The organism is Isoptericola luteus, from assembly GCF_020297055.1.
GTDB lineage: Bacteria > Actinomycetota > Actinomycetes > Actinomycetales > Cellulomonadaceae > Isoptericola > Isoptericola luteus.
The window spans coordinates 1-56,798 of record NZ_JAIXCQ010000015.1; the positions used below are offsets into that span (position 1 = coordinate 1).

At 71.9% G+C, this 56,798-nt stretch carries 51 protein-coding genes, 1 tRNA gene and 1 other RNA gene (1 of these 53 running past the window's edge); 26 read left to right on the forward strand and 27 right to left on the reverse strand.

From position 1 onward, the window contains the following. Positions 1–81: 81 nt before the first annotated feature. Complete coding sequence (gene aceE / locus LEP48_RS16575) at positions 82–2,829, reverse strand: pyruvate dehydrogenase (acetyl-transferring), homodimeric type (protein ID WP_225566685.1); 2,748 nt, start codon at positions 2,827–2,829, stop codon at positions 82–84. A 464-nt stretch (positions 2,830–3,293) separates the two neighbouring features. Between aceE and LEP48_RS16580 the strand changes: the two genes are divergently transcribed. The 3 genes from LEP48_RS16580 to LEP48_RS16590 all read left to right on the forward strand — a co-directional run bounded on the left by LEP48_RS16580 (position 3,294) and on the right by LEP48_RS16590 (position 4,355). Continuing rightward, the gene (locus LEP48_RS16580) at positions 3,294–3,704 is read left to right on the forward strand and encodes a DUF3052 domain-containing protein (RefSeq protein ID WP_225566686.1); all 411 of its coding nucleotides are present in this window, start codon (positions 3,294–3,296) and stop codon (positions 3,702–3,704) included. 4 nt (positions 3,705–3,708) lie between these two features. Continuing rightward, positions 3,709–4,188, forward strand: a complete 480-nt coding sequence (locus LEP48_RS16585; protein ID WP_225566687.1) for a peroxiredoxin — start codon at positions 3,709–3,711, stop codon at positions 4,186–4,188. 90 nt (positions 4,189–4,278) lie between these two features. Further along, positions 4,279–4,355: transfer RNA gene (locus LEP48_RS16590), tRNA-Val, on the forward strand. Positions 4,356–4,432: 77 nt separating this feature from the next. Here LEP48_RS16590 and LEP48_RS16595 read toward each other — a convergent pair. Together LEP48_RS16595 and LEP48_RS16600 are read right to left on the reverse strand one after the other, a co-directional pair. Beyond that, positions 4,433–4,720 (reverse strand): SHOCT domain-containing protein, encoded by a 288-nt coding sequence (locus LEP48_RS16595; RefSeq protein ID WP_225566688.1) that lies wholly within the window; start codon positions 4,718–4,720, stop codon positions 4,433–4,435. Between the two features lie 35 nt (positions 4,721–4,755). Continuing rightward, the gene (locus LEP48_RS16600; RefSeq protein ID WP_422723851.1) at positions 4,756–5,199 is read right to left on the reverse strand and encodes a DUF6325 family protein; all 444 of its coding nucleotides are present in this window, start codon (positions 5,197–5,199) and stop codon (positions 4,756–4,758) included. A 162-nt stretch (positions 5,200–5,361) separates the two neighbouring features. Between LEP48_RS16600 and LEP48_RS16605 the strand changes: the two genes are divergently transcribed. Together LEP48_RS16605 and LEP48_RS16610 are read left to right on the forward strand one after the other, a co-directional pair. Continuing rightward, a complete protein-coding gene (locus LEP48_RS16605) occupies positions 5,362–8,073 on the forward strand; it encodes a cation-translocating P-type ATPase (RefSeq protein WP_225566690.1) in 2,712 nt (903 codons plus the stop codon). Then, on the forward strand, positions 8,070–8,852 hold the full coding sequence (locus tag LEP48_RS16610; RefSeq protein ID WP_225566691.1) for a hypothetical protein: 783 nt from the start codon (positions 8,070–8,072) through the stop codon (positions 8,850–8,852). The genes LEP48_RS16605 and LEP48_RS16610 overlap by 4 nt, the downstream gene beginning before the upstream one ends. Before the next feature lie 22 nt (positions 8,853–8,874). Here LEP48_RS16610 and LEP48_RS16615 read toward each other — a convergent pair whose 3' ends face one another. Then, complete coding sequence (locus tag LEP48_RS16615; RefSeq protein ID WP_225566692.1) at positions 8,875–9,249, reverse strand: hypothetical protein; 375 nt, start codon at positions 9,247–9,249, stop codon at positions 8,875–8,877. A 110-nt stretch (positions 9,250–9,359) separates the two neighbouring features. Here LEP48_RS16615 and LEP48_RS16620 point away from each other — a divergent pair, with 110 nt between their 5' ends. Beyond that, positions 9,360–9,986, forward strand: a complete 627-nt coding sequence (locus LEP48_RS16620; protein WP_225566693.1) for an SHOCT domain-containing protein — start codon at positions 9,360–9,362, stop codon at positions 9,984–9,986. Here LEP48_RS16620 and LEP48_RS16625 read toward each other — a convergent pair. Both LEP48_RS16625 and LEP48_RS16630 read right to left on the reverse strand, forming a co-directional pair. Beyond that, positions 9,959–12,673 carry a winged helix-turn-helix domain-containing protein gene (locus LEP48_RS16625; RefSeq protein WP_225566694.1) on the reverse strand — a complete coding sequence of 905 codons (2,715 nt, stop codon included), beginning with the start codon at positions 12,671–12,673 and terminating at the stop codon, positions 9,959–9,961. The two genes, LEP48_RS16620 and LEP48_RS16625, sit on opposite strands and share 28 nt — an antisense overlap. 68 nt (positions 12,674–12,741) lie before the next feature. Continuing rightward, positions 12,742–13,122: an SHOCT domain-containing protein gene (locus LEP48_RS16630; protein ID WP_225566695.1), complete on the reverse strand. Its 381-nt coding sequence runs from the start codon at positions 13,120–13,122 to the stop codon at positions 12,742–12,744. A 213-nt stretch (positions 13,123–13,335) separates the two neighbouring features. On the opposite strand from LEP48_RS16630, the gene LEP48_RS16635 reads away from it, so the two are divergent. Further along, positions 13,336–13,674 carry a carboxymuconolactone decarboxylase family protein gene (locus LEP48_RS16635; protein WP_225566696.1) on the forward strand — a complete coding sequence of 113 codons (339 nt, stop codon included), beginning with the start codon at positions 13,336–13,338 and terminating at the stop codon, positions 13,672–13,674. Between the two features lie 3 nt (positions 13,675–13,677). Here LEP48_RS16635 and LEP48_RS16640 read toward each other — a convergent pair whose 3' ends face one another. Continuing rightward, positions 13,678–15,927 carry a winged helix-turn-helix domain-containing protein gene (locus tag LEP48_RS16640; RefSeq protein WP_225566697.1) on the reverse strand — a complete coding sequence of 750 codons (2,250 nt, stop codon included), beginning with the start codon at positions 15,925–15,927 and terminating at the stop codon, positions 13,678–13,680. A 473-nt stretch (positions 15,928–16,400) separates the two neighbouring features. Between LEP48_RS16640 and LEP48_RS16645 the strand changes: the two genes are divergently transcribed. Both LEP48_RS16645 and LEP48_RS16650 read left to right on the forward strand, forming a co-directional pair. Beyond that, entirely contained in the window at positions 16,401–17,063 is a 663-nt protein-coding gene (locus LEP48_RS16645; RefSeq protein ID WP_225566698.1) for a DUF4956 domain-containing protein, read from the forward strand. Then, entirely contained in the window at positions 17,060–17,890 is an 831-nt protein-coding gene (locus LEP48_RS16650; protein WP_225566699.1) for a polyphosphate polymerase domain-containing protein, read from the forward strand. The genes LEP48_RS16645 and LEP48_RS16650 overlap by 4 nt, the downstream gene beginning before the upstream one ends. Here the strand turns inward: LEP48_RS16650 and LEP48_RS16655 are convergent. Both LEP48_RS16655 and LEP48_RS16660 read right to left on the reverse strand, forming a co-directional pair. After that, complete coding sequence (locus LEP48_RS16655) at positions 17,848–18,414, reverse strand: GNAT family N-acetyltransferase (RefSeq protein WP_225566700.1); 567 nt, start codon at positions 18,412–18,414, stop codon at positions 17,848–17,850. The two genes, LEP48_RS16650 and LEP48_RS16655, sit on opposite strands and share 43 nt — an antisense overlap. 31 nt (positions 18,415–18,445) lie before the next feature. Further along, positions 18,446–19,855, reverse strand: a complete 1,410-nt coding sequence (locus LEP48_RS16660; protein ID WP_225566701.1) for a dihydrolipoyl dehydrogenase family protein — start codon at positions 19,853–19,855, stop codon at positions 18,446–18,448. A 56-nt stretch (positions 19,856–19,911) separates the two neighbouring features. On the opposite strand from LEP48_RS16660, the gene LEP48_RS16665 reads away from it, so the two are divergent. Together LEP48_RS16665 and LEP48_RS16670 are read left to right on the forward strand one after the other, a co-directional pair. Further along, a complete protein-coding gene (locus LEP48_RS16665) occupies positions 19,912–20,088 on the forward strand; it encodes a hypothetical protein (RefSeq protein ID WP_225566702.1) in 177 nt (58 codons plus the stop codon). A gap of 146 nt (positions 20,089–20,234) precedes the next feature. Continuing rightward, positions 20,235–21,908: a bifunctional 3'-5' exonuclease/DNA polymerase gene (locus tag LEP48_RS16670; RefSeq protein WP_225566754.1), complete on the forward strand. Its 1,674-nt coding sequence runs from the start codon at positions 20,235–20,237 to the stop codon at positions 21,906–21,908. Positions 21,909–21,913: 5 nt separating this feature from the next. Here the strand turns inward: LEP48_RS16670 and LEP48_RS16675 are convergent, their stop codons facing one another. After that, complete coding sequence (locus LEP48_RS16675) at positions 21,914–23,617, reverse strand: SulP family inorganic anion transporter (RefSeq protein ID WP_225566703.1); 1,704 nt, start codon at positions 23,615–23,617, stop codon at positions 21,914–21,916. Beyond that, on the reverse strand, positions 23,614–24,030 hold the full coding sequence (locus LEP48_RS16680; RefSeq protein ID WP_225566704.1) for an ArsR/SmtB family transcription factor: 417 nt from the start codon (positions 24,028–24,030) through the stop codon (positions 23,614–23,616). The genes LEP48_RS16675 and LEP48_RS16680 overlap by 4 nt, the downstream gene beginning before the upstream one ends. Before the next feature lie 56 nt (positions 24,031–24,086). Here LEP48_RS16680 and LEP48_RS16685 point away from each other — a divergent pair, with 56 nt between their 5' ends. Genes LEP48_RS16685 through LEP48_RS16695 form a run of 3 tightly spaced genes read left to right on the forward strand, consistent with a single transcriptional unit; the run spans position 24,087 to position 26,454 of the window. Beyond that, positions 24,087–24,983, forward strand: coding sequence for a Nif3-like dinuclear metal center hexameric protein (locus LEP48_RS16685; protein ID WP_225566705.1), 897 nt, complete (start codon positions 24,087–24,089; stop codon positions 24,981–24,983). Positions 24,984–25,018: 35 nt separating this feature from the next. After that, positions 25,019–25,768, forward strand: coding sequence for a zinc ribbon domain-containing protein (locus LEP48_RS16690; RefSeq protein WP_225566706.1), 750 nt, complete (start codon positions 25,019–25,021; stop codon positions 25,766–25,768). Continuing rightward, on the forward strand, positions 25,768–26,454 hold the full coding sequence (locus tag LEP48_RS16695; RefSeq protein ID WP_225566707.1) for a histidine phosphatase family protein: 687 nt from the start codon (positions 25,768–25,770) through the stop codon (positions 26,452–26,454). Before LEP48_RS16690 ends, LEP48_RS16695 begins: the two co-directional genes overlap by 1 nt. A 6-nt stretch (positions 26,455–26,460) precedes the next feature. On the opposite strand, the gene LEP48_RS16700 is transcribed toward LEP48_RS16695, so the two are convergent. The 3 genes from LEP48_RS16700 to LEP48_RS16710 are packed head-to-tail and all read right to left on the reverse strand — an operon-like array spanning position 26,461 to position 28,862. Further along, positions 26,461–26,799 (reverse strand): TfoX/Sxy family protein, encoded by a 339-nt coding sequence (locus LEP48_RS16700; RefSeq protein WP_225566708.1) that lies wholly within the window; start codon positions 26,797–26,799, stop codon positions 26,461–26,463. A gap of 29 nt (positions 26,800–26,828) precedes the next feature. Further along, the gene (locus LEP48_RS16705) at positions 26,829–27,656 is read right to left on the reverse strand and encodes a YaaA family protein (protein WP_225566709.1); all 828 of its coding nucleotides are present in this window, start codon (positions 27,654–27,656) and stop codon (positions 26,829–26,831) included. Between the two features lie 9 nt (positions 27,657–27,665). After that, positions 27,666–28,862: an FAD-dependent oxidoreductase gene (locus LEP48_RS16710; protein WP_225566710.1), complete on the reverse strand. Its 1,197-nt coding sequence runs from the start codon at positions 28,860–28,862 to the stop codon at positions 27,666–27,668. Positions 28,863–28,943: 81 nt separating this feature from the next. On the opposite strand from LEP48_RS16710, the gene LEP48_RS16715 reads away from it, so the two are divergent. The 3 genes from LEP48_RS16715 (at position 28,944) to rnpB (ending at position 30,463) form a co-directional block, all read left to right on the forward strand. Continuing rightward, entirely contained in the window at positions 28,944–29,552 is a 609-nt protein-coding gene (locus LEP48_RS16715) for a PadR family transcriptional regulator (protein ID WP_225566711.1), read from the forward strand. 64 nt (positions 29,553–29,616) lie between these two features. Then, a complete protein-coding gene (locus LEP48_RS16720) occupies positions 29,617–30,000 on the forward strand; it encodes a tautomerase family protein (RefSeq protein WP_225566712.1) in 384 nt (127 codons plus the stop codon). A gap of 59 nt (positions 30,001–30,059) precedes the next feature. Continuing rightward, positions 30,060–30,463, forward strand: an RNA gene (gene rnpB, locus LEP48_RS16725) — RNase P RNA component class A. Between the two features lie 171 nt (positions 30,464–30,634). On the opposite strand, the gene LEP48_RS18960 is transcribed toward rnpB, so the two are convergent. The 4 genes from LEP48_RS18960 to LEP48_RS16745 form a co-directional block, all read right to left on the reverse strand. Then, complete coding sequence (locus tag LEP48_RS18960) at positions 30,635–30,880, reverse strand: helix-turn-helix domain-containing protein (RefSeq protein WP_422723852.1); 246 nt, start codon at positions 30,878–30,880, stop codon at positions 30,635–30,637. Positions 30,881–30,908: 28 nt separating this feature from the next. Continuing rightward, on the reverse strand, positions 30,909–31,160 hold the full coding sequence (locus LEP48_RS16735; RefSeq protein ID WP_225566713.1) for a toxin: 252 nt from the start codon (positions 31,158–31,160) through the stop codon (positions 30,909–30,911). Continuing rightward, the gene (locus tag LEP48_RS16740) at positions 31,157–31,432 is read right to left on the reverse strand and encodes a ribbon-helix-helix domain-containing protein (protein WP_225566714.1); all 276 of its coding nucleotides are present in this window, start codon (positions 31,430–31,432) and stop codon (positions 31,157–31,159) included. Before LEP48_RS16740 ends, LEP48_RS16735 begins: the two co-directional genes overlap by 4 nt. Positions 31,433–31,517: 85 nt before the next feature. Then, the gene (locus LEP48_RS16745; protein WP_225566715.1) at positions 31,518–32,429 is read right to left on the reverse strand and encodes a LysR family transcriptional regulator; all 912 of its coding nucleotides are present in this window, start codon (positions 32,427–32,429) and stop codon (positions 31,518–31,520) included. Positions 32,430–32,598: 169 nt separating this feature from the next. On the opposite strand from LEP48_RS16745, the gene LEP48_RS16750 reads away from it, so the two are divergent. From LEP48_RS16750 to LEP48_RS16765, 4 genes are all read left to right on the forward strand, one after another. Continuing rightward, the gene (locus tag LEP48_RS16750; protein ID WP_225566716.1) at positions 32,599–33,333 is read left to right on the forward strand and encodes an SDR family NAD(P)-dependent oxidoreductase; all 735 of its coding nucleotides are present in this window, start codon (positions 32,599–32,601) and stop codon (positions 33,331–33,333) included. A 65-nt stretch (positions 33,334–33,398) separates the two neighbouring features. Continuing rightward, positions 33,399–34,022 (forward strand): NADPH-dependent F420 reductase, encoded by a 624-nt coding sequence (locus LEP48_RS16755; protein ID WP_225566717.1) that lies wholly within the window; start codon positions 33,399–33,401, stop codon positions 34,020–34,022. Positions 34,023–34,185: 163 nt separating this feature from the next. Continuing rightward, a complete protein-coding gene (locus tag LEP48_RS16760) occupies positions 34,186–35,019 on the forward strand; it encodes a CPBP family intramembrane glutamic endopeptidase (RefSeq protein WP_225566718.1) in 834 nt (277 codons plus the stop codon). Between the two features lie 326 nt (positions 35,020–35,345). Then, positions 35,346–36,290 (forward strand): SDR family oxidoreductase, encoded by a 945-nt coding sequence (locus LEP48_RS16765; RefSeq protein ID WP_225566719.1) that lies wholly within the window; start codon positions 35,346–35,348, stop codon positions 36,288–36,290. 55 nt (positions 36,291–36,345) lie between these two features. Here LEP48_RS16765 and LEP48_RS16770 read toward each other — a convergent pair whose 3' ends face one another. The 3 genes from LEP48_RS16770 to LEP48_RS16780 all read right to left on the reverse strand — a co-directional run bounded on the left by LEP48_RS16770 (position 36,346) and on the right by LEP48_RS16780 (position 42,061). Beyond that, positions 36,346–38,874, reverse strand: a complete 2,529-nt coding sequence (locus tag LEP48_RS16770) for a polynucleotide kinase-phosphatase (protein WP_255641696.1) — start codon at positions 38,872–38,874, stop codon at positions 36,346–36,348. A 25-nt stretch (positions 38,875–38,899) separates the two neighbouring features. Beyond that, positions 38,900–40,297: a 3' terminal RNA ribose 2'-O-methyltransferase Hen1 gene (locus LEP48_RS16775; RefSeq protein WP_225566720.1), complete on the reverse strand. Its 1,398-nt coding sequence runs from the start codon at positions 40,295–40,297 to the stop codon at positions 38,900–38,902. A 102-nt stretch (positions 40,298–40,399) separates the two neighbouring features. Then, positions 40,400–42,061 carry a serine/threonine-protein kinase gene (locus tag LEP48_RS16780; protein ID WP_225566721.1) on the reverse strand — a complete coding sequence of 554 codons (1,662 nt, stop codon included), beginning with the start codon at positions 42,059–42,061 and terminating at the stop codon, positions 40,400–40,402. Positions 42,062–42,412: 351 nt separating this feature from the next. Between LEP48_RS16780 and LEP48_RS16785 the strand changes: the two genes are divergently transcribed. Beyond that, a complete protein-coding gene (locus tag LEP48_RS16785) occupies positions 42,413–42,775 on the forward strand; it encodes an STAS domain-containing protein (RefSeq protein WP_225566722.1) in 363 nt (120 codons plus the stop codon). Between the two features lie 84 nt (positions 42,776–42,859). On the opposite strand, the gene ppgK is transcribed toward LEP48_RS16785, so the two are convergent. Continuing rightward, positions 42,860–43,633, reverse strand: coding sequence for a polyphosphate--glucose phosphotransferase (gene ppgK, locus LEP48_RS16790; RefSeq protein WP_225566723.1), 774 nt, complete (start codon positions 43,631–43,633; stop codon positions 42,860–42,862). A 28-nt stretch (positions 43,634–43,661) separates the two neighbouring features. On the opposite strand from ppgK, the gene LEP48_RS16795 reads away from it, so the two are divergent. Next, on the forward strand, positions 43,662–43,859 hold the full coding sequence (locus tag LEP48_RS16795) for an SPOR domain-containing protein (RefSeq protein WP_225566724.1): 198 nt from the start codon (positions 43,662–43,664) through the stop codon (positions 43,857–43,859). 24 nt (positions 43,860–43,883) lie between these two features. On the opposite strand, the gene panB is transcribed toward LEP48_RS16795, so the two are convergent. Then, positions 43,884–44,732, reverse strand: coding sequence for a 3-methyl-2-oxobutanoate hydroxymethyltransferase (gene panB / locus LEP48_RS16800; protein ID WP_225566725.1), 849 nt, complete (start codon positions 44,730–44,732; stop codon positions 43,884–43,886). A gap of 117 nt (positions 44,733–44,849) precedes the next feature. On the opposite strand from panB, the gene LEP48_RS16805 reads away from it, so the two are divergent. The 3 genes from LEP48_RS16805 to LEP48_RS16815 all read left to right on the forward strand — a co-directional run bounded on the left by LEP48_RS16805 (position 44,850) and on the right by LEP48_RS16815 (position 50,721). Further along, positions 44,850–46,187: a glutamine synthetase family protein gene (locus LEP48_RS16805; protein ID WP_225566726.1), complete on the forward strand. Its 1,338-nt coding sequence runs from the start codon at positions 44,850–44,852 to the stop codon at positions 46,185–46,187. A gap of 10 nt (positions 46,188–46,197) precedes the next feature. After that, the gene (locus LEP48_RS16810) at positions 46,198–49,515 is read left to right on the forward strand and encodes a bifunctional [glutamine synthetase] adenylyltransferase/[glutamine synthetase]-adenylyl-L-tyrosine phosphorylase (RefSeq protein WP_225566727.1); all 3,318 of its coding nucleotides are present in this window, start codon (positions 46,198–46,200) and stop codon (positions 49,513–49,515) included. 132 nt (positions 49,516–49,647) lie between these two features. Next, the gene (locus tag LEP48_RS16815; protein WP_225566728.1) at positions 49,648–50,721 is read left to right on the forward strand and encodes a DUF808 domain-containing protein; all 1,074 of its coding nucleotides are present in this window, start codon (positions 49,648–49,650) and stop codon (positions 50,719–50,721) included. A gap of 493 nt (positions 50,722–51,214) precedes the next feature. On the opposite strand, the gene LEP48_RS16820 is transcribed toward LEP48_RS16815, so the two are convergent. From LEP48_RS16820 to LEP48_RS16835, 4 genes are all read right to left on the reverse strand, one after another. Further along, positions 51,215–51,979, reverse strand: a complete 765-nt coding sequence (locus LEP48_RS16820; RefSeq protein ID WP_225566729.1) for a helix-turn-helix domain-containing protein — start codon at positions 51,977–51,979, stop codon at positions 51,215–51,217. 231 nt (positions 51,980–52,210) lie between these two features. After that, positions 52,211–53,384 (reverse strand): IS3 family transposase gene (locus LEP48_RS16825; protein ID WP_225566730.1). Its coding sequence is split into 2 segments (ribosomal slippage): positions 52,211–53,104 and positions 53,106–53,384, totalling 1,173 coding nucleotides; the frame shifts between segments, so codons are not numbered across the junction. A 403-nt stretch (positions 53,385–53,787) separates the two neighbouring features. Continuing rightward, positions 53,788–56,670 carry a hypothetical protein gene (locus LEP48_RS16830; RefSeq protein WP_225566731.1) on the reverse strand — a complete coding sequence of 961 codons (2,883 nt, stop codon included), beginning with the start codon at positions 56,668–56,670 and terminating at the stop codon, positions 53,788–53,790. After that, positions 56,645–56,798 carry the end of a hypothetical protein gene (locus LEP48_RS16835; RefSeq protein ID WP_225566732.1) on the reverse strand. 521 nt of this gene lie beyond the right edge of the window, so 154 of the gene's 675 nt are visible here — the last part of the coding sequence; its start codon lies beyond the right edge, outside the window; its stop codon occupies positions 56,645–56,647. Before LEP48_RS16835 ends, LEP48_RS16830 begins: the two co-directional genes overlap by 26 nt.

Sequence of the window (56,798 nt, forward strand, 5' to 3'; positions counted from 1 at the left end):
AGGGGGCGGGTCGCGCTTCTTCGCGGCCCCCCCCCTCTCTATCTCGGCGAGGTGCCTCTCTATCTCGGCGCTATCCCGACGTCAGCTGTCGCCGCCGACGGCGCCGGAGGTGCCGGCGTTGACGTCCAGCAGGCGGTACTTCTCGACCGCCTGGGCCACGACGTCGGCCGGGACCTCGCCACGCCGGGCGAGGAGCTGCAGCGTCTTGACCACCATCGACGGGCCGTCGATGAGGAAGTAGCGCCGCGCGGCCGCACGGGTGTCGGAGAAGCCGAACCCGTCGGCGCCGAGCACCGCGTAGTCGCCGGGGATCCACGCACGGACCTGGTCGGGCACGAGGTGGTCGTAGTCGCTCGTGGCGACGAACGGCCCCTGCGCGTCCGACAGCTTCTGCGTGAGGTACGGCGTGCGGGGCGTCGCCGTGGGGTCGACCATCGCGTCGTGGTCGGCCGCCAGGGCGTCGCGACGCAGCTCGTTCCAGCTCGTCACGCTCCACACGTCGGCGGACACACCCCAGTCGTCGGCCAGCAGCTGCTGCGCCTCGAGCGCCCACGGCACGCCCACGCCGGAGGCGAGGAGCTGGGCCTTGGGACCCTCGACGTCGGACGCCGAGATCCGGTGGATGCCGTGCAGGATGCCGTCGACGTCCACGTCCTCCGGCTCGGCCGGCTGGGTCATGGGCTCGTTGTAGACCGTCAGGTAGTACATGACGTTCTGGTCGCGGCCGTCCGAGCCGTCGCCGAACATCCGCTGGATGCCGTCGCGCACGATGTGGCGGATCTCGTAGCCGTACGCCGGGTCGTACTGCACCATCGCCGTGTTGGTGCCGGCGAGGAGGGGCGAGTGGCCGTCGGCGTGCTGCAGGCCCTCACCGGTCAGGGTGGTGCGGCCGGCGGTGGCGCCGATGATGAAGCCACGGGCGAGCTGGTCGCCCGCCGCCCAGAACTGGTCGCCGGTGCGCTGGAAGCCGAACATCGAGTAGAAGATGTAGACCGGCACCATGGTCTCGCCGTGCGTCGCGTACGACGTGCCGACGGACTGGAACGCGGCCGCGGAACCGGCCTCGTTGATGCCCGTGTGCATGATCTGCCCGGCCTCGGACTCCTTGTAGCTCAGCATGAGCTCACGGTCCACGGCGAGGTAGTTCTGCCCCTGGGTGTTGAAGATCTTCGCGCTCGGGAAGATCGCGTCCAGGCCGAAGGTGCGTGCCTCGTCGGGGATGATCGGCACGATCCGCTTGCCGAGGTCCTTGTCCTTGATGAGGTCCTTGAGCAGCCGCACGAAGGCCATCGTGGTCGCGACCTGCTGCTGCCCCGAGCCCTTCTTGAGGATCTCGTACGTCTTGTCGCCGGGCAGCGTCACCGGCTTGGGCGAGGACCGGCGCTCAGGCACGAAACCGCCGAGCTGGCGGCGGCGCTCCAGCATGTACTGGATGCCCTCGTCGTCCATGCCCGGGTGGTAGTACGGGGGCAGGTACGGGTCGGCGTCGATCTGCTCGTCGGTCAGCGGGATGCGCAGGTTGTCGCGCAGCGCCTTGAGGTCGGAGTTCTTGACCTTCTTCATCTGGTGCGTGGCGTTGCGGGCCGCGAAGCTCGAGCCGAGCGCGTATCCCTTGACGGTCTGCGCGAGGATGACCGTCGGCTGGCCGGTGTGGGCGCGCGCCGCCGTGTACGCGGCGAAGATCTTGCGGTAGTCGTGCCCGCCGCGCTTGAGGTTCCAGATGTCGTCGTCCGTCATGTTCTGCACGAGCGCCTTGGTACGCGGGTCGCGACCGAAGAAGTGCTCGCGGATGAACGCGCCGGACTCCGCGCGGTACGTCTGGTAGTCGCCGTCGGGCGTGACGTTCATGAGGTTGACCAGGGCGCGGTCCTTGTCCGCGTTGAGCAGCGCGTCCCACTCGCGGCCCCAGACGACCTTGATGACGTTCCAGCCGGCGCCGCGGAACTGGGCCTCCAGCTCCTGCATGATCTTGCCGTTGCCGCGCACCGGGCCGTCGAGACGCTGCAGGTTGCAGTTCACCACGAAGGTCAGGTTGTCGAGCTGCTGGTGCGCCGCCTGCTGCAGCATGCCGCGCGACTCGGGCTCGTCCATCTCGCCGTCGCCGAGGAACGCCCAGACGTCCTGCTGGCTCGTGTCCTTGATGCCGCGGTTGTGCAGGTACCGGTTCGTCCACGCCTGGTAGATCGCCGACGCCGGGCCGAGGCCCATGGAGACGGTCGGGTACTCCCAGAAGTCCGGCAGCATGCGCGGGTGCGGGTACGAGGGCAGGCCGCCGCCGGCGTGCGACTTCTCCTGGCGGAAGCCGTCGAGCTGGTCCGCGGTGAGGCGGCCCTCGAGGAACCCGCGGGCGTACTGGCCGGGGGAGGAGTGACCCTGGAAGTAGATCTGGTCGCCGCCGCCGGGGTGGTCCTTGCCGCGGAAGAAGTGGTTCAGGCCCACCTCGTACAGCGTCGCCACGGAGGCGTACGAGGAGATGTGCCCGCCGACCGAGACCTCGGGGCGCTGTGCGCGCGTGACCATGACGGCCGCGTTCCAGCGGATCCAGGAGCGGTACTTGCGCTCCATGGCCTCGTCGCCCGGGAAGTACGGCTCGTCGTGCACGGAGATCGTGTTCACGTACGGCGTCGCCGTGGTCGCCGGGATGTGCACGTTGCGCTCGCGCGCGCGACGCAGCAGGTTGAGCATCACGTAGCGGGCACGCGGCCCACCCTTGTCGTCGATCAGCCCGTCGAACGACTCGACCCACTCGCCGGTCTCGGCGGGGTCGATGTCCGGGACAGCGCTGAGCAGGCCGTTGATCAACGGTCCGGTCTCGTCGTACGAAGCCACCAGCAACCTCTCTCGTCTGCGGGCGGTGGCGGACTGTGTGGCCGCCGCCGGCCGTGTCAGGTGTTCCCCGCCGTGGAGGCTCCGCCCCGTCAGGTCGCGACGGCGCGGGTCCCACGATCAGGTGGTCATCACACATTGTGTCCCCAGGACAGCCCGCGAGCCCACCATCGGGCGGTCAAGGATCCGTGATCTACGTCATGCCTACCCTCGGACCTGCGCCGTCACAAGGATCGGTCGGGGTCGGGTCGGACGTCGCGTAGGGTCGTGCCGTCCCGACAGGTGGGACGAACCGGACGTGGCCACGGGTTGCCGGGCGTGCTCGGGTGCGGTGGACTACGTTGTCGCACACGGGTCGCAGGCGCGACCCGTCGTTGGGTGTGGGTGTCGCGGTGCTCCACGGCACGGTGCGGTACAGATGTCGTCGGGTGTCGTCGACTGTCGGACAGAGAGGAACGAAGGACCACGTGGGTAAGCAGGCGGATTCCCTGGCGGCGCGCCTCGGGTTCGAGCAGGGCCAGGTGGTGCAGGAGTTCGGGTGGCGTGACGACGTCGACGACGCGCTGCGGTCCGAGCTCGAGGAACTGGTCGGCGGTGAGCTCGTCGACGAGGACTACGACGACGTCACCGACGGTGTCATCGTCTGGTGGCGCGACGACGACGGCGACCTGACCGACATGCTGGTCGACGCCCAGACAGTGCTCGACGACGGTGCGCTCATCTGGCTGCTCACCCCCAAGCCGGGGCGCGACGGCCACGTGGGCCACAACGAGATCCAGGAGGCCGCGACCACGGCCGGGCTGCACGCGACGAGCACGTTCGCCGTCGCCCCCGACTGGTCCGCGACGAAGCTGGCGAACCGCGGCCGCGGCCGGTGACGCGGTGACGGCCGCGCCGACCGCCGGTGGCGCCCTGCGCGCCGGCGACCCCGCTCCCGATTTCACGCTCCCGGACACGCACGGGACGCCCGTGCACCTCGCGGACCTGCGCGGCGAGCCGGTGCTGGTGGTCTTCTACCCGTTCGCGTTCTCCGGCATCTGCACCAGCGAGCTGTGCGAGCTGCGCGACAACATCGAGGACTTCGAGACCGCCGGTGTGCGGCTCCTCGCGGTGTCGACGGACGCCGTCTTCTCGCTCAAGGCGTGGCAGGAGCAGGAGGGGTTCGGCTTCGACCTCCTCAGCGACTTCTGGCCGCACGGTGAGGTGGCCCGGGCGTTCGGCGCCTTCGACGAGAGCAGCGGGCACGCGTTGCGCGGGTCCTTCCTGCTCGACGGCGACGGGATCGTGCGCTGGGCCGTCGTCAACCCGCGCGGTCAGCGGCGGGACCTGGACGGATACCGCGAGGCGCTCGCCGAGATCTGACGCCGCGACGGGTGCCTCGACCGGTCCTGACCTGCGTGGGCGCACGTGCGCGGCGCCGCTCGTCGGACGGTATCCTTGCCAGCGCTGCCAGGGCCTGTAGCTCAGCTGGTCAGAGCGCCACGCTTACACCGTGGATGTCGGGGGTTCGAGTCCCTCCGGGCCCACCACCCTCAGGATTCTGCCGTCAGGCCTCTCGCGCCCCGACGGTCCTCCTCGGGCTCCGCTGCATGAGGGCGACATCTCCTCAGACGCCGAGCAACCGGGCTTTCTGCGCGGCGAACTCGGCGTCGGTGAGCACGCCGTTGTCGCGCAGCTGCCCGAGCCGCTCCAGCTGCGCGATCACGTCGGACCCGCCGGCCGCCGCCGCCGGAGCAGGTGGCGGTGGCGCGGGCTGCGCGTACTGCTGTGGTGGGGCCGCGTACTCCTCCTGCGAGGCCCACCGGCCGGCCTGGCGCCGGGAGACGCGGTTCGACACGGCGGTCGCCGTGCCGGCGACCACCGCGGTGCGGGCCATGCCACGGATCAGTCCCATCGTGCGCTCCTTCGGGTGGTGGAGGGTCGTGAACCTCAGCCTGCGCTGGGGCTCTCGAGGGCGTCCAGCGCTGCGACGACGTCGTCGGCGGGGATCCGGCCGCTCGCGACGACCTCGGCTCCTGCCTCACGCATCGCCGTGACGAAGGGGCCCGCCCACGTGTTCTCGTACACGATCAGACCGACGGCGTCGCCGGGCGCGACCAGGCGGGCGCTCTGAGCGAGGTCGTCGTCGTCCAGCAACCCCGACCGGGCGCCCTCGAACACGGCGAGGTCGAGCTCTCCGTCGTCGTCGAGGTCGGTGAGCGCGACCGCCACGACGTCGCCGGTGTCAGACACCTTGACGACCCGGAGGTCGAGGATCCGGATGATCCCCCGCTCCACGAGGTCCAGCAACGCCGCCAGGCCCTTGCCTTCCAGCCTCGCGCCGGGGAACTCCACGGCCAGATAGTCGATCGGTCCTACGGGCTGGGCGGTCACGGTCATCCTCCATCGTGAGGCTCGCGGGCGGCTGCGCCCGTGACCACGAGGCTGCCACCGCCCGGGGTGGTCGCGCCCCACCCCACCGGGGGTGGAGCCTCACCACCCGGTTCGCCGCCAGGATCGGTCGTGACGGAACCCCCCGACGCCTGGAGCCGACCGATGACGAGCACCGAACCGCGTCCGGCACCCTTGTGCGACCCGGTGGCCGCCGACGCGCAGGAGGTGGCGAGGAACCTCGGGGTCGACCCGGCGCGCGGTCTGTCGGCCGAGCAGGTCCGGTCCCGGCTCGGCGAGCACGGTCCCAACGAGCTGACGGCTTCCCAGGGGGAGCCTGGGTGGCGCGCGTTCCTGCGACAGTACGAGGACTTCATGCAGGTGGTGCTGCTGGTCGCCGCGGCAGTGAACCAGCTCGTCACGGGGGACGTGGGGACGACGGCGGTGCTCGCCGGGCTCACGGTGTTCAACGCGGTGATCGGTCTCCGTCAGGAGGCCAAGGCAGAGGAGAGCGTCAAGGCCTTGGCGCAGATGATGCGGACGGTGTGCCGGGTCCGTCGCGACGGGCTGGCGGTGGAGATCGACGCCGCCGGGCTGGTGCCGGGGGACGTGGTCCTGGTCGAGGCGGGCGACCGTGTGCCCGCCGACGGGCGGGTGTGGCTGGCCGCCGCTCTCGAGGTCGAGGAGGCCGCGCTCACCGGCGAGAGCCTGCCCGTCGCCAAGACGGCGGCCCCGGTGCCGGGCGACGACGTCCCCCTCGGCGACCGGCTCTGCATGGTGTACATGAACACGTCCGTCACGCGGGGCCGAGGCGAGGTGCTCGTGACCGCGACCGGGATGTCGACCGAGATCGGGCACATCGCCGACATGTTGTCCGCGACGGAGACCGGCAAGACGCCGCTGCAGCGCCAGCTCGACTCGCTGTCCAGGATCATCGCCTCGATCGCGGCCGTCGCCCTGGTGCTCGTGGTGATGCTCGGCCTTGCGCAGGGCCATTCCTTCGACACGCTCTTCATCACGGGCGTCGCGCTCGCCGTGGCGGCGATCCCGACCGGGCTCCCTGCGGTCGTGACTGCCCTGCTGTCGATGGGCACCCGCGAGATCGCTCGACGGAACGCGATCGTCAAGCGGCTCCCGGCCGTCGAGACCCTCGGCTCGACGTCGGCGATCTGCTCGGACAAGACGGGCACGTTGACGCTCAACAAGATGACCGCCCGGCAGCTCGTCATCCCCGGGGTGGGGCGCTTCGCCGTGTCCGGCGAGGGGTACGGCACCGACGGTGAGATCAGGCACGTCGGGGGGCAGCGCTTCGACCTCGACCCCTACCTGCTCCCGATGGTCCTGTGCGCTGACGCGGTGCTGGACGGCGAGACACTCGTGGGCGACCCGACGGAGGGCGCTCTGATCGTCCTCGGCGTCAAGGGCGGCCTCGACATCGAGGGCACCCGGGCAGCGCTCCCGCGTGTCGCCGAGGTGCCGTTCGACTCCGCGCACAAGTTCATGGCGACCTTCCACGAGGTCACGGCCGAGGACGGGCGCCGCCTGGTCCGCTGCTACGTGAAGGGGGCGCCGGACGTCCTGATCGCCCGGTCGACCACGGCGCGCCGCCCGGACGGCACCGTCGCACCGGTCACCGACGACGAGCGGGTCCGCGCGCTCGCGGCCAACGACGCCATCGCGAGCGCCGGCGAACGGGTGATGGTGGTCGCCCAGCGTGACCTGGACCCCGCGGCCGTCCGTGACACCGACGACCTGATCGGGCTCGTCGACGAGCTCACGTTGCTGGCCATGGTCGGCATCGTCGACCCGCCTCGACCGGAGGCGAGGGCCGCGATCGCCGAGTGTCGCGAGGCCGGTATCCGGGTCCGGATGATCACCGGCGACCACGCGACGACGGCCGCGGCGATCGCCTCCGAGCTCGGGATCGAGGGGCGGGCCGTCACGGGGCGCCAGTTCGCGGCGGCGAGCGACGACGGGCTGCTCGCCGAGATCGACGACATCGGTGTCGTCGCGCGGGTCGCGCCGGAGGACAAGGTTCGGCTGGTCCGCTTGCTCCAGCAGCGCGGAGACGTCGTGGCCATGACCGGCGACGGGGTCAACGACGCCCCCGCGCTGAAGAAGGCTGACATCGGCGTCGCCATGGGGATCACCGGCACCGAGGTCTCGAAGGAGGCCGCCGTCATGATCCTCACGGACGACAACTTCGCGACGATCGTCGGCGCCGTGTCGTACGGCCGCGCGCTCTACGACAACCTGGTCAAGTACCTGCGCTTCCAGATGTCGACCCTCGTCGCCTACATCGCGATCTTCATCGGCGCCGGAACCTTGGGCATCGCCGGCGGGGTGCCGTTGAACCCCTTGCAGATCCTGTGGCTCAACATGGTGATCGACATCCCGCTCGCCATCGCGCTGGGGTTCGACCGACCCGGACGCGGCCTGATGTCGCGGCCGCCACGACTTGTCTCCGCCCCCGTGCTCTCGCGGGCGAACTGGGTCCGACTGTGCGTGCAGGGCGCGGTCATGACGGTCGGCGCGCTGTTCGCCTACCAGATCGGTGCGGGCGACGCCGGTGCGCTCGTGCCGACGACGATGCTGCTCACGACACTGTCTCTGTTCCACCTCGTCGGTGCCTTGCTCTCGCGTGACCCGCACGGGACGATCTTCGACCGCGATGCCCTGCCGGGCGCGGTTCAGCTCCGCCGGTATGGCTTCGCCCTGATCGCCATCGTCGCCGTGACCGGGATCGACCTGCTCGCGCAGATCTTCGGCACCACCAGCCTGTCGCTCCGCCAGTGGGGCGTCTGCGTCGGGATCGCGTGCTCCCTGGTCGTGGTGGAGGAGCTGTGGAAGCTCGTCGCCCGCCGGAGGCACCGATGACCGCCGTCCCGACGTACGACGTCGAGCAGCTCGCCGGCCTGCTGGCGATCCTGCCCGACGTCGACTCCGTCGAGCTCAAGCTCACCGTCCCGGACGACCGCCTCCGTTCCGTCGTCCAGACCCTGGGGATCGACCCGCTCGACGCCGTCGTCCGGCAGATCTCGTTCATCGACACCCCGGATCTCCGGCTCTCGACCGCAGGGGTCGTGGTCCGTGCCCGTCGTACCCAGCGCCAGCCCGGAGACCTCACGGTGAAGCTGCGCCCGATGTTGCCGGCCGACGTGCCGCGAAAGCTGCGGGAACGGGACGGGTTCAAGGTCGAGGTCGATGCGTCCCCGGCAGGCTTCACCTGCTCCTGCTCGTTGACGGCCGCAGTGCCTGACGAGCACGTCAAGAGGCTGCTGGCAGACGAGCTGTCCGTGGCTGACACGCTGGACGGTCCCCAGCGGGCGATGGTGGCGGAGCGGATGCCTCAGGGCGTGGTCCTCGCCGACCTGACCGGGCTCGGCTCCATCACCCTGCTCAAGTGCAAGTTCCTTCCCGCGGGTGGTCGACGCCGGATGGTCGCGGAACTGTGGGTGCTTCCCGACGGCAGCCGGATCCTCGAGCTGTCGATGAAATCGGCCCCGGACGCCGCGTTCCAGGCCGCGGCCGAGCTGAAGGTCCTCCTCGCCGGGCACGGAATCGACCTCGGCGCCCCGCAGGAGACCAAGACGCGGGCTGCGCTGGCGGCGCTGGTCACCGAGCGGTCCGGGCGCCATGCCCGGCCGAAGGACTGACCCTCAGGAACGGTCGACGACCTCAGCCGGGGGACCTTCTGGCGAGCTGCTGCGACGACAGCGCGCCTTCGTCGGCACCGTCGAGCCCACCGCCGCATAGATGTTGGCATTCACCGACGAGGTTCCGCGCCGGGTCGGGGAGGTCGCCCCCGGTGAAGCTGATGACGGTGAACCCGAGGTAGGCGAAGAACGTCAGGGCGACGCTGGACATGATCGCTCCGCCCCTGGGGTAGCTCGTCGGGGCGAGGAGCTCCGTGTCCAGCTGGGCAAGAGTGACGATGAAGACGGCGAAGACGGCGAACAGGATCACGACGATGACGCTCTGCACCCGGTCGATGGACGTGGCTCCCGCGATGTTGACCGCTGCCGCGCCGACCACCACGGCGGAGGTGAGCACCCCACTGCGCCAGGGCGGTGCCGCGCCATCCGCTCGAGGGTGGTGTCGGCCCACCCGCGCCCGGGTCAGCATGGGTGCACGGGACGCGACGACGGCCGGACGGGGGCCCCATGACCCAGGTGCCGGCGACGGACGCGACCGGAGGGCTCGACGCCGACCTTTTCGAGTACCTCCTGGTGGCGGTCCCCGCGGCCAGCCGCCTCGACGGTGTGGTCGCGACGGTGGCCGGGCTGGTCAGGTCGGGACGGATCCGGCTGGTCGACGTGGTCCAGCTGCACCGCCCCGACGGCCAGGCGTCCGTGGCGGTGCGGGCCGGGCGGGAGTCCGGGGTGATCGCCCCTCTCGCCGCGATCACCGTCCCGAGGGCGCGGCTCAGCGCGCATGACATCGCACTGGCCGCCGCGGTGGTGGAGCCGGGCGTGTCCGCCCTCCTGCTCCTGGTCGAGGATCGCTGGGCTGCGGCCCTCTCCGCCGCGGCTCGCGAGGCCGGGGGGCGGCTCCTCGCCGGTGAGCGCGTGGGCCGCGACCGCTTCCGGACGGCGGTCGGCGGGTCGGGAGAGAGCGCGGACCGCTGGGCGCTCGCCGACCTGCTGGTCCGTGGCCCCGCGATGAGCCATCATCCGGAGTTCGCCGTGGACCAGGCCGCGCAGCTGCAGACGCTCTCCGAGCTCGTGGACCGTGGAGTTCTCACGCTCGAGCAGTACGAGGCTCAGCGGCGCCGGGTGATCGACGGCTGATCGTGCCGGTGCGGGCTCGCCAGAGCCCGCGCGACCTCTGCCGCCTCGGCGCGCGACCCGCACCCGAGCTCGCGGTAGACGACCTTGAGGTGGAACTTCAGCGTGTTCACGGAGATGAACAGCTCGTCCGCGATCTCCCGGAGCGTGAGCCGGCTCGGCAGCATCCGGAGTATCCCGAGCTGACGTTCTGTCAGGGGCCGGGTGAGCTCGACCGCCGAGACACCCCACGAGGCCGCGCCGTGTGCGGGGATGCGCCGCAGCCGGGCCAACCATGGCTGCGGGAGCCGCCACGCCAGCCGTTCGATCGACTCGACGACGTCCGGCCCTTCGGCCGCGACGGTCTGGACGAGGCCGTGCGCGGCCGCGAGCTCTGCTGCCCTCAGGAGGCAGGACTCGGCTTCCGCCGTGCTCGCCGAGGCCCTGCTCAGCAGGAGGTCGCGGACCACGTGGTGGCGCACGCACCGGGGGTCGACGTCCCGAAGCTCGTCCGCGGCGGACTCGCTGTCGCCCTCGGCCAGACACACCCGCGCGGTCTTGACGCCTGCCCAGAACGGGTCGTCGACCTGGGCCACCCAGCGGCGCGCCTCGTCGGTCCGCCCGTCTGCCAGGGCCAGCACCGTGCCGGTGCGGGCCAGCCAGCAGCGGCCGTTCGGACCCGACACCTCCGTGTCGACGATCTCGGCCGCCTGGCCGAATGCCCGTTCGGCTGCCACGAGGTCGTCCCGATCGAGCCACGACCGGGTGAGCTCGAGGCATGCCAGCAACCGGCAGTGCGGGGCCGGGTCGCAATCGGTCGCCGCGAGCCGCAGCAGGGCCGGGACCGCCGCCGGGGTGTCGCCGATCTCGCGTCGTGCGATGGCCTCGGCGGTCAGGAGCTCGGCACGCAGCATGGTGAGGTTCGACTGCTCGGAGCCCTGCCGGGCGCCCGCGACCAGCCGCAGGGCGTCGACCGGGTGTCCGGCGAGCGCGTCGCCCAGAGCCCGCGTGCCCTCGAGGCCGAGTCGGCGCTCCGGCACCGCACTGATCGTCGACACCACCTTCAGTACTTCCGCGCTCGCGTCGTCCCAGCGTTCGGTGAGCGCGATCTCGCGGGCCACGAGGTTCCAGCCGTACCGGACGACGGGATCGACCAGCCAGGGCTCGCCGATCGTCGCGAGCGCGCTGCGGGCCAGCCCGGCGCCGTCGGCCCAGCTCCCACGGACCGCGGCCCCGACGGCCTCCAACATCCGGAGGCGCGCGCGCAGGACAGGACCGATGTCCGCTCCGTCGTCGGGGCCGGAGCCGCCGTCCGTCCCCGCGACCAGCTCGTCGACGGACCGTACGAACTGGCCCCGGTCGACGTACAGACGGCACCAGGTGAGGTCGATCGTGGTGGAGAGGTCGTTCCCGGTGACGCCCTCGGGGATCGCGGCGACCGTACGCCGGACGGTGGCCTCGAGCCCGTTGTCGTAGAGCTCCGCGACACAGGACGCGAGAAGCCGGAGCGCGTCGCGGTGAGCGCCCGCGCGCAGCAGGTGCTCCAGGGCCGGCACCGGCTGGCCGTGCTCCTCGTACCATCCCGCGGCGATCTGGTGCAGCGCCGTCACTCGCTCGGGCGACCGTCGGAGCTGTAGCCCGACGAGGGACTCACGCACCAGGGCGTGCGTCTCGTACACCCCGGAGGGCTCGATGCGCGCGGTGAACAGGCCGCTCTCCTCGGCGCGGGCCAGGAGGTCCGGAGCGTCGGCGCGACCGGTGAGCGCCTGCGCGAGACCGGGGTCGACGCGCTCCACCACGGCGGTCGCCTTCAGCACCTCGACCACGTCGGGAGGACCGCCCAGCAGGACCTCGTGCCAGACGTAGTCCTCCAGGTCTCGTGCCCCGTCGTCCGGCGGCACGGCTCCGGGACCGGCCGCATCGTCTGTCGCCCGGGCGTCTGTCGCCCGGGCCGCGAGCGCCCTCAGCTGGATGCTGGCGGCCCAGCCGCCCGCCCGTACGGCCGCGGCGTGCACCTGGTCGGAGGGCAGCCCGGGAGCCAGCCGGAACAGCATCTCCGCCGCCTCGTCGAACGAGAACCTCAGTTCCGGGAAGCGGACCTCGCCGAGCATCCCCCGTGCCCGGAGCCGGTCCACCGGCAGCCGCGGGAGCCGACGGCTCGCCACGACGACCCGCAACCATCCGGGCAGGTGCTGGAGGAAGAGCCTGAGGGAGGCGTTCACGCCGTCGTCGTCGTCGACGAGCTGAAGGTCGTCGATCACCAGCACGCGAGCGTCGTACGGTCGACTCTCGAGGTCGTCGAGGAGCGTTCCCACGGCGTCGAGGAGCGACCCTTGACGACGTAGCAGAGCGGCCGCCTGCGCCGTGCACCCGGGCGCGATCCCCTCGAGCGCTGCGAGGATCCCCGCCCAGAGCCGTGCGGCGTCGCGGTCGAGCTCGTCGACGGACAACCAGGCGTGCGGCAAGGCAGTGCCGGCGACCCAGTCGCGCAGCAGAGAGGTCTTGCCGGACCCGGCGGGTGCGACGACGAGCGTCACGGGCGCGCGCACCGCGGCGTCGAGGAGCGCGACCAGGCGGGGTCGTGGCACGAGGTACTCGGGGTTCACCGCCGGTCGCAGCTTGGCCTGGTGGACCGCCGGGACCAGTCCGCGGGCAGGGGCGGGCGTGGCGCTGACGGCTGTCGTCGCGAGCCCTTCGCGTTCAGGCGTCATCGGTGGCTCCGCTGGTCGAGAGATGAGCGACGCCGGGCCCGCCGCGCCCGGAGCCATCACGCGTTCCGTCAGAGGAGCGCCTTCTCCTTGAGGGCGGCGAACTCGTTGTCGTCGATCACCCCGGCGTCGTACAGGCCCTTCGCCTCGGTGATCTGCGAGGCAGCGGTCGTCCCGCCGGCGGTCGCACGGATGTAGGCGTCGGTGTCTGCCCGAGCCTGCGAGATCCTCGCCACCTGCCGCTCGGCCATACCCCGCCCGCGGGCGATGAGGTACACCAGAGCCGACAGGAACGGCACGACGATGAGCGCGACCGTCCACAGGGCCTTCCACCAGCCGTTCAGCTCTCGGTCCCGGTACAGGTCGCCGATGATGTGGAACAGCACCATGAGGTACATGACGAACGCGAACCACCAGAGCATGAGCCAGAACCAGTCCATGAAGCTGTCCACGGGACTACCTCCTCGCAGGTCGTGGCCTCGGGCGTCGCGGCCATGACCGCAGCGTGTCGTGCGAACCGGGTCACCGTCGTCACGCAGAGTGCGTGAAGTCTTCGGCCCGCGGTGCGGCGCCCTCCCGCTTCATTCGATCGGGGTGATGCGCTCGGTCCGGCCGGCGGGGTCCGATGGTGGGAAAGGTCGACCAGCCCCGGAAAGGCGGGTCTCGTGGACTACATCGACCGACTGCGGCGCTTCGCCGTGAACGACGCGAGCCTCGACCCCGAGCGACAGCTGGAGCCGACCTCGCTCGACGCCCGGACGACCGCCGTCGCCCGCCTCGCAGCGCTCGTCGCGGTCGGCGGCGCCGAGCCCACGTACGGGAGCCTCGTGGACGCGGCCGTCAGTGCTGGCGCGACGACGGCCGAGATCGTCGACGTCCTCACCGCGGTCGTGCCGATCGTGGGCCTCCCCGGAGTCGTCGCAGCCGCGCCGAAGCTTGCGCTCGCGCTCGGCCACGACCCGTTCGACGCGGACGACGCGTTCGCAGACGGCACACGTCGGTGACGGTCACGAGCCGAGCAGCCCCATCGCGGTGGCCCGGTCGACGGCGCCGGCGCGCGAGGTGACCCCGAGCTTGCGATAGATCGACCCGATCTGGGAGCTGGCCGTGTTCCGTGTGACGAACAGCCGCTCCGCGATGTCCCGGATCGTCAGGTGCGTCTGCAGGTACGGCAGGAGCCGCAGCTCGGCGGGGGTCAGCGGCGCCCCCACGCTGCTGGGGACGGCGTGCCGTTCGCTCGCCCCGACGGCGGTGCGCAGGTCGTGTGCTGCGTCGACGAGCGCTCCCAGCGCGGGCCGGTGCCGCAGGACGTCGTCGACCTCTCGCAGCAGGTGCCGCACGGCGGCGACGTCACCGATCGACCAGCTCACGCGGGCGAGCTGGAGGCGGACACGCACGGCGAGCGTGGGGGCGGCGAAGGTGGAGAACGCGCGCGCTCGCATCCCCTGCACCAGCAGCCGGCGTGCCTCCTCCACGTCCCCGAGGTGGAGCGCGAGGCGAGCGGCGGCGCCGTGGGCGAGCGCGCTCGGCGGATAGTCGTCCATCCGGTGCGCGTGCACCGTCTGCACGGCGAGGCGGAGCCGCTCGGCGGCGTCGTCCCAGCGGTCGTGGTCCATGTCGAGCATGGCGAGCATCGTGGCGCCGAGCACGAGAGCGTCCGCGTTCCTGACGGCGCGCGCCACCTCGACGCCATCTGCCAGGAATCGCGTCGCGCTCGCGATGTCGGCCACGAGCAGGTGGGCGTCGCCGGCCAGGGTGAGCGCGGTGGCGCGCCATACGCTCCACGTCGGTTCCGCGGCGAGCGCTCGCTGAGCGTCATCGATCATCCTCCGCGGCCCTTCGGGGCAGCGCAGGGCCCGAAGTGTCGCGCGTGCGGAGTCGAACGACGTGGCGCCGTCGACGGGGTCCTCGTCGTACGACGCCGCGTCGGCCAGGGCTCCCCACCTCTCGGCCTCCACCGCGTGCCCCTCGTACACGGCCACGTACCCGGCGAGCGGCGCGAGCGGCGGGTGGCCCGCGACGGCGTCGTCGCCCAGCGCCCGCAACCACCGATCGACGGTCGCGATGCGTCCGGCCTGGAAGCTCGTCATGACGATCCGCGTGACGAGCCGGACGCAGCGCTCCCGCTCTGACGTGGGAAGCAGGTGCTCGACGGCCAGCTCAGGGGCGTCGTGCGCCTCGAACCAGTCGGCGGCACGGACGCGCAGGGCGTCAGCGTGCCCCGGTTCCGCGGCGGCGAGCTCGCCGAGCAGGAAGTCCCGGAACAGCGCGTGGTAGCGGAACAGCTCACGGCGCCGGTCGAGCGAGACGAGGAACATGCTCGACGCCTCGAGCTGCCGCAGCAGCCGACGCGACGAGTGTCCGCCGGCGACGGCGTCGCACAGCGGTGCGGACATGACGTCCAGTACCGCCGTGCGGCGCAGGAACCGGCGTGTCGACGCCGAGAGCCGCCCGAACGTCTCGCGTTGCAGGTAGTCGGCGACGTACGGGTCGGCACCCGTGACCAGCACGTCACGCGGGTCGCGATGGCGGGCGACGAGCGAGGCGAGGTAGACGCCTGCGGGCCAGCCCTCGGTCCGCTCCCTCACCGCCGCGGCGATCTCCGGGGTGACGGGGACGCGCGCCGTCGCGAAGACCCGCTCCGTGCCGGAGACGTCGAGCGTGAGGTCGGACGACACGATCTCGGAGACGTCGCCCGACACCCGCAGCCGCGGCACGTGAGGTTGCTCGGCCCGGCTCGCGGCGACGAGCTGTGACCCTTCGGGAACGCCCGCCATGACGACGCCGAGCACGTCGTGACAGGCCGGGTCTCGGATCTCATGGAGGTCGTCCAGCACGAACAGGAACGGTCGCGGGGCGGAGCGCATGGCCGACGCCAGCCGCGGCGCGGCCCGGCCGAGCACCGAGACGTCCGGCCCGGTCATGTCGGCGACGAGGTCCCCTTGGCCTCCCATGGCGCGCGAGAACGCGGAGGCGAGGACGCTCAGAAGCCTTCGAGGGTTGTCGTCGAGCCGGTCGAGGGTGGCCCAGACCACCTGCCGCTCGTCGCGCGCCGCCCACTCGGCGAGAAGCGTCGACTTGCCGTAACCCGCCGGCGCGGTCACGGCGACGACTCGGGATCCGCTGCCCCGAGCGGACCTGACCAGCGGGGACCTGCTCACCATTCCGGGCCGGAGCCGGGGCACGGCAGACTTGGCCTCGAGGAGCAGGCGCTCGAGCTCCACGGACGCCGACGCCCCGACCGCCTCGTGGCCCACGACGACCACTGTAGGAACGGACCTCCGGTCGCGCCAACGATGGCGCGGCGTAGCCGTCCGGGTCCACGTCGACCTCGCCGGTTCCCGTGCGTCGCGCGGCGCAGGTACGGCACGGTTGGCCGGCCCCGACCTGTTCGACGCGATCCGGACCCGCCGGACGGGCCGGGGCGCGGCCACGACGCGGCCCCTGAGGGGTGCACGCACCTTCGAGGGCAACGCCACGAGCGTCGTCGTCACGACGACCCCCGAGGACGGGCCGGGCAGCCGGCTCGGCGCGGCGTGGTGCGGGGACGCTCAGGAGACGGTGATCTCGGCGTCCTCGAGCGCTCGCTCCACCCGGATCGACGCCGCTCGTACTGCTCAAGAGTCGCACGTCCGACCAGCGGGTAGATGGGAGATTTCTCATGGGTGACTCATGCACGTATCAGGCGGCGCGAGGAACGTCGGGGCAACGCAAAGCCGCTGGAGGACCCATGGATTCCATGACTGACGTCGTCGCCCTGGCCACCGATCTGGTCGCCATCGTCGTGCTCGCCTACGTGCTCTACTTCCGTCGCCATCGCAGGCGCGACATGCTGCTCGCCTACATCGCGCTGAACGTCGGAGTCCTGGCGGTGACGATCGCGCTGAGCTCCGTGGAGGTCGGCATCGGCCTCGGGATGGGCCTGTTCGGCATCCTGTCGATCATCCGCCTGCGCTCGGACCAGATCACGCAGCAGGAGATCGCGTACTACTTCACGGCGCTCGCGCTGGGCCTGCTCGCCGGTCTGACGCCGGAACCGTGGTGGGTGGCGCCCGCGCTGTCCGCCCTCGTCCTGCTGGTGATGGCGGTGGTCGACAGCCCGCCTGTCGCGTCCCGGACCCGGCGCCACACGATGACGATCGACCGCGCGATCCTGCACGAGCCGCGCCTGGTGCGATACCTGGAGCAGAGCCTCGGAGGCAGGGTCATGCACCTCGAGGTGCTCGACGTCGACCTGGTGCGGGACACGACGCTCGTGGACGTGCGGTACCGCACGGGTGACCCGACGGCGCAGGACGACGACGTCGTGCCGGAGCCGGCCCTCGCCGCGCGCGTCGGGTCTGGTGCTCCCGGCCAGGCCTGGGACGCCACGGGCTCGCCGGTGCGGGCATGAGCGAGCTCGGCGTCGCGGTTCACGCGCTGGAACCGATCTCGTTGACCGAGATGAACGCCCGCGCACGCCTCCTGACCCGCGTGGACCGCAAGTACTTCGTGCCGCGAGCGGTGCTGGCCCAGATCGTCTCCGCGTCGGGCGGCTTCTACCGAGCGCTCGAGATCGACGGGCGGCGGGAGTTCCGCTACGACACCGTCTACTTCGACTCGCCACGCTTCGACTTCTTCCGGGCCCACGTCCAGGGCCGGCGGCACCGCTACAAGGTGCGCACCCGCACCTACCGCGACTCGGGCGACTGCCTGCTCGAGGTGAAGTCGAAGGGGTACCGCGGGCAGACCGTCAAGGAACGGGTCGCGCACGACGCCGACGGGCCGCTCGCACTGGGCGCGGAGGGCAGCCGGTTCGTCGGTCTGGTCACGGGCGGCCCCGCCGACGTGCTGCGGCCCGTGGTCTCCACGACGTACCACCGCGTCACGCTCACCCACGGCGACCAGCGGGTCACGTGCGACCTCGACCTGATCGTGCACGGTGCGGGCGCGGTTTTCGGGGGCCCTGACGACGTGCTGGTCGAGACGAAGAGCCCGGGCGGCGCGGGCAGGCTCGACCGCGCGCTGCTGGAGTGCGGCGTCCGACCGCACCGGGTCAGCAAGTACTGCGTCGGAGTCGCTCTGTGCTACCCGCACCTCCCGCACAACCCGTGGCAACGCACGCTGAGCCGGTACTTCCGCCCGGCCGGGATCTCCGAAGTCTCCGAGGTCGCGTGGCCTGGGCCCGAAGGGCCCGGCTACGCCGCGACCAGGCGCGCCAGCGTGGCCGCGTCGAGCTGACGGTTGGCGAGCACGAGCCGCACCGCCGCGACATCCGGGTTGCCCGCGTCCGGCCCCCGCCACACGAGCCGGAGCCCGGCCCGTTCGGCCGTCGCGCGGGACGCGGCGTTGTGCTCCAGCAGGAACGCCGTCACAGGAACGTCTGGTCGTGCCCGCGCGGCGGCGGCCGTCGCCCCGTGGGCCATCTCGCCGGCGCAGCCCTGGCCCTGGTGCTCGACGGCGACGCGGTAGTAGAGGTTGAGCACGCCGACCGCGCGCAGCCGCACGCCACCGATGCCGACGAACGCGCCGTCCGAGCGCCGCCGTGCCGTCCAGTAGCCGATGCCGTCACGCACCCAGTCCGCGGCGAGGTCCGCGACCTGTCGGGCCGTCTGCTCCCGGCTGGTGTGCCGCCCGGACGGGAAGTGCGTCCACACCCGCGGGTCGGCGTGCAGGGCGTGCAGGTCGTCGAGGTCGGCCGTGGACACCGGGGCCAGGACGAGGTGGTCGGTCGTGATGGGCTGCGGGGCCGACGTCTGGGTCACCCGGGCAGGCTAGGCCCGGGGGCCGACACGCTCAGGCGCCCAGGTCGCCCAGCGCGCTCTCGATCGCCCGGTGGAACGTGGGATAGGCGTAGATCATCCGGCGCAGTCGCGCCGTCGGGACCTGCGCGTGCACGGCGAGCGTGAGCACGCCGAGGATCTCGCCGGCCGCCGGCCCGGCGACCGTCGCCCCGACCAGGACGCCTCGCCCGGCGTCCTCGACGAGCTTGATCAGCCCCTCGTTGCCGGGTCCGTGGACGAACCCGCGCGAGGACGCCGCGATATCGGTGACGCTGGATCGCACCGTGATCCCGGCGTCGCGGGCCGCCGCCTCGGTGAGCCCGACGGCGCCCACCTCGGGGTCGGTGAACGTCACGTGCGGCACGGCCCGGTAGTCCGCGCGCTCGGTGCCGCTCCCGTGGTCGCCGGCCGCGAGGATGTCGCCGACGGCAATCCGCGCCTGGTACATCGACACGTGCGTGAACGCACCGTGCCCCGTCACGTCGCCGATCGCCCACACGCCGTCGGCGGCTCGCATCCTGTCGTCGACGGCGATGGTCCGGGCGTCCTCGTCCAGGCCCACGGCCCCCACGCCGAGCGCTGCGAGATCCGTCCTGCGTCCCGTGGCCACCAGGAGGCGTTCGGAGCCGAGCTCGGTCCCGTCGTCCAGGTGCACCGTGAAGCCGCCGCCGTCGTCGTGCGTGACGCGCTGCGCCCGCGTGCCGGTCCGCACCGCGATCTGCTCGGCAGCGAACCGCGACTCGATCAGCGCGCTCGCCTCCGGCTCGTCGGCGACCAGCAGCCGGTCGACCGCTTCTACGACCGTGACCGCCGTGCCGAACCGGGCGAACACCTGCGCCAGCTCGAGGCCGATCGCCCCGCCCCCGAGCACCGTGAGCGACGCGGGCGCCTCGGTGGCACGCACCGCCTGCCGGTTGGTCCAGAACGGCGTGCCCTCGAGCCCCTCCAGGGGCGGCACCAGCGGCTCCGTGCCGGGGTTGAGCACGACGGCCCGCCGCGCGCGCAGGCGGCGTTCGCCGTCGTCCGTGGTGACGACCACCTCGCCGTGCCCCGCCAGTCGCCCGCGGCCCCGCACGAGGCGGGCGCCGGCGTCCTCCAGTCGTTCGACGGCCGCCGTGTCGTCCCAGTCGGCGGTGGCCTCGTCGCGGATCCGCCGGGCCACCTGCGCCCAGTCCGGCTCGACGTCGGCCCGGCCGGCGAGGGACGGCACGCGGCGGGCCTCGGCCAGCGCATCTGCGGCGCGCACCATCATCTTGGTGGGGATGCAGCCGTAGTACGGGCACTCGCCACCCACGAGCCGGGCCTCGACCGCGACGACGTCGAGCCCCGCGCGCGCCAGGCGGGCCACGGCGTCCTCACCGCCCGGTCCGGTCCCGATCACCACGACGTCCACGTCCTGCGCAGCTGCTGCCTCGGTCGCCATCGCTCCTCCAAGCCGTTCTGGGATGCCGTTGTGGGATGCCGTTGTGGGATGCCGTCGTGGACGTCTTCTCGGACGCCTGGTGCCAGCGCACCACATCGGCGCCGAGGTGGCGCGCCGAGGCACCCGCACCAGAAGCATCCCGCTTCGCGGAGCCGCTCGTCGAGGACCGTCCGGCCGTCGCGCGCGCGGCGTGCGGCCGGGCGTCGGTGGCGGCGGGCACGATGGGCGCGTGACCGTCGTCCTCGTCCCGCAGCCCGCGGGCACCGTCCGGGTCGTGCGCTCGCCGACTGACGCGGAGCCCGCGCAGGCCGCGACCGCGCCGTCGCCCCCAGCCGGGCCCGCGGGCTCGCGGGCGGCCCTCGCCGACGGCGGCCGCGACGTGCCGGTCGCGGGGCTGCCGAACGTCGTGCGGCAGCTCGAGGGCGCGCAGGCTCCGCGCTGGGCCTGGGACGACACCAACCGCTGGTACCCGGCCCTGCTCGACGCGGGCTTGCGGGTGGCGCGGTCCCACGACCTGCGTCTGGCCCACCGCATCCTGCGGCAGTCGGTGCTGGCCGAGGGCTCGCGGCTCGCGCAGCGCCCCGCCGGCCCGTGGGACGCGCTCGAGGGGCTGCCCGCAGGGGGCGTCGTGCCGGCGGTGGGTCGTCCGCAGCCGCAGGCCGACGCGCTGTTCGACCTGCTGCCGCACCCGCCTGCCGCGTCACCGGGGCACGCGGCCGGGGGCCCGGAGCTCGATCCCCTCGTGGAGCTGGCGGCCCAGCGTGACGCGATCGCCTCCGCGGCCGAGCCCGGGCGGCTGCGCCTGCTGCTCGCGGCGGAGTCGGCCGGCGCCCTGGTCGCCGCCGAGATGCACCACGCGGGGCTCCCGTGGCGGGCCGACATGCACGACGCGATCCTCACCGAGGCCCTCGGCCCCAGGCCACCCGAGGGTCAGCGCCCCGCACGGCTCGAGGCGCTCGCGGTGCAGGTCCGTGCGGCGCTGGACGCGCCGCCGTCGCTCAACCCGGACTCCCACCCCGACCTGCTCAAGGCGATGCAGTACGCGGGCGTCGGCGCCGCGAGCCTGCGCAAGTGGGAGCTGGAGAAGATCGACCATCCGGTGGTCGCTCCGCTGCTGGAGTACAAGAACCTGTACCGGCTGCTCACGGCGAACGGCTGGCACTGGCTCGACGCCTGGGTCACGGACGGCCGGTTCCGCACGGAGTACGTGGTGGGCGGTGTCGTCACGGGCCGCTGGGCGTCGTCGGGCGGGGGAGCGCTGCAGCTGCCCCGGGGCGTCCGGCGGGCGGTGGTGGCCGACCCGGGCTGGACGCTGGTGGTCGCGGACGCGGCGCAGCTCGAGCCGCGCGTCCTGGCGGCGATGGCCCACGACGAGGAGATGGCGCGCGCGGGGCGGGCGGGCGACCTGTACGCGGGGATCGTCGCGTCCGGGGCGGTCGAGACGCGCGAGCTGGCGAAGGTCGGCATGCTCGGCGCGATGTACGGCGGCACCACGGGGGCCAGCGCGCAGGTGCTGCCGCGGCTCGGCCGTGCGTTCCCGCGGGCCATCGCCCTCGTGGAGGAGGCTGCGCGGACGGGGGAGCGGGGCGGTGTCGTGAGTACCCGGCTGGGGCGTTCCTCCCCGCCGCCGGGCGGTGCGTGGGACGCCGCGCAGGCGGGTGCGTTCGCCGACGACGCCGGTGCGGACGCCGCCGCCCGGGCCCGGTCGTTCACGCGCTCGTGGGGCCGGTTCACGCGCAACTTCGTCGTCCAGGGCACGGCGGCCGAGTGGGCGCTGTGCTGGATGGCGGCGATCCGCCGCCGGCTGTGGGAGCTCGGCACGCACGACGAAGGGCCGGCGGGCCTCGCGCCCGAGCCGTTCGCCCGCCGCCCGCACCTGGCGTTCTTCCTGCACGACGAGGTGGTGGTGCACGCGCCCGCGGCCATGGCGGACGCCGTCGGGCAGGTGGTGCGGGACGCCGCCGCGGAGGCGGGGCGGCTGCTGTTCGGCGACTTCCCGGTGGACTTCCCGCTCACCGTCGCGGCCGTGGAGAGCTACGCCGACGCGAAGTGACGCCCTCAGCGCCGCCCTTCGAGCTGGGGCACGTCGGTGCCCTCGGCGGAGCGTCGCACGTGGGACCGGGCGTGCTCGACGGCGTCGTCGAGGGAGTCGAAGAGATGGTTCTCGTGCCGGAGCTCCTCCAGCACGCCCACCGTGGTCAGCAGCTGCCGGTGGCGTTCCTGCACGCCCTTGACCAGCACGGTGACGCCGCGCCCTTCGAGCGCCCCGACCAGCTCGGCGAGGGCCCGCGCTCCCGTGGCGTCGACCATGCGCAGCTGGGACAGGCGCAGCACGACCACGAGCACGCCGTCCCGCGCGGACGCGTCGGAGACCTCGGTGAGCACGCGGTCCGAGGCGCCGAAGAACATCGAGCCGTCGAGCCGGAACAGTGCCACGTGCTCGTCACCGGGGCGGGCCTGGCCGGGCAGCGGCTCGCGGTGCACGGCGGAGGCTCGCGAGACGTGCCGCAGCGCGAAGAACGCGGCGACGACGAGGCCGATCTCGACGGCCTGGATGAGGTCGAACGCGACGGTGACGACCGCCGTGACGACGAAGGTCACGGCGTCCGACCGGGTCGAGCCCAGCACCGCCCGGATCGTGCGGGCTCCCGTCATCCGGAACGCGGTGACCATGAGCACGCCGGACAGGGCGGCGAGGGGGATCCGGGACACCGGCCCGGTGGCCAGGTAGATCACGGCGAGGATGACGAGAGCGTGCACGACGGCGGCGAGCCGTGTCCGGGCGCCGGAGCGGATGTTCACCGCGGTGCGGGCGATGGCACCGGTGGCGGGCATGCCGCCGAACAGGCCCGCCGCGACGGAGGCCAGGCCCTGGCCCACGAGCTCACGGTCCGGTTCGTAGACGGACCCGCCGGGCTCCATCGACGCCGCCACCCGTGCGGACAGGAGGGACTCGATCGCGGCGAGCGCCGCCACGGCGAGCGCCGCTCCCGCGAGGTCGCCGAGCGCCCCGACGCCCACGGTGGGCATCGTCGGCACCGGCAGCGAGTCGGGCAGGGCCCCGATACGGGCGAGCGGGGCGTGCGCGACCTCGGCCACGACGGTCGCGGCGGCGACCGCGACGAGGGAGGCGGGGATGGCGCCGGACAGGCGGGGGAGCGCGAGCATGACGGCCGCCACGGCGGCGACGGTGCCGAGCGTCCACGCCGTGGTGAGGCTGGGGGAGGCGACGGCCTCGGCCGTCACCTGGACGGCGGTGGCCAGGGTGTTCTCCCCGACCGGCCCCTCGACCGCGACGGCGGCGGGCACCTGCTGCAGGAAGATGATCGCCGCGATGCCGAGCGTGAAGCCCTCGACCACGGGCCACGGGATGAACGTGACCACGCGCCCGAGCCGCAGCAGCCCGGCGGCCAGGACGACGATTCCGGCGAGCACCGACACGAGCGCCACGGACGGCAGACCGTGCTGGGCGACGATCGGTGCGAGCACCACGGCCATGGCCCCGGTCGGGCCGGAGACCTGGAACCGGGAGCCCCCGAAGACCGCGGCGACCACGCCCGCCACGACGGCGGTCACGAGCCCGGCGGCGGGACCGACGCCGGAGCTCACGCCGAACGCGAGGGCGAGCGGCAGCGCGACGACGCCGACGGTCAGGCCGGCGACGAGGTCGGCCCCCACGGTGCGGGGCCGCAGCTCGTAGTCGTCACGGCGGGGCAGGAGGTCGCGGACGTCGAGCCGGGCGAGAGCGGTGCGGACCGTCATCGGCGGTCGGCTCGTTCGCGGGCGGCGTCGAGCACGGCGCGCGCGCTGGCCCCGGGCAGGGCGGGGAGAGTGCGTGCGGCCGCGAGTCGCGCGGGGTCGGCGTCGCCGGCCAGGCGCTGCAGCAGGAACGCGCGGGCGACGACGAGGAGCTCGGCCACGAGCGGCTCGGTCAGCCGATACTCGACCGCGTTCCCGGTGCGCGTGGACGTGACGACTCCGGCGCGCTTGAGCACGGCGAGGTGCTGTGAGAGCGCGGAAGGCTCCGCACCGGTGACCTCCAGCAGCCGCTGGACGGGCGCGCTGAGGCCCGGGTCGGCGGCCAGCACCTCGAGCACCTGGAGGCGCGCCGGGTGGGAGAGGCTCTTGAACAGCTCTGCCTTGATGCCGTACAACGGCTGGGTATCCGTTTCCACCCTACGACTTTAGCAGTTGCTGAATCCGGCGCGCGACGTCCACTAGGGTCCGTCCCATGGATGCCGCACCCGCGCCCGCACCTGCCCCGATGCTCGCCGACGTCGTCGCCGTCCTCGACGGCCTGTACCCGCCGTCGACCGCCGAGGGCTGGGACGCCGTCGGGCTCGTCGCCGGGGACCCGGCCGCGCCAGTGCGCAAGGTCCTGTTCGCGGTCGACCCGGTGGCCGACGTCGTCGACGAGGCCGTCGAGTGGGGCGCGGACCTCGTGGTCACCCACCACCCGCTGTTCCTGCGCGGCGTGCACTCGGTGGCGGCCACGACGTTCAAGGGCACCGTCGTGCACCGGCTGCTCGCGGCCGGCTGCGCGCTGCACGTGGCGCACACGAACGCGGACGCCGCGCCCCGCGGCGTCGCCGACGCGCTCGCGGACCTCCTCGGCATCACCGGACGGCGCCCGCTGGTCGCCCACGACGGCGACGAGGACCGCGGCATCGGACGCGTCGGAAGGCTCGCCGCGCCGACGACGCTGGGCGACTTCGCCCGGCACGTGGCCGAGGTGCTGCCCGCGACCGCGCAGGGCGTGCGCCTGGCGGGCGACCCCGACGCGACGGTGGCGACCGTCGCCGTGGTCGGCGGGTCCGGGGACTCGCTGTTCGACGCCGTCCGCGCGGCGGCGGCCGACGTCTACGTCACCGCCGACCTGCGCCACCACCCCGCCTCGGAGCTGCGCGAGCGCGCCCTGTTCGAGGCCCGGCGCCCCGGCTCGGACGGGCCCACGACACCGGCCACGCCCTACCTCGTCGACGTCGCGCACTTCGCGAGCGAGTGGCCGTGGCTGAGCTACGCGGCCAAGGACCTCGTCGAGCGGCTGCCAGAGGGTACGGTGACCACCAGGGTGAGCACGCGGGGCACCGACCCGTGGACAGCCCGGGTCGCGAGCCCCGGCCGCTGAACCGCCCGACCCGACGCCGCACGAGAGGACCACACGTGGTTACTGCACCCCCCGAGGACCAGCGCCGACTGCTCGAGGTGCAGGGGCTCGACACCCGGCTGCAGCAGCTCGTGCACCAGCGGCGCACCCACCCGTCCCTGGCCACGCTCGCCGAGTTCGACACGCGCATCGCCGACCTGCACGGCTCGTTGGTCGACTCGCGCACCGCCGTGTCGGACCTCGAGCGCGAGGTCGCGAAGGCCGAGGCCGACGTCGAGCAGGTGCGCGTGCGCGCGGCCCGCGACCAGCAGCGGCTGGACTCCGGCGCGATGTCCGCGAAGGACTCGCAGGCGTTCGTGAGCGAGCTCGAGGCGCTCGCCAAGCGGCAGTCGGTGCTGGAGGACGTCGAGCTCGAGGCGATGGAACGGCTCGAGGCGCACCAGGCCTCGCTCGCGAAGGTCGAGGAGGCGCACGCCGAGCTCACGGCCGGCAAGGCCAAGGCGGAGGCCGAGCGTGACGCGGCCTGGGCCGAGATCGACACGGTCGGCCGCCAGGTGAAGGCGAAGCGCGCCAGCACGGCCGAAGGCCTCGACGCCGGCCTGCTCGCCCTGTACGACCGGCTGCGTGCCCAGCTCGGCGGGCTCGGCGCCGCGGCGCTGCGCGGTGGCCGCTGCGAGGGGTGCCGGCTCGAGCTCAACCCTGGCGACCTCGCCGCGGTGCGATCGGCCCCGCCCGAGCAGGTCGTGCGCTGCGAGGAGTGCGGTCGGATCCTCGTGCGCGTGACGGACGACGCCCCCGCCTCCTGATGACCCGCCCGTCCGGTGCCGCCCCGTCCGACGGGCCGGGGGCGCGGACCGTCGTCCTCGTGCGGCACGGCGAGACCCCGCTGACCGAGGTGGGCGCCTTCTCGGGCGGCGGCGTCGCGGGGCCGTCGCTGACGACGCGCGGGCGGACCCAGGCCGCCCGGGCGGCGGACGCCACGTTCCGCATCGGCAAGGACCTGTGGCCGGACCTGGCGCGGCCGGCCGCGGTCGTGGCCTCGCCCGCGGCGCGGACGCTGGAGACGGCGGTCGCGGTGGGGCGCCGGACCGGCCAGCCGGTGCGCACCGACGCGCGGTTCGACGAGTGCGACTTCGGCGAGTGGGAAGGGCTGGCGGCCGACCGGGTCGCCGAGGGCTGGCCGGCCGAGCTCGAGGCGTGGGCCACCTCCGGCACGCACCGTGCGCCCGGCGGCGAGTCCCTCGCGGAGGTGGCCGACCGGGCCTGGGCCGGGCTGGCCGACGTGGTCGTCGGCGCCACGGTCGTCGTCACGCACCTGGTCGCGATCCGGTCGATGGTCGGTCGGGCGCTGGACGCACCGCCGTCGTCGTGGCGGCTGCTGCGGGTCCCGCCGTGCTCGCTGACGGTCCTGCGGCTGCGGCCGGGCGGGACCGGCGGGCCGGGGATCGTCGCCGTCGAGGTCGCCGCCGTCGGCCACCCGACCGATCGCTGAGGGCGCCTACCGCTTCGGGGTCTTGGGCGGCGTGGCGAGGGCCAGGTCGACGCCGCGGTCCACCCAGGCCCGCAGGGCGCCGTCGTCGGACGTGACACCGGGGGGCAGCGACACCATGCCCCGCATGGTGCGCTCGCCCATGCGCATCTCCTGGGCGCCGTCGGCCAGTGCGGCCTCGTGACCGCCGGTGCCGACGTGCACCATCAGCTCGTCGCGGCCGATACCCACCGCCATGTGCGTGTTGACCATGAACGCGACGCCGCCGAACATCTTCTGCTCCGTGAACGCCGCGCGCTCGCCGACGGCGTCGCGGACGCGCGCGGCGAGCTCCTCGTCGTAGGCCATGGAGCCAGTGTGCCCCCAGCCTCCGACACTCAGGCGATGACGACCTCGAGGGTGCGCGGGCCGCGGCGCGTGGTGGCGTCGTGCAGGGTGGCCTCGATCATCCGGTAGCTCAGCCCCGAGCCGATCTCGGTGCCGATCACCTCGCCGTCCAGCTCGCGGGCGGCGGCGAGGAGCTCTTCGCCGGTGCGCGGCGTGGCCGCGGCACGGCGCAGCAGGTGGCCGGCGAGGACGCCGCGCGTGTGCTTGGCGTTGTGCGAGACGACGGTGCGCCGTCCGGCGGTCTCCCGCACGACGCGCACGGTGACCCAGTCGGCGGCCGCGGTGCCGGGCTTCCAGGCGGCGAGGTACGCGGCGGAGCGGCAGTCGACGACCACGTCGCCCGCGGCACGCTCGTCGAGCGCGGCGGCCAGGTGCGGTCGCCAGACGGTCGCGAGCTTGCCGACGCCCGGCAGGTCCACGCCCATCGACAGCCGGTATGCGGGAATGCGGTCGACGGGGGAGACGGCGCCCCACAGCCCGGAGAAGACGCGCACGTCGTGGGCGGCGCGGCGGGCGGGCTCACCGTGGAGGCCCGCGAGCCCGGCCGCGGCGTAGAGCACGCCGGTGTACACCTGGGCCGCGGGGGCGGCCGGGGCGGACTTGAGGTCGACGTTGCGCGCGACCTCGTCGGCGAGGGTGGCGCCCACGCCGAGCAGCGTCGTGGCGTCGGGCCGGGTGCTGACCGCCGCGAGCGCCTCGGCCACGGTGTGCCGCTGCGCCGTGAGGACGTCGGCACCCGTGAGGGCGGCGAGGTCGACGGGGGCGGCGCCGTCGGGCGCGCGGGTCTTGCCCTCGGAGGGCGGCAGGCAGATCAGCACCCCGATACCTTACGGCCGGGTGGTGGCGGTGACGGGCTCGTCCCAGTCGACCCTGAAGTCGGTGACCCAGTCGTGCGTGGCCCGGGCGGCGACGCGCCCCACCAGGGGCAGGATCACCCGGTCGCGCAGCACGCGGCTCACGGGGTTCGGGATCTTCAGGTTCGAGGTGCGCTTCGCCTGGGTGATCAGCCGTTCCACGCGCCGTCGCCGTGTCGCGGAGAGCGCGGCGAACGCGGCGGCGGGGTCGCCGAGGTCGCGCACGCAGCGGGCGAGCAGCACGCCGTCCTCGATCGCGAGCGACGCCCCCTGGCCCGACGTCGGTGAGATCGCGTGCGCCGCGTCGCCGACGAGGCCGATCCGTCCGCGGTGCCAGACGGGGACGTGCGGCAGGTCCGTCGTCGTCCAGGGACCGAGGATCTCGGGGGTCGCGGCGAGGAGGTCGAGGGCGGGGGAGTCGTCGTCGGCGAAGAGTCGCTCCAGCTCCGCGCGCCAGGTGGGCGTCCGGGCGGCGAGCTGTGCGGGCGTCGGCTCGGCCGCCTGCGGCACGTTGGCGAACCACCACACGTCGCCCGGCGCCCGGCGCAGGTAGGCGAAGAACGCGCGGCGCCCGAACACCATGACGAGGTGCCCCGGCGTGGCGTCGACGTCGACGCCACGTGCGTACCCGCCGGTGTTGAGCAGGCCGGTGTACCGGGGGGCGGGGCCGGCGGGGTCGAGGAGGCGACGGGTGCGCGACCCGATCCCGTCGGCGCCGACCAGGAGGTCGCCCGTGGCGGTGGTGCCGTCGGCGAAGGCGGCCACGACGGTGCCGTCCGGCTGCTCGACGGCGTCCGTGAGGCGCTTGCCGTGCTCGACGGCGATGCCGCGGCGCTCGGCCTCGTCGCGCAGCGCGGCACTGAGGTCGGCACGGCGCACGGTCTGGCTCGGGATCGCCCCGGCCGCCCCTCCGGTCGGCATCCGGGTCAGGAACCGGCCCGACGCGCCGCGCATCTCCATCATCGGGGTGTCGAAGCCACCCAGGTCGCGGTGGTCGATGCCCAGCACCCCCAGGGCGTGCAACCCGTTGGGAGCGAGGGTGAGAAAGGCCCCCTTGTCGTCCGCGGTCCGGGCGTACGCCTCGTGGACCGTGGCCTCGACGCCGGCCTTCTGCAGTGCCATGGCGGTCACGGGTCCACCGATGCCGCCTCCGATCACGAGTGCTCTCATCTGGTCACCATAGAATGGGTAACCATGAAATGGCAAGAGGCGCGACGCGCCGGGACGAGCCGGGCCCGTAGGCTGAGCGCCGTGACGGACCGGCCCCGATCTCCGCTGGCGATGGTGCTGCTCGCGCTGCTCGCCGAGGAGCCCATGCACGCCTACAAGATGCAGCAGCTCATCAAGGGCAGGCGCAAGGACGACGTCGTCAACGTGGCCCGCAGCAACAGCGTGTACCAGGCGCTCGACCGCCTGGAGCGCGACGGTTACGTCCAGGTGCGCGAACGGGTCTCCGGCGGGTCCGCCCCGGCGCGGAACCTCTACGCGCTGACCGACGCCGGGCGTGAGGTGCTCCGGCGCTGGATGGACTCCGCGCTGTCGTCCCCCGCCCGGGAGTTCCCTGAGTTCCGCGCGGTGCTCGCCGTGGTCTCGCTCGTGGGGCCCGATCTCGTCGCCGACCGGCTCGAGGAACGTGCCGCCGCCCTCGACGAGGTGCTGGCCCACGCGGCCCAGGACGCCGACCGAGCGGCCGGGTGGGGGCTGCCCCGGGTCTTCATGCTCGAGAGCGAGCACCTCGAGGTCGTGACCCGGGCCGAGCAGGACTGGCTCCGCCGGGTGGTCGCGGACCTCCGGTCCGGAGCGCTGTCCTGGGACCCCGCGCAGGTCATCGCCGACCGTCCACGGTTCGAAGGGGCCTGACCTCCTGTTCGGCAGGTGAACACCCTGGTGACAGAGGTGCGGCCGCGAGGCTAGCGTCGGCTCCATGGTCCAGGTGAAGGTCTACGGCAACCGGTCGGTCTGGGGGGAACGGCGCCCGGAGGTCTCCGACGCGCTGCACGCGGCGCTGGTCGGGGCGTGGCGCATCCCCGAGGACAAGCGGTTCCACCGCTTCCTGCTGCTGGACGACGGCGACCTCGTGGCTCCGCGCTCCGCGGAGTACCTCATGATCGAGATCGTCGCGTTCGCGGGGCGCTCGCGGGAGGCGAAGCGCGAGCTGGTGCGGCGGATGTACGACGACGTCGCCCCCGCGCTCGGGATCTCGGCGGACGACCTGGAGCTGGTCGTCATCGAGTCGCCCGCCGAGAGCTGGGGCATCCGGGGCCGCTCCGGGGACGAGCTCACCCTGAACTACACCGTGGGGGTGTGAGCGAGCGCCGACATGCCGTCCGCGCAAGCCCGGGGAGCGCATAGACTGTGCGGCGCGGACGAGTCGGTCGGACGGTCGCGTCGGCGGTGCCCCCGGGTGTCGCCGCCGAGGAACGTCCGGGCTCCGAAGGGCAAGGTGGTGGCTAACAGCCACCCGGGGTGACCCGCGGGACAGTGCCACAGAAAACAGACCGCCGGCGTCGGGCGACCGGCGTCGGTCAGGGTGAAACGGTGGTGTAAGAGACCACCAGCGCGCCCGGTGACGGGCGTGGCTAGGTAAACCCCACCTGGAGCAAGGTCAGACAGACTGTGTTTGAGGGCGGCCCGCCCGATTCTCTTCGAGAAGCACAGTCGGGTAGACCGCTCGAGCCCTGCGGCAACGCAGGGCCTAGATGGATGGCCGTCACCCGTGCCGGGGCAACCGGGCACGGGGACAGAACCCGGCGTACAGACCGACTCGTCCGCACCTATCTCGTTGACCGGGGGAGATAGGTGACGCCGCCAGAGTCGCGGTCTCGATTCGGTTTCAGGCCGAGGACCGCGTCCACGGCCTCGCGCGTCCGGTCATCGGAGTCTGGCCACAGGTGTGAGTTGAGTCCCGCATGGTGGTGTAGCGCGTCGTGATCCGTCGTTGGTTAGGCGCTGAGTTCGAGGACGGGGTCGGCGGCCACCTCCGTTCCGGCGTCGCTGACTGGGGTTAGGCGGCAGCGGGCGAGGAGACCGAGGCGGCGGTGCAGCTCGGCGTGGACCTTGCGGGCGCCGTAGACCCCGTAGTTCTCCGCGTGCACCTGCTCGATCAGCGCCGTCGTGCCCGCATCGCGGTCTGACCTGCGGCTTGATGCCGCGGAGGGTGGCCCGGTCTGCAGAGAGTCCGCAAGAATTCCGCGAAGTGCCCCCGAGAGCCGTCGATCAGAGCCAGTCGAGGTACTGCTGGCGGGCCTTCATCGCGTGGATCACGAGCTCGTCGCCGGAGTCGAAGGCGAGGATGGCGAGCTCCAGCACGCGTCCCACCGGATCGACGCCCAGCAAGAGCCAGCGGCGAGGGTCGTCCTCGTCGTCAAGCGGCTCGCGCAGCAGTGCGTGCATGCCCGCGTACAAGACGACGTCGTCGGCGAGGCGGTCTCGCTTGTAGTGCTTGCGTGCGGACTCGTGGACCTTCACGCCACGTGGGCCCAGGCGCGGACCGCGGCGCGGATCGCCTCCGACTCGTTCGCCAGGCCTTCCTGCTCTGCGCGCTTCCGAAGGGCGGCCAGGGTCTGCTCGTCGAGGCGGACCGTGACAGGCTTGCCGGGGCCGTGGCCGACGGCGGGGCGGCCGCGGCGACTCTGACGGAGATTGGGCAGGTCGTATCCGGCCTCGGCCTCGTCGGCCCACGCCTGGATCTGCTCGTCGGTGACCGGCTTGCCGTGGATGGTGCGCTGCTTCTCATCCATAGGAATAACGTACACGAAAATCGGTGACGTGACCTATGCCACGGTGGTCGCCGACCGACACGTGCCGCGGAGTCGGTCGAGGGGCTCAGCCGTGGCGTGAGACGGCGTCGTTGGCGCGCTGCCACATCTCGTAGTTCCCGCACTCCGCCGTGACCTCGGCCGTCGCCTGAGCCGCGGCGAAGAAGTCGTCGGCCAACGGAGAGGTGCGGTCCGCCGCCATCGCGAGGTGGATCTGCGCGGGCGGGAGATCCGGGACGGGCACGTAGCTGATGTCCGGGCGCGAGTAGAACACGGTCTCCGAACGCCCGACGAACGAGATGCCGCGGCCGGCTGCGACGTGCTCCAACTTCTCCTCCACCCCGCGCACCCGAAGCCCGGAGTCGGGGTGCGGGCGCCGCGTGGGCTGCGTGCTCGCGTCACCGTGCCAGACCAGGGGCTCGCCGGCCAGGTCGGACTCGCTCACCTCGTCCTTGCCCGCCAACCGGTGACCGGTCGGCAGCACGGCCATGAGCGGCTCCGTGTAGAGCGGGGTCAGGCGCAGGCCGGTCTCGTCGATGGGCAGCCGCACGTACCCGACGTCGACGCGGCCGTCGAGCAGCATCGTGGCCTGGTCGTCCCACTCCATGCGCTGCACGTCGACGACCACGTCCGGGTGCCGGGCCTCGAACACCCGTGCCGCGGGGATGACCGGGATGCCGGCTCGAAAACCGACCACGAGGCGCCGGCTGCCGAGGGCGGACGCGGACACCCGGCGCCGGACCGCGTGCGCGGAGGCGAGCAGCGGACCGGCGTCGTCCATGAGCTGTCGGCCCGCATCGGTCAGCGTCACGCCATGACTGTCCCGGTTGAACAGCGACGTGCCCAGGTCGTGCTCGAGCGCACGGATCTGCCGGCTGAGCACCGGCTGCGCGATGTGCAGCTCCTCGGCGGCGCGGCCGAAATGCAGCCTGTCGGCGACCGCGACGAAGTAGCGCAGCTTGCGCAGGTCCAGATCCACGGAGCCTCCCGGTCGGGCGATACCCCCAAGGTATCACCACGGCTGAAAAGGGTCTTGGACACCCGGTTCGCGCCCATGGCAACGTTCATGAGGCCGGGCAGGAATTCGGAACGAGAACCCGTCGGCGTGATGTCTTTCGCAATATCCATACCTATTCGACGGAGCGATCGTGGGAAAGCTTGATGGCAAGGTAGCGGTGATCACCGGCGGGTCCACCGGAATGGCGTTGGCCGGCGCCAAGCTCTTTGTGGACGAAGGAGCGCACGTCTTCATCCAGGCCCGGCGGCAGGAAGCGCTGGACGCCGCCGTCGAGCTGATCGGCCGCAACGTCACCGCCGTCCAGGGCGACGCTGCCGAGCTCGACGACCTGGACCGCTTGTTCGACACCGTCAAGCGTGAGAAGGGCTCCATCGACGTGCTGTGGGCCAGCGCAGGGATGGGAGAACCTGCCGTGCTCGGCGAGATCACCGAGGAGCAGTTCCACCGCGCCTTCTCGCTCAACGCGCGCGGCACCCTGTTCACCGTGCAGAAGGCGTTGCCGCTGATCAACGACGACGGCTCGATCCTGATGACCGGATCGAACGCCTCCCTCGGCGCCTTCCCCGGCTGGAGCCTCTACGCGGGAAGCAAGGCCGTCCAGCAGGCCTGGGCCCGCGTCTGGCTCAACGAGTTGCGCGACCGCAGGATCCGGGTCAACGTCCTGACCCCCGGTCAGGTCGCCACCGCCAAGCAGGAAGAGCTCTTCGACCAGGCGACCAGAGCCGCGTTCGAGTCCCTCATCCCGCGCGGAGCGATGGGCCGCCCCGACGAGATCGCCACCATCGCCCTGTTCCTCGCCTCCGACGACTCCGCCTACGTCAACGGACTGGAGCTCGTCGCCGACGGCGGCACCACCGCCATCTGAACTACGAACGAGTGAGAGCGGCGCCTGAAGGACAGACGCCCCGAGCACAGAAGGAAGTACACCTCATGAGCAGCATCACCTTCATCGGTGCGGGGAACATGGCCCGCACGATCGGGACGCGCGCGGTGGCGGGCGGCAACACCGTCGAGATCATGGCACGCGACCAGTCCAAGGCCGACGACCTGGCCGCGGCCCTCGGTGGCGGCACCACGGCAGGCAGGTGGGGAGCCGTACCGACGGGGGACATCGTGATCGCGGCCCTGCTGTACGACGGTGTCGTCTCGACCGTCGCCGAGTACGGGGACGCTCTCGCGGGCAAGATCATCGTCGACATCAGCAACCCGTTCAACGTCACGTTCGACGGGCTGGCCCACGAAGAGCCGACCTCGATCGCGCAGGAGGTCGCCAAGATCGCCCCGGCCGGCGCCAGCGTGTTCAAGGCCTTCAACACCAACTTTCGTGGCGTCCTCGAGCAGGGCCGTCCCGACGTCTTCATCGCCGGCGACGACACGTCGGCCAAGGCGAACCTGGCGGCATTCGTCGAGAGCCTCGGGCTGCGCCCGCTGGATGTCGGCGGCCTGAAGATGTCGCACTGGTTGGAAGGCATGGGAGTGGTCACGGTAGGCCTCGCCGGAAACGGGATCGGCCACGGGAACTTCGCCCTCGGCGTCGACGAGATCGCAGCCTGAGCCTCACCGAGGCTCGGCATAGCCCCTTCCGTTCGTCAGGGCTTCGTCTTGTCAGGGCTTCGTCAGCGACCGATGCGACCTGAGCGCGGTTCTGCCGCGGACTTGAGGACCTGGTGACGTCACCCTGCGGCACTCCGCCGCAGATTCTCACAAAGGAGTCATCGTGCGTCTTGTATGGCAGCTCTTGGTCGTGGTGACGGTCTGGATCCTCGGCAGTCTGGGCACTGCGGCGGTGAAGGACGACCCCTGGCTGACGCTCGTCGCCGGACTGCTGACGGCCGTCGTCGCAGTCGTCGTCTACGGCTGGCTGGTGCGGCGCACCGAGCATCGAGCCCCCGACGAGATATCGGTGAAGGGAGCAGGTGCCGGCGTCGGCTGGGGCACGCTGCTCGGGGTCGCGTTGTTCGGGGCGGTCATCGCGAGCATCGCCTTCGTCGGCGACTACACGATCAGCGGCGTCGGCACGCCGGTAGGCGCCGCCGGGCTGCTCGGCATCATGGCGGGTGCGGCGGTGACCGAGGAGCTCCTGTTCCGCGGTGTCCTGTTCCGGAACGTCGAGCGCTGGACCGGAACATGGCTGGCGCTCGTGCTGACCGGTGCGCTGTTCGGCCTGATCCACCTGCTCAACCAGAACGCCACCCTGTGGGGCGCCATCGCTATCGCCATCTCTGCAGGCGGGATGCTGACGGCCGCGTACGTCGCCACCCGAAAGCTCTGGTTGCCGGTCGGTCTGCACCTCGGCTGGAACATCGCCGCCAGCGCCATCTTCAGTACCGAGGTGTCCGGCAGCGACACCGCGCAGGGCTTGCTGGACGCGACGATGTCGGGTCCGGCGCTGATCACGGGTGGCGCCTTCGGGCCGGAGGGCAGCGTGTTCGCCGTGGTGCTCGGTGTGGTGGCCACCGGCGTGCTCATGTGGCTGGCCCACCGGCGTGGTCACGTGGTGCCCGTCCGTCGCTCGGCCCGGGTGGACGTCGTCGCCGAGCTCGCCGGGTGATCGCGCGTACCGGCCGGCGGCGCCGTGCAGGTCGTCTCCCGGTACGGGGAGGCACTGGCCGGGAAGATCGTCATCGACATCTCCAGCACCTTCGACGCCGACGCCACCGGGCTCGTCGTCCCCGAGGGCACTCCGGGGCGCAGGAGATCGCCAAGGTCGCCCCGGCGCCCTGGAGATGGCCCGCTGGCTGGAAGGAGTCGGGCCGCTGCTGATGGGCCTGGCCAGCCACGGTGCCGGGACCTTCGACATCGCTCTCGGCGTCGACCTCCGCGCCTGAGCGAACCCCACACCACCGTTCCTCCGCATCAACCCCAAGGAGCAGCAGCGTGCACGTCTTCGTCACTGGCGGGACCGGCCATTCCGGTTCGCACATCATTCCCGAGCTCATCACCGCGGGGCACGAGGTCACCGGCCTGGCGCGGTCGGACACCGCAGCGGCGGCGCTGTCCGCGCTCGGTGCGAAGGTCCGCCGCGGCGACCTCCAGGACCTCGACGGGCTCAAGGCCGCGGCGGCGGACTCCGACGGCGTCGTCCACGTCGCACACCGGCAGGACCTGCTTCCGTCCGGTGGGATCGCCGCCATGGCCGCCGCGGAGCTCCCGGTCATGCTCGCGTACGGCGAGGCGCTCGCGGGAACAGGGAAGCCGCTGGTCGCGGCGGGGAGCATCGGCTCACCCGGCACCGGGCGGGACCTGGGCCGCCCGGCCACCGAGGACGACCCGGCGCTTGTCGTCGGCGACGAGCACCAGGGCACCCTGCGAGCCCGGAACGTCGTGGAGACCGCCATCATCGGACTCGCCGAGCGGGGGGTGCGGTCCTCCGTCGTGCGGCTCGCCACGATTGCGCACGGCACCACCGATCGCGCCGGTTTTCTCCCCATGCTGATCGCTCTCGCCCAGCAGAGGGGCTTCGCCGGCTATCCCGGAGACGGCGAGAACCTGTGGAACGCCGTCCACGTCCGCGATGCCGCCTCCTTGTTCCGTCTGGCGCTGGAGAAGGGCCCTGCGGGCAGGTACTGGCACGCGGTCGAGGACGGCGGCATCCCGTTCCGCGAGATCGCCGAGGCGATCGGCAGCCGCCTGGGCGTGCCCGCCGTGAGCGTGCCCCTGGACGAGCTGATGCTGCCGGGGTACTTCGGGTTCCTCACGAACGTGGTCACGCAGAGCTATCCGACGTCCAACGACATCACCCGCAAGACCCTCGGCTGGGCACCTGCTCAACCCAGCCTGCTCGACGATCTGGACAACGGGCACTACTTCCCCGCCGGCTGACGGCGGGAGCCCGCACGGCGCGTGTCCCCGCAGGCAGGGCGACACGCGCCGTCGCTCACAGCCTCGGGTCGACGGGTTCGGACTCCAACGCGAGCACGGCGAACGCCATCTGGTGCACGGACCACAGGGGCTCTCCGGCGAGGAACCGGGTGAGCGCCTCGATGCCCAGGCCGTGCTCACGGAGCGCGAGGTTCCGTTTGCGGCCCAGCCCGCGGTTCCGCAGCACGTCGAGGGAGTCGGTGTAGTCCGGGCCGTAGATGATGCGCAGGTACTCCCGTCCGCGGACCTTCAGTCCCGGCTGGACACGCTTGGTGGGCGCAGCTGGCTTGACCACCATCCCCTCACCGCCCGCGGCGGTCAGGTCGAGCCACCATCGGGTCGCCTCGGCCCTCTGCTCCGCGGAGGTCAGGTCGACGAAGCGGTGCCGGGTAGGGGTGATCAAGGGGTCTGTCAGCGTCGCGATCTTCTCCAGGTGCCAGCGGTGGGTCTCGGTCGCTGCCAGGGCTCGGCCCTCGGCAGCAAGGATCTGGAACGGGGCGAGCGTGACACCCTCCAATCCGTCGGTACGGCGCACGTAGGCCCCGTATGCCGCTCGGTAGGCAGCCGCGTTGGCCTCGCGGCTCGCCACGCGCCCGGCCAGCGCCGAGACGTCCAGGCCACGGGAGGCGGCGCGGGCGAGCGCCGCAGATGCCTCGGGGAGCGCGGTGAGCGCGGCCGCGCCGACGGAGGCGTACTGCTCCTTGATCAGCCCTTCGGCCTTGGCAGACCAGGGGAGCAGCTCGCAGTCCAGGGCGACCCAGTCGGTGTCGAGCTCCTCGAACAGCGGGGACACCGCGTCGGTGAGCCGCGCCACGAGCTCGTCGTGGCCGTGCGAGAAGAACGCCCGTCCCGTGCGGGTGTAGACGACTCCGGTGGTGCCGTCGGAGACCGCGAACCGGCGTCGTGCGGCCTCGGCGTCGCGGGCGAGCACGGCGACAGCCCGTGAGCCCATGTGCTTCTCCTCGCAGACGACCTCGCCCACGCCCGCCGCGGCGTACTCGGCGAACGCCTGCTCGGGGTGCTCGAGGAACCCGTCGAGGGTCGACGTCGGTGCCGGGGCCATGGTCGGCGGCAGGTAGATCAGCCAGCGCGGGTCCACGGCGAACCGACTCATCACCTCCAGCGCGGCGGCAGCGTTCTCCTCGGGGATCTTGACCCGTCCGGCGTGCTCGGTGGTGTGCCAGCGGGTGCCGGCGACGTCGTCGATGTTCAGCGCGGTCGGCTCGCGTTCCTCGGCCCCGGCAGCGGGCGTGAGCGGACGAACGGGCTCGTAGTACTGCTCGAGCGCCGCAACCTGCACGACCTCCTTCTCCGGGTACCGCAGCGCGGTGAGCCGGCCGCCGAACACGACACCCGTGTCGAGGCAGATCGTGTTGTTGACCCATTCCGGCTCCAGGACCGGGGTGTGCCCGTAGACGACCATGGCCTTGCCGCGGTACTCCCGCGCCCACGGGTAGCGGACCGGGAGGCCGTACTCGTCGGTCTCGCCGGTGGTGTCGCCATACAGCGCGAACGACCGGACGCGCGCGGAGGACCGCCCGTGATAGGCCTCCTTGAGCCCGGCGTGCGCGACGACGAGGCGGCCGTCGTCGAGGACGAGGTGGCTCAGCAGGCGGTCCATGAACGCCCGCGCGTCCTGGGTGAAGGCCGGCCCGGCGGCCTCGAGCTGGGCGAGGGACTCACCCAGCCCGTGCTGGACCTGGACCTTCGCGCCCTTGAGTGCGCGCACCAGCTTGGCCTCGTGGTTGCCGGCCACGCACAGTGCCGCACCGCCGGCGGTCATCCCCATGACGAGGCGCAGCACGCCGGGAGTGTCCGGTCCGCGGTCGACGAGGTCACCGACGAACACCGCGGTCCTGCCCTCGGGATGAGCGGCGTCGACCGCGCGCCCCGCGTCGTCGCGCGTGATCGCGTAGCCGAGCTTCTCCAGCAGCATGACCAGCTCGGTGGCGCAGCCGTGGACGTCGCCCACGATGTCGAACGGTCCGCGCAGCTCACGTCGGTCGTTCCACGGCTTCTCCGGCGTGATCACGACCCTCTCGATCTCGTCCCCGCGCAGCACGTGCACGCGACGGAAGCCCTCCTTGCGCAGGAGCCGCAGAGACCGCTTGAGATCCTTGTGCTGGCGCGCGACCACGTGTGCGCCGAAGCCGCGGTCCGGGCGCCGCGCGTTGCGTTCGACGGCGACGGCCTCGGGCACGTCCAGGACGATCGCGTCGACCAGGACGTTGTTCTCCTTGGCGAGCCTGACCAGCGAGGCCCGGGCGGACGCCTGCACGTTGGTGGCGTCGACGACCGTCAGCAGGCCGCGCCGAAGGCGGGTCCCGACGATGTAGTGCAGGACGTCGAAGGCGTCTGGGGTGGCTGCCTGGTCGTTCGGGTCGTCGGACACCAGCCCACGGCAGAAGTCCGAGGAGACCACCTGGGAGCTCCTGAAGTGCGCGGCGCCGAAGGTCGTCTTGCCGCTGCCGGACACGCCGACCAGCAGTACCAGACCCATCGACGGCACACCGATCTCACGCACCTCGGTCCCTGCGTCGTTCATGGTCTCCTCGTCGGGCTCGGTGCGCTCAGCCACGGCGGAACACCGCCATCTGGGTCGGTGTGCCCAGCTCGGGGTCGCGGTCGCCGACCCCGCGGAGCTCGACCGTGTAGCCGTGGTCTCCGGCGACCCGGGTGGCCCAGGACTCGAACTCCGCGCGGCTCCATTCGAACCGGTGGTCGGGATGCCGCATGCCGGTGAGGTCTTCGTAGTTCGCGTTGTACTCCCGGTTCGGGGTCGTCACCAGGACGGCGCGCGGCCGCGCCGTGGCGAGGACGACGCGCTCGAGGGCGGCCAGACGTGGCGGGTCGACGTGCTCGACGACCTCCATCAGCACCGCGGCGTCGAACCCGGCGAACCGGGCGTCCTCGTACGTCAGGGCGCCCTGGAACAGGTCGATCCGGGCCGCCTGGCGGTCGCCGACCGTGTCGAGATGCAGCCTGCGCGCGGCGATCTGGAGCGACCGGGTCGAGACGTCCGTGCCCGTGACCTTGGTGAAGGACGGCTCGGCGGCGAGCTTGGCCAGGAACTGGCCCGGGCCGCACCCCAGGTCGATCACCGACCGTGCCCCGAGCTCCCGCAACGCTTCGAGCACGGCCTCGTGCCGCTGCACGTTGAGCGACGCACGCCGCGCCGGTGGCTGCAGGGCCTCCTCGTCCTCGGGCGGCTCGAGCGCGTCCTCGGTGGTGTCGTCCAGCTCGGCAAGACGCGCCAGCGCGACGCGGGGCAGGGAGGAGCTCCGGCCCAGGTAGCGGCGGGTGATGAGCTCGCGATCGGGGTGCGCGGTCAGCCATCCCTCGCCGGAACGGAGCAGCTTGTCCACCTCATCGTCGCTCTGCCAGTAGTGCTTCGCCTCGTCCAGCACCGGCAGGAGCACGTGCAGCTGGTTCAGCGCGTCGGCCAGCCGGACGTCACCGCTCAGGCTCAGGGAGACGTACCGGGAGTCGCCCCACTCCGGGAACCGGTCGTCCAGCGCGATCGGGTCGGCCGTCACCGTCCATCCCAAGGGTTCGAACACCCTGCGGGCGATCTCCGGGCCACCGCGGCACGGCAGCACCGGGACGCGGATCTCCAGGGGCATCGGCGCGTCGGCGACGGCCTGGCGGGCGTCCGACCGGCCTCGGCGGGCGGTGCTGAACACGTCCGCGAGGGCGACGCCGAGCAGCGACGAGGCCGCGTACGACCGGTCGTTGACGTACTTGGCCAGCGAGAAGTCCGGCGTCCTCCTGCCCGCCGACCGGGCGAGGCGTACCGGGTCGATCTCGACCAGCAGGGCCACCGTGCAGCGCTCGTCCGACGCCTCGGGGTAGAACACCGTCGCCGTCCCGAACGACTGGCGGAGCTCCTGCACCCGGTCCGGATGCTTGTGCAGCAGATGACCCAGGTCCGTCGCCGGGCGGTGGGTGGTCGTCAGGGTCAGGAGCACGCACGCATCATGCCCTGGGGCACGTGGCCGATGCACGCGGGTTTCGTACGTGACCTGCGGGGAACCAGCCGCCGGCGTGTACCGGCGGCGCTTCGGCGCCCATCAGGCGCTGCCGGGATCGTCGGGGTCGCCGGTGGGTCCCGCCTCGCCCGGCTGGGTCGGGTCGTCGGTGACGGTGGGTTCGGACGAGGGTTCGGTCGTCTCCGTGGGGGTGGGCTCCGACGAAGGTTCGGTCGTCTCCGTGGGGGTGGGCTCCGACGTCTCCGTCGGCGTCGAGGGATCCGTCGGCGTCTCGGTGGGTGTGGAGGTGTCGGTGGGCGTCCCGCTGGGCGTGGGGGTCGGGGTGGGCGACGGCGTCGGGGTCTGCGTCCGTGCGGGGCGCGACGTCGGGGCGTTCGTGGGAGCCGGCGGAGCGGTCGTGGACGGGGTCCTCGTCGTGCTCGGCGACGGGCTGTGCGTGACGGGCACGACCGGTTGGTCGTTCCCGTCGCCCTGGGGCCAGTAGGTGATCGCGCCCACGGTCGCCGCCGCCAGGACGAGGACGAGCACGACGAGCGCGACCCACCTCAGGCTCGAGGCGGTGGTCCGCCGGGCGCCCGGCTCGGAAGGGTCCGACGCGGCAGCCTCCCCGGCGGGGAGCTCCGCACCGGGGTCGGGCGTGGGCCCCGCCACGACCTCGTCGAGCGGGCGCGTGGCCTCGACCTCGTCGCCGCTGGCGCTCAACCGGGTCGTGACGTCCGCCGCACCGGCCGCCGCACCGATGCTCCCGACGGCCGCCGTCCGCGCCGGGTCCTCCGACGGCACGTTCTCCATCGCGGCCGTCCGGTCCGGGCGAGGCCTGTGGGCGCCCGGGGTGCTCCCCACGCCGAGGCTCGCCGTCGTGGCGATCAGCGTGGCCACGGTGGCCCCCATCGCGCCGGCGGTGGCGAACCGTCGTGCCGGGTTCTTGGCCATCGCGCGGGTGACGAACCGGTCCGCGAGCACCGGGACGTCGGCGCGTCGCGCCGAGGGTGCGGGCACGGGGGCGTGGACGTGGGCGCGCAGGACGTCGGTGGGCCGGGCCCGCTCGTACGGTGCGCTGCCGGTGAGGGCGAAGTACGTCAGCGCCCCGACCGAGTACAGGTCGCTGCGAGCGTCGAGTGGTCGCCCCTGGGCCTGTTCGGGCGACATGTACGCCGCCGAACCGGTCACGACGTCTCCGTCGCCCTCGCCGCCGGCGACGGTCGCCAGACCGAGATCGAGCAGCCCGACCGACATCGTGCCGTCGTCGTGCCGGTCGACCACGACGTTGCGCGGGCTCACGTCGCGATGCACGAGACCGGCGTCGTGGACCGCGCGCAGCCCGTCGAGCAGGGCGCCCACGACGGTGAGGGCTTCCCGCCACGGCAGGCCGCCGTCCGCCGCCAGCTCGGAGAGCGGCTGGCCGGGGAGACGACGCATCAGGAGCCAGGGCACTGTCGCACCCGCGACCTCGTCCTCCCCGGTGTCGAGGACCTTCGCCACGCCGGGGTGGTCGACCTGGGCGGAGGCGGCGATCTCGCGCGCCAGGGCGGCGCGCGCCACCTCGTCGTCGACCAGGTGCGGGTGCAGGACCTTGACGAGCAGCCGGGGCTCGGCCTCCGCGCCGGTGGCGGCGTCCTCCAGGCGGGTGGCTTCGTACACGGTGTACGTCCCCCCGGTGCCCACCAGGTCGCCCACCGCGTAGCCTCCACCGAGGATCACCTGGCCGTCCGCGGAATCCCCGGCCGGCTCCTTCGTCGTCATGTCGTTCACTGCTTCGTTCTCGGAGGGGCGGGACGGGAAAGTGCCGCAGGAGCGGATCTCTCGGTCATATCAGTCATACGCCTCCACAGGATAGGTGGTGGAGCGCCGTGCACCGTGGCCCTCGTCGTCGGGCGCGCGCTGTGGGCCACTCGAGTGGCGGCACCAGGATGGCAGCATCGGGGATGCTTCGCGCGTGTGAACAGACGGTAAAGAATTCCTCTACGCAGGTTCCGTTCCTGGTGCGGACGGGTGTACCGTGGCGGCGTCGCGACAACGAGGTCGCGAGTTCCGATCGCAGCGTTCACCCATGAGGGCGCAGGTGGTAGGACCATGCAGGACGAAGGTGCAGCAGTGACCGTCTCTAGTGAGGCACGGACCGGGGGCATCGCCCTGGTCGAGCGTCCCGGCGCGAGCGTCGTGGAGCTGTGGGGGGAGATCGACATCACCCTCCGCAACGAGGCGGGCGCGGCGCTCGCCGGTGCCTTCCAGCGTGACCTCCCCGTGGTGGTGGACACCTCGCGGGTCACGTTCATCGACTCCGCCGGAGTGGCGTTCCTCGTGCAGCTCTGCCGGATCGGCCGCGACGAGGGCTTGAACGTCACCGTCTACCGCCCGCCGCAGGTCGTCCGCGAGACGCTGCACATGCTCGACCTCGAGATCACCGACACGCCGAGCCACGCCTCGGTGCACCACATGCGGCACGTCGCGCACTGACGGTGCTGACCGACGGTGCTCACCGGCGCGGGCCGGTGAGCACCGCCAGTGAGCACCGCCAGTGAGCACCGTCGGTTAGCACCGTCAGTGGGCGTCGGCCGCGATCGCGGCGGCCCCGACGATGCCTGCCCGGTTGCGCAGGGTCGCGGGGATGATCGGCGCCCGCAGGTCGAGCAGCGGCAGGAACTTCTCGTGGTGCTTGCTCACCCCGCCGCCGACGACGACGAGCTCGGGGGAGAGCAGCATCTCGACGGTCTCGAAGTAGCGCTGCAGGCGCTCGGCCCACTGCTCCCACGACAGGTCGTCCCGCTCGCGCGCGGACTCCGCGGCGCGCGACTCGGCGTCGTGCCCGTCGATCTCCAGGTGGCCCAGCTCGGTGTTCGGCACCAGGACGCCGTCCACCAGCAGCGCCGAGCCGATGCCCGTCCCGAGGGTCACCATGAGGACGACGCCGTCCTGCCCCGCAGCGGCGCCGTAGCGCTGCTCGCCCACGCCCGCGGCGTCGGCGTCGTTCACGGCACGCACCTCGCGACCCGTCGTGCGGTGCACCAGGTCCGGCAGGTCGACGCCCGTCCACGACTGGTCGAGGTTGGCGATGAACCGGACCACGCCGTGGTCCATCGGGGCGGGGAACGCCACGCCGACGGGCACGTCGTCGGCCAGGTGGAAGGAGTCGACGAGCTCCGCGAGCACGTCGGCCACCGCCTGCGGCGTCGACGCCTGCGGGGTGGGGATCCGCCGGCGCTCGTCGGCGAACTCACCGGTCGCCACGTCGACGGGCGCTCCCTTGATCCCGGACCCGCCGATGTCGATGCCGAACGCGACGTGCTTCGATACGTGCTCTGATGCCACGGACATGGGCCCCATCTTGGTGCAGGATCGAACCATGAGCGACAAGAGTCCGGTGCAGTACTGGTACAACACCTCGACCGGGCAGGTCGAGGAGGGCACGGAGCGGTCCAGCTGGACGAACCGGCTGGGGCCGTACCCGACCAGGGAGGCCGCCGAGCGGGCCCTGGACACGGCCAAGCAGCGCAACGACTCCTGGGAGGAAGAGGAGGCCGACTGGCGCGGTCACGCCTGACGGACCGCGCCGGCCGGCGCCCCCTCAGCTCTCGAAGGAGTGCGCGGCGTCGGGGAACGTGCCCGCGCGCACCTCGGATGCGTAGTCCTCCGCGGCCTGGCGCAGCGCCGTGCCCAGCTCGGCGAACCGGCGCGCGAACTTCGGCGTCCAGTCGGTCATGCCCGCCATGTCGGTCCAGACGAGCACCTGGCCGTCGGTCACGGCGCCGGCGCCGATGCCGATGGTCGGGATCCGCAGGATCTCCGTGGCCCGCGCCGCGACCTCGACCGTGGTCATCTCGAGGACGACGGCGACGGCCCCCGCCTCCTGGACCGCCAGCGCGTCGGCGCACAGGGCCTCCGCCGCGTCGTCGCCGCGCCCCTGGACGCGGTGCCCGCCCAGGGCGTGCTCCGACTGCGGCGTGAAGCCGAGGTGCCCGAAGACGGGGATGCCCGCGTCGGTGATCGCCCGGATCTGCGCGGCGACGGTGCGGCCGCCCTCGAGCTTGACCGCGGCGGCGCCGGTCTCCTTCATGAGGCGTACCGCCGTGCCGAGCGCCTGCTCCGGGCCGGCCTCGTACGAGCCGAACGGGAGGTCCACGACGACGAGCGCGTGCGGGGCGGCGCCCGCGACGGCGCGCGCCGCGGGGATCATGTCGTCGACCGTGACGGGCAGCGTCGTCGTGTGCCCGTGCATCGTGTTGCCGATGGAGTCGCCCACGAGCAGCAGGTCGATGCCGGCGGCGTCGAAGACGGCGGCCGTCAGCGCGTCGTAGGCGGTGAGCATCGTGATCTTGGTGCCCTGCTCCTTCGCCTGCGCGAGGTGGTGGACCCGGTAGCGCCGTCGCCGAGGGGCCGCGGCGTCCTGAACTGCGTTGTCACCTGGTGTCGCCATGGCCGATAGCGTATGCCAGAGGTGCGCGGCCTCGGCTTCGCGCCCTCACCGCCCGGCTCGACGCCGACGTCGGGCGTATGTCATCCGCCATTAACACTTCTCGTGCAGGATGGGCTCATGGACAGGCAGCAGGAGTTCGTGCTCCGCACGGTCGAGGAGCGCGACATCCGCTTCATCCGCCTCTGGTTCACCGACGTGCTCGGGATCCTGAAGTCGGTGGCGGTCGCCCCGGCCGAGCTGGAGCAGGCGTTCACGGAGGGCATCGGGTTCGACGGGAGCTCCATCGAGGGCCTCACCCGCGTGTACGAGGCCGACATGATCGCCAAGCCGGACCCGACGACGTTCCAGGTGCTGCCCTGGCGCGGGGAGCGGCACGGCACGGGGCGGATGTTCTGCGACATCCTCACGCCCGACGGCGAGCCCTCGCTCGCGGACTCGCGCAACGTCCTCAAGCGGACCCTCGCGAGGGCGAGCGACCGCGGGTTCACCTTCTACACGCACCCCGAGGTCGAGTTCTACCTGTTCAACCAGCTCTCGTCGTCCGACGACCCCCTGGTGCCGGTCGACAACGGGGGCTACTTCGACCACCTGGCGAGGGGCAGCACGCACGACTTCCGCCGGGCCGCCATCACGATGCTCGAGTCCATGGGCATCTCCGTGGAGTTCTCCCACCATGAGGCAGGGCCCGGGCAGAACGAGATCGACCTGCGCTACGCCGACGCGCTGACGACGGCGGACAACCTCATGACGTTCCGCACCGTCGTCAAGGAGGTCGCGCTGGAGCAGGGCGTGTTCGCGTCCTTCATGCCCAAGCCGATGGCGGACCAGCCCGGCTCGGGGATGCACACGCACCTGTCCCTGTTCGAGGGCGACCGCAACGCGTTCCACGAGCCGGGGGCACAGTACGAGCTGTCCAAGACCGCCCGCCAGTTCATCGCGGGGCTGCTCGTGCACGCCGCCGAGATCACGGCGATCACGAACCAGTACGTCAACTCTTACAAGCGCCTGTGGGGCGGTGCCGAGGCGCCGAGCTACATCAGCTGGGGCCACAACAACCGTTCCGCGCTGGTGCGCGTGCCGATGTACAAGCCGGGCAAGGGCAACTCCTCGCGCGTCGAGTACCGCGCGCTCGACTCCGCGGCGAACCCGTACCTCTCGTTCGCCGTCCTGCTCGCCGCGGGGCTCAAGGGCATCGAGGAGTCGTACGAGCTGCCCGAGTCGTCCGGGGACGACGTCTGGGAGCTCACGGACCGTGAGCGTCGCGCGCTGGGCATCGCCCCGCTGCCGCAGTCGCTCGACGAGGCCGTCGACCTCATGGAGTCCTCGGAGCTCGTGGCAGAGACGCTCGGCGAGCACGTCTTCGACTACGTCCTGAAGAACAAGCGCCAGGAGTGGGACGCGTACCGGGCGCAGGTCACGCCGTACGAGCTGCGCCGGTTCCTGCAGAACCTCTGAGGGGCGGGTCGTGAGCACGGCGTCAGGTGCCGGGAGGCAGGCGACCCTCACGCGTCGTCTGCTGCAGGCGGGCTTCGCCGACCTCACGCGGTCCGCGGGGCTGTGGGAGGACGAGGCTCTCCAGGCGGCGCTCCCGCCCGACGGCGGCGACGTCGTGCTGGCGGCGCTGGGCGGCGCCGCGGACCCGGACCTCGCGCTGCTGCAGCTCGTGCGGCTCGCGGAGTCCGTCGGCGACTCGGCGCGGCTGGGAGCGGTGCTGGCGGCCGACGACGGGTCGCCGGACGCGCAGGTGCGGGGCCGGCTGGTCGCCGTCCTCGGCGCGTCGTCCGCGCTCGGCGACGAGATCGTTCGCCGGCCGGAGCTCCTCGCGGTGCTGGCCGGTGACTTCCCGCGCACGTCGCCCGCGCCGGCCGACGACGGCCCCGGCCCCGGGGAGTCCGGTCCCGGGTCCGGCTCCGGGCCGGGCTCCGTGCAGTCGGTGCAGTCCGCGGACGAGCCCGGCGCCGACGGGGCCCGCACCGACGACGCCGCGGTCTTCCTCGCAGCAGGTGACGTCGCCGCCGGTGCCGGACCTGCTCCCGACCCCGCCCTGGTGCGGTCGGAGCTGCTGCGCGCCGTGGGCGCCGACCCGGCGGACGGCGTCCCCGTGGCGGCGTCGCCCGACGGCGAGCCGGGCGTCGCCTGGCCGGACGCGGCGGCCCCGACGACGACGGACGCGCTGCGCCGCGCCTATCGCGCGCGCCTGCTGCGCATCGCGGCCGCCGACCTCACCGCTCCCGACCCGCTCACCCGCCTACCCGCAGTGGCCGCCGCGCTCGCCGACCTCGCCGCCGCGGCCATCGAGGCGGCGCTCGCCGTGGCCCGCGCGGAGGTGGGCGAGCCCTGCGCAGGCGTCCGCCTCGCCGTCATCGGCATGGGGAAGACGGGCGGGCGAGAGCTCAACTACGTCTCCGACGTCGACGTCGTCTACGTGTGCGAGCCGGGCGAGCGCGCGGACGGGAGCACGCCGTCCGAGGACGAGGCCCTGGCGGCCGGCACCCGCCTGGCGTCGGGGCTGCAGCGGGTGTGCTCCGGGGCCTCGGGGGAGCCCGCGCTGTGGCAGGTGGACGCCGCGCTGCGACCGGAGGGCAAGCAGGGTCCGCTGGTGCGCACGCTGGACAGCCACGTCGCGTACTACGAGCGGTGGGCGGAGACCTGGGAGTTCCAGGCGCTCCTCAAGGCGCGCCCGATCGCCGGGGACGCCGACCTGGGGCGCGCCTACCGGGAGGCCGTGGACCCCTTCGTGTGGTCGGCCGTGCACCGCGACAACTTCGTGGAGGACTCCCGGGCGATGCGCCGGCGGGTGGAGGACCACGTGCCCCCGGCCGAGGCGGACCGGCAGATCAAGCTCGGCAAGGGCGGCCTGCGCGACGTGGAGTTCACGGTGCAGCTCCTGCAGCTCGTGCACGGGCGCACCGACCAGAACCTGCACTCCCCGCATACCCTGAGCGCGCTCACGGCGCTCGCCGCGCAGGGGTACGTCGGCCGCGATCACGCGGCGCGGATGAGCGTGTGCTACCGGTTCCTGCGCGCCCTCGAGCACCGCGTGCAGCTCTTCCGGCTGCGGCGCACGCACCTGCTGCCCACGGCGGAGGAGGACCTGCGGCGGCTCGCGCGGTCCCTGGGCATGCGGTCCGACGGCGCGGCCGGGCTCCTCGAGCGGTGGCGCGCCACCCGTCGCGAGGTGCGCTCGCTGCACGAGGAGGTCTTCTACCGGCCTCTGCTGCCGGCGTCGGCACAGCTGTCCGACGACGAGCTCGCCCTGGCCCCCGACGCCGCTCGGGAGCGCTTCGCCGCGATCGGCTACCGCGACCCCGACGGGGCGATGCGCCACGTCACGGCCCTCACCGCGGGCACGTCCCGGCGGGCGGCGCTGCAGCGCCAGCTGCTTCCTGTGCTGCTCGGCTGGTTCGCCGAGGGCGGGGACCCGGACGCGGGCCTCCTGGCGTTCCGCAAGCTGTCGGAGGACCTGGGCGCGACCCCTTGGTACCTGCGGCTGCTGCGCGACTCGGAGAACGCCGCCTACCACCTGTCGCGGCTGCTGTCGTCGTCGCGATACCTGGCCGACGCCCTCGCCCGATCCCCGGAGTCGGTGCAGTGGCTGGCGGACATCAAGGGTCTCGAGCCGCGGGGCCCGCAGCGCCTCGCCGGCGAGGCGGACGCCGTGCTCACGCGTGCCGAGGAGTCCGAGCCCGCCGCGACGCGCCTGCGTGCCGTGCGCCGTCGGGAGCTCGCGCGCACCGGTGCCGCCGAGGTGCTGGGCCTGATCGACGCCGTGGACGCGGCGGCCGCGATCTCGGACGCCGCCGACATGGTGCTCGTCGGCGGGTTGCGCGTCGCCCGGTTCGCCGCGCGCGAGGAGCTCGGGCTCGGCCAGGACCCGGCCGCGGACCCCACGCGGATGCTCGTCGTCGCGATGGGACGCCTCGGCGGGCGGGAGATGGGCTACGGCTCGGACGCGGACGTGATGTTCGTGCACGACCCGGTGGCCGGGGCGGACCCGCAGGCCGCTCAGGAGTTCGCGCAGCTCACGGCGACCCGGCTGCGGTCGCTGCTGTCCGCCGTCGGGAAGGAGCCGGCGCTGCCCGTGGACGCTGACCTACGCCCCGAGGGGCGGCAGGGGCCGCTGGTGCGCACCCTCGACTCGTACGCCGAGTACTACGAGCGGTGGTCGAGCGTGTGGGAGTCCCAGGCGCTGCTGCGAGCGCGGCCCGTCGCGGGCGACATCTCGGGCGCGGAGGACGACGCCACCCTGGCCGCCCGGTTCACCGCGCTCGCCGACCGCGCGCGCTACCCGGTCGGCGGGCTCGACGAGGGCCGGCTGCGCGAGGTGCGCCGGATCAAGGCGCGGGTGGAGGCCGAGCGCCTGCCCCGCGGCGCCGACCCGTCCCGGCACCTCAAGCTCGGGCGTGGCGGCGTCTCGGACGTCGAGTGGACGGTGCAGCTGCTGCAGCTCCAGCACGCGCACGCGGTGCCGGCGATGCGCACCACAGGCACGGTCACGGCGCTGGACGCCGCGCAGGCCGCCGGGCTCGTCGACCCCGACGACACGTCGTGCCTGCGGGACGCGTGGTACTTCGCCTCCCGGCTGCGTTCCGCCGTCGTGCTGTGGTCCGGCCGGACGACGGGCGCGCAGGTCGACATCCTCCCGCACGACCGGCGCGAGCTCGCCGGCATCGCCAACCTCATGGGCGACGTCGGCACGGGCGCGGAGCTCGAGGACCTGTACCTGCGCACCGCGCGCCGGGCGAGGTCCGTCGTCGAGCGGGTCTTCTACGGCGAGGAATGACACGTCCGGAGCGTGGCTCCGGTCGGGCCGCGGGCCCCGGATGCGGCACGATAGGCGCATGCGCACCTCTCCGACGCTCGACCACCTGAGCGCCTCCGCACGCCGCCGCTCCGCGCCCGTGGTGGTGACCGCGTGAGCGCAGGGCTGCTCGGGCTGCTCGACGACGTCGCGGCCATCGCCAAGCTCGCCGCGGCGTCCATCGACGACGTCGGGGCCGCAGCCGGGCGCGCGACCGCGAAGGCAGCGGGCGTCGTCGTCGACGACACCGCCGTCACCCCGCAATACGTGCACGGTGTGGCTGCGGACCGCGAGATCCCGATCATCAAGAAGATCGCCTGGGGCTCGATCCGGAACAAGGTGCTGTTCATCCTTCCGGTGGCCATGATCCTCAGCCAGTGGGCGCCGTGGCTGCTGACGCCGATCCTCATGGTCGGTGGCACGTACCTCGCGTTCGAGGGCGCGGAGAAGATCTGGGGCCGGCTGCGCGGGCACGAGGGGCACGCCAAGCCCGCCGCGACGGTCGGGCCAGAGGCCGAGAAGGCGCTCGTCGCCGGTGCCGTGCGGACCGACCTCATCCTGTCGGCAGAGATCATGGTCATCTCGCTCAACGAGGTCGCCAGCGAGCCCTTCTTCTCCCGTCTCGTCATCCTGCTCGTCGTCGCGCTGGTCATCACCGTGATCGTCTACGGCGTGGTCGCGCTCATCGTGAAGATGGACGACGTCGGGCTGGCGCTCGCGGGTCGGAGCTCGGAGCTGAGCCAGCGGATCGGCCGCAGCCTCGTCTCCGGCATGCCGAAGGTGCTCGCGGTGGTGTCCGTGGTCGGCACCGTCGCGATGCTCTGGGTCGGTGGGCACATCCTGCTCACCGGCGCGGACGAGCTCGGGTTCCACTGGCCGTACGAGGTCGTGCACCACCTCGAGGAGGCGGCCGCCCATGCCGTCCCCACGATCGGTGGGTTCCTGGCGTGGTTGGTGAACACGCTGTTCTCCGCTGTCGTCGGGCTCGTGGTCGGCGCCGTCGTGGTCGCCGTCATGCACGTGCTGCCGTTCGGCCCCAAGCACGCCGACGAGCACCACGCCGACGAGCACCACGCCGACGAGCACGGTGCCGAGCCCGTGGCCGGCCCGGACGCCGTGGCCGGCCCGGACGCAGGGACCGGCCCGGACGCAGGTCCGCGCGCGACGCCGGGGCCTGACGAGCGCTGAACGAACCCCTTGCGGCGTTGGTCCGAATAATCTTGTTCGCGTAAAACGCCTGGTCAGGGAGATTTTTTCGTTTCAGCGCTATAGCCTCGGGCATGCACCTGAAGCTTCAGCCGGCGGTGGCCTCCTGCACCGGCGGCGCGAGCACCGGGTGTGTTCCTCGGGGTCCCACCGCACCGCACGTCGCGAGGCAGCGGCGCAGCTCGGGGGAAGCGAGCGACGCCGCAGCCGGAGTCGTGCGGGTGGGGCCTCGTCCGCGAGGCGGCCGGGTGCCGGGACGGCACCCGGCGCCTCGCGGGACCGTTCGGCCGGAACTGCCGCGCCGCTCCCACTACGTCGCCGAGCCTGCGATGGATCCTATAGAGCTGGGTCATCAGGCCGCCCACCAGCGTCCAGCTCGCGGCCGGGGGAGCCTCGGCCAGCTCTGCGACGCCAGGCCTTGGAGCTGGCCAGCCGCCGGGCACGGCGGTGACCTCGATGGTGGTGCGTTCGGCGCTCATCGGTACGTCTCCAGCAACTCGCCCAGCGCTCGGCGACCGACGCCCCGGAGCCGCGGATCGGTGCTCGTAGCCGCGTCGAGGGCGGCGGCGACGGAGGTGTCGACCAGCCCATGGACACGGTCGAAGTCGAACGCGGTCACTCGCAGGGTCACGGCGCCGCCGGCGTCGGCCCGTAGGCCGAGGGTTTGGACGAGGTCATCGAGGTCGTGGGCGGCGACGTAGCCGTCGATGCCCTCGCCCACGGTGTCGGTGACTCCGAGTGCTCGCATGTCGACGAGGGCGGCGACGTCACGGAGCCGGGGAATCGCCGCACGATGGGCCGCGTAGATGCGGACCTGGGCACGGTCGCGCATCCGAGTCAGGAGGCCGTCGACTTCCCGCGCGGCAGCGATCTTGCGCAGGTTCTGTCGGAGCCGGGAGGTTTGGCCGGCTCCCAGCCAGGCGGCGTCCTGACCTGCGAGCAGGGCTACCGCTGCCCATGCGGTGTGTTCCGCCCACGCTCTGGTGCGGCCCTGGCGCTGCGACTGGCGGTAACGGTCGACCGAGGCGGTGTCGATCAGCCCGCGAGCAATCCGGCTGACCGCGCCGGAGTCGGCCAGTCGGCGGGCGTGACGAGTCGACACCCCGAGGGCGTTCGCCGTCTCTTCGATCGTGAGGAACTGGTGGCCAGCCATAACAGATAATGTCCCATACCGGACGTAATCTGTAACGCTGGAGGTGGTCCGCAAGATCAACCACTGAAAGCGGAAAGAGCCGAGCAACGCACGGTCCCGTGAACCAGGGCCAAGTCCGGACAGACCCGACACGAGTCCTGCAAGCCCGTCGCGCAGGCGTCTGCCCTCTCGATCCATACCGGTGCGAGCAGGTCGAGCTCGGACATGCAGAGATCGTGCGCTGGGACCTCTTCGAGACAACTGATCGACATTCGATCACACACCGATCGCACACGAGAACAAGAAGGGGACTGCTGCACGGATAGGTGACAGCGGTTGTCAGGCGGCGAGTGCGACCTGAGTGGTGATGATGGCTTCGTACTCGATCGGGGTCAATCGTCCGAGGCGCGCTTGGCGGCGTCGGCGGTGGTAGGTGCGTTCGATCCAGGTGATGATCGCGATCCGCAGTTCGGCCTGGGTGGTCCAGCGGCGGCGGTCCAGGACGTTCTTCTGCATCAGGGCGAAGAAGGACTCCATGGCGGCGTTGTCGCCGGCGGAGGCGACCTGGCCCATGGATCCGACCAGGTCGTGACGGCGCAGCGCCGCCAGGAATTTCCGGCTTCGGAACTGGCTGCCTCTGTCGCTGTGCACGATGCAGCCGGCTACTTCACGACCCTCGATGGCCCGTCTGGCGACGGCGTTCTCAAGGGCGGCCACGGCCAGGGAGGACTTCATGCGGTCGCTGATGGAGTACCCCACGATCCGGTTGGAGTACACGTCCTTGATCGCGCAGAGGTAGACCTTGCCCTCGCCGGTGGGGTGTTCGGTGATGTCCGTAAGCCACAGGGTGTTCGGTTCACTGGCAGTGAAGTCGCGTCGCACGAGGTCGTCGTGCGCGGGCGGGCCAGGCTTCTTGCCGCCCTTGGTGCCCTTCGGCTTGCCGAACACCGACCACCAGCGCCCATCGCGCACGAGTCGCCACATCGTGCGGTCGCACGCGCTGTGACCGGCGTCGCGGGCCTCGTCACCCAGGAGCCGGTACCCGAACTCGGGGTCGTCCCGGTGGGCGTCGAACAGGGCGTTGGCGAGGTAGGCCTGTTCGAGCTCTGTGGCGGTGACGGGGTTGGCGAGCCATCGGTAGTAGGCCTGGCGGGCGAGCTTGAGGACCCGGCACGTCACCGTGACGGGGACACCGTCAGCAGCAAGTTCACGGACGAGCGGGTAGGTCATTTCCCGGCAGGTGCGCCTGGGCGAAGTACGCCGCCGCACGGCGCAGGACCTCGTTCTCCTGCTCCAGCAGGCGGACCCGCTTGCGGGCTTCGCGCAGCTCGGTCGACTCGCTCTTCGTCACGCCGGGCTTGGCGCCGTCCTCGACATCGGCCTGGTGCAGCCAGTTGCGCAGGCACGACTCGCTGATGCCGAAGTCCTTCGCGACCTGCTTGACCGTGGACTCGCCCTGGCGGGCGATCGCCACGACGTCGTCGCGGAACTCCTTGGGATGGGGTCTGGGCACGGTGAACATCCTTCCAGCAGCACCCGCAGGCACCACAGGTCAGGTGTCACCTAACCGTGCAGCAGTCCCAGTTCTATTGGCGACCGGGACCAGGGCTTGTGCGGCGTTCCGATGCTCCGGCGTCCGGTGCAGGCTAGCGTTCCGGGATGATGCGCTGCCATCAGCACCCGGAACGGGAGCGCGCCCGAGCTGAACTGTGCCGTGGGCAAGTGTCCCGCCTAGTTCCCGCCAGAGAACGCGAAACGGCGGCCGACGCTGGCAATCGTGCTGCTACGTTCACGCAGGTCAGCCGCCGTTCGTCGACTTCAGCGGGGCCACGAACCCCTGTCCTAGGGCTGGTGAGACATCACGTGCTGACCGGCGGAGACGCCTCCCGTTGGTGGCTGGTTGCGGTGACCCAACGTCAGGGCGTTGACGTCTTGGCGTCTGGTAGTGCACTCAGAATCGCGATGACGCGCCGTTCGAGGTCGATTTCCCCTCGCTCACCCATGTGGTTCATCAGGGATCGTGCATCGGCTTGGAGCTCGGGGTCAGACGTCCTGAGAGCTGCGGCGATCACCGGTGCTAGCGCGTGTGTCCGCAGGTCGTAGTCTTCGCGGCCTGATGTTTCGGCGGGGGCTAGGAGCATTGTCAGCGCGTCAAGGGCAACGCGTGGAAGCTCGGCGGCGGCCGCAGCCATTTGCTCGCCGATCATTCCGTTCGTAGGCAGCTCGCCATACAGTTCAAGCGCCTCCACCAGCCTGGGGAGCCACCATGAGGCTGGGAACTTTCCACTCCTGACAAACCAGTAGAAGTCCTTGAGCTCTGCCTTGTCCTCGGCGTGGGACGCGACGTGACGAACCCGCTCGTCCCAGAGCTCGGCGAGCCGGTCGCGGATAGCGTCGTCGACCGCCTCGGCGTGCATAAAGGACCAGGCGGTATGCCCGATCGCGTCGCCGCGGGTCTCGGCGTCGGCTCGCGTATAGAACTCGGCCCGCAGCGGGTCATCGTCGCCGATGTCTCCTCGAATAATCGCCTCTATCACCCACTGGCCGATTCGTTGCTGCGGTGAGACATCGTTGCCCCACCCGATCGCGATTTGCTCGGTGCTGTCGAGTGCGGCGATCATCGGGTCCGACAGAAGCTGATAGAGATCTCGGTGGTAGTAGTGCATGGCAATCGCAGTTGTCAGCGCGACCTGCTGATTCCGGTCGATCGCTGATCTAGTGCCGAAGTACATGGCCAGGTTCTCTTCAAGCCAGTCGCGGGCATGGTTGAACAATCGTCCGAGTCCCTCGCCGAGCACTGCTCGGGAGCCTCCCCGAGGGTCTTCCAGAGAGAGTTGCTCGCGGAGCGCCTCGAGCACCCTGGCGCGCCACTTGTGGCCTTCCCCCATGCCCACGAGATAGACGAGACCACGGAGTAAGATAGGCCACTTCCAGTTCAGCGAGACCATGAACGGGTCCCACCCAGACTCCTCGCCGACTGCACTGACGTATTCATCCCATGCGGAAGTTCCGGATGCAGCGGTCAAGAGGTAATCCGCCAGTTGGTCTAGCTGATACTCCGGAAGTTTCGTAGCCGAGGAGTTTGACGCCAGGTGGGCCAGGAATCGGATCGCGACCTTCTTCGCCTCTGTAAAGTCGGGATCGTCATCGAAGCGTCCCCCTTCAGCGGGGAGACGAGACTCATCGGAGTGGCCGAGGATGTCCCCAGCCAGAGCCAACGCTTGCTCCCAAGGAAGGTCAAGCCCGGCCTTGCGTGCTCCCTCCCAGCCGCTGAGGACGGCCCGCAGGTAGGTAGGGCGCAATCGCTGGACGAGGTCTCGCTGTCCAGCCAATGCCCGAGGATTGCTGGTGACGACTGCTTCAAGCACTCTCGCTTGCCCCTCGTGGGACGGCTCAGGTCCCCAACCGTCACCCTCGTAATGCCAGCCTTCCAGATGGGCTACGAGCTCCATTGGCGCAAGAGCGGCCATCTCCTCCTGAGAGATTGGGCTGTTCGGGCCGGTCCAACTGGAAGTCTGAAATGTGGGACGCATCGGGTCATCGACGATCCCGGCTTCAGCGTCTAGCTCGTCCAGTTGCTGACGGAGTGGCTTCGGGAGAAGATCACGTCCAACTCCGGCCAACACGCGGTGCCGCCATCGCATATCCCATTGAGCGATCTGGTCCTTAATCTCTTCGTCTGACTCACCCTGAGCACTCAGGTTGCGCGTGATTCGCGCTGCCGCCTGCTCGGTCGCGTGGCCTGACGCCAACACGCCTTCTAGCGGGTCAAGTTCAGCAGGAGAGACGGTGCCTAGCGTGCGGAGGAGCCTAATGAAGTCCGAGACGGCGAGTTGGTCGCGGGACTTGGCATCCAGCATGAGTTCGCGCGCGACCGAGACTACGTCGGAACTCACGGTCTCGTTAGCCACCTGGCGCTCGAGGACCTCCGCGACCGCATAGAGCGAGATGCGGCGCACGATAAGGATGGGATTCCGATTGAGGTCCGCCCACGCCGCTGCCGGATTCTCCTCGAGCCGATCTACCGCTGCGTCGCGCACAGCATCGATCAGCGCGTCCTCGACCTCGTGGTAGTTGTTCCGTCTGCTCGAGATCTCCGATCGCCCAAAGCCGCTGTGGTCGTAACCCTCGCCGATGTTCCGTTTGTGCTCTTCGTAGAGGGTGAGCCAAGGAAGTATGGTCTTCAGCGCGTTGTCCCCGAGGGCGCGGGTCACCCTCGGGAGTTCGTGCGAGTACCAATGAGCCTTCAACTCCGTCACGGGGTCCCCGCTAGTGCCCTCGTCATCAGTTGGTCGGAGCAGCTTGTTGGCAAGCGAAATGCCGAACTTCGTCTCGCCTCCTTCCAGCAAGTTGACGGTGAAGGACACGAGATCCCGCGGGTCGGTGCGCCACCCGTAGCCGGTGTCTTCCCAGCCGTCGATAGCGGGCTTCAGTTTGGCTGCGATAGCCGCGGGCATGCGCGAGCCAGCAGAGAATGCGATTCTTTGGACCCAGGGGTTGGTACTTCCTGCAAGCGTGACGAGAACGCCGGCCACCTCCGCCGGAACGTGTTCCGCCATCTCGTCCAGATAGCTGGCTTCAGGCCAGTATCGCTCGCGAACGACACCATCGCTTCCCACCTCCGGCTCGGGCGGACTGCTGAATGCTCCGGCATCAGCGAGCGGTTTGACCCAGAGCGGATTCTTGAGCCCCTCGTAGAACGCTCGACGGAGTTGGAACGAGGTCAGCCTGCGCAGCGCGGTCTGGACCTGCTCTGCCGTCGGAGCTTGATGCTTAGCCACCGTTGTCGCCTCCCTCATCCAGCCTATTGGCTTCGGCGAGCAGATCCTCGATCGCGCGCAGGCTGTCGAAGAACTCGGCGCGCTTTGCGTCCATCAGGACTTCGACCGAGTTAATCCGGAATACTAGATCATCGTCCGTGGGAAGA

Bases quoted from the DNA above. Each gene is read 5' to 3' on its own strand.
- LEP48_RS16595 (WP_225566688.1), bottom strand. From the start codon at position 4,720: ATGGGACTGATCCGTGGCATGGCCCGCACCGCGGTGGTCGCCGGCACG.
- LEP48_RS16605 (WP_225566690.1), top strand. From the start codon at position 5,362: ATGACGAGCACCGAACCGCGTCCGGCACCCTTGTGCGACCCGGTGGCC.
- LEP48_RS16610 (WP_225566691.1), top strand. From the start codon at position 8,070: ATGACCGCCGTCCCGACGTACGACGTCGAGCAGCTCGCCGGCCTGCTG.
- LEP48_RS16620 (WP_225566693.1), top strand. From the start codon at position 9,360: ATGACCCAGGTGCCGGCGACGGACGCGACCGGAGGGCTCGACGCCGAC.
- LEP48_RS16625 (WP_225566694.1), bottom strand. From the start codon at position 12,673: ATGACGCCTGAACGCGAAGGGCTCGCGACGACAGCCGTCAGCGCCACG.
- LEP48_RS16645 (WP_225566698.1), top strand. From the start codon at position 16,401: ATGGATTCCATGACTGACGTCGTCGCCCTGGCCACCGATCTGGTCGCC.
- LEP48_RS16650 (WP_225566699.1), top strand. From the start codon at position 17,060: ATGAGCGAGCTCGGCGTCGCGGTTCACGCGCTGGAACCGATCTCGTTG.
- LEP48_RS16660 (WP_225566701.1), bottom strand. From the start codon at position 19,855: ATGGCGACCGAGGCAGCAGCTGCGCAGGACGTGGACGTCGTGGTGATC.
- LEP48_RS16675 (WP_225566703.1), bottom strand. From the start codon at position 23,617: ATGACGGTCCGCACCGCTCTCGCCCGGCTCGACGTCCGCGACCTCCTG.
- LEP48_RS16685 (WP_225566705.1), top strand. From the start codon at position 24,087: ATGGATGCCGCACCCGCGCCCGCACCTGCCCCGATGCTCGCCGACGTC.
- LEP48_RS16695 (WP_225566707.1), top strand. From the start codon at position 25,768: ATGACCCGCCCGTCCGGTGCCGCCCCGTCCGACGGGCCGGGGGCGCGG.
- LEP48_RS16700 (WP_225566708.1), bottom strand. From the start codon at position 26,799: ATGGCCTACGACGAGGAGCTCGCCGCGCGCGTCCGCGACGCCGTCGGC.
- LEP48_RS16710 (WP_225566710.1), bottom strand. From the start codon at position 28,862: ATGAGAGCACTCGTGATCGGAGGCGGCATCGGTGGACCCGTGACCGCC.
- LEP48_RS16720 (WP_225566712.1), top strand. From the start codon at position 29,617: ATGGTCCAGGTGAAGGTCTACGGCAACCGGTCGGTCTGGGGGGAACGG.
- LEP48_RS16740 (WP_225566714.1), bottom strand. From the start codon at position 31,432: ATGGATGAGAAGCAGCGCACCATCCACGGCAAGCCGGTCACCGACGAG.
- LEP48_RS16755 (WP_225566717.1), top strand. From the start codon at position 33,399: ATGAGCAGCATCACCTTCATCGGTGCGGGGAACATGGCCCGCACGATC.
- LEP48_RS16770 (WP_255641696.1), bottom strand. From the start codon at position 38,874: ATGAACGACGCAGGGACCGAGGTGCGTGAGATCGGTGTGCCGTCGATG.
- LEP48_RS16780 (WP_225566721.1), bottom strand. From the start codon at position 42,061: ATGACGACGAAGGAGCCGGCCGGGGATTCCGCGGACGGCCAGGTGATC.
- ppgK (WP_225566723.1), bottom strand. From the start codon at position 43,633: ATGTCCGTGGCATCAGAGCACGTATCGAAGCACGTCGCGTTCGGCATC.
- LEP48_RS16795 (WP_225566724.1), top strand. From the start codon at position 43,662: ATGAGCGACAAGAGTCCGGTGCAGTACTGGTACAACACCTCGACCGGG.
- panB (WP_225566725.1), bottom strand. From the start codon at position 44,732: ATGGCGACACCAGGTGACAACGCAGTTCAGGACGCCGCGGCCCCTCGG.
- LEP48_RS16805 (WP_225566726.1), top strand. From the start codon at position 44,850: ATGGACAGGCAGCAGGAGTTCGTGCTCCGCACGGTCGAGGAGCGCGAC.
- LEP48_RS16830 (WP_225566731.1), bottom strand. From the start codon at position 56,670: ATGAGGGAGGCGACAACGGTGGCTAAGCATCAAGCTCCGACGGCAGAG.